Raw genomic sequence first — 57,671 nt, forward strand, 5'->3', positions numbered from 1 at the left:
AATAATCCTTTCCTTTATTTCTCTTAAAATCAACTGTTTAATAATTTTGTCGTGTACTAAGAAATAAAAGTTATTTTGTTGTAACACTAAACAGCCAAGCTAAAGCATTCGCTGTAAATTGTGAATTATAAACTGTCTGATTCGTTAAAGAAGGGGTTCTTCCGTATCCTGACTTACCTATAGGTCTATTATTACTATCTACTAAAAAAGGACAAATATTATCACTTCTCATAGCTCCGCTAGTTCCACTCTGTGAGTTAAAACCACCATCTCCTGCCCACACAAAATTAAGTTCTTTGTGCCTAAATGCAAAAATATTACCATTCGAATCTCTAGACAGTACTTCTATATCATTTATTGCTCTTCCTAAAGAGTTTGGTTCTATAGCTATACCTGTTGTAGCATCATCTCCTAATTTTTTATTGCGAATATCCCCAAATGGTCCATTTAAAACTGGATCATCAACATTAAGAATAGAACAAATAGTTCCTGAACGAGTACCTATATTTACAGCACTAATATTAGTTGTGCCTAATACAGCATTCAATAAATAATAAGTACTTGCATTATCATTTGCATCTGTTACTGCTAAAAGAGCCCCTCCTGACCTAACATAGTTTGCTATTGCTATGGCTGCAGTCTCATTCATTCTTGTATTATAACCTATACTGATTAAAGCTGGGTTAGAAGTATTTATTTCAGAGGCAACATTATTAATCGTCGAATCATTATTAACGATCACTGTAATACTTCCCTCCATAGCTACTGTGCTAGTAGGTAAAGATCCAAAATTATTTGGACTATCTATAAAAGCCTTAGAATGTCCTCTATCAAAACCGTAACCATAACTAGTTTTATTCGAGTAAGTCAACATTTTCTTTGAAGACAATGCTAATGTTACATCAAAACTACAAGTAGAAGCTCCTACACTTGTTGGCATATTAAGTATCATAGTCTTCTTATCATTATTTGTTGGTGTTCCTTTTCCATATAATACAAAAGCTGTATCATCTATAAAAATCTCCTTCTTTGTAAAAACTCCTTTTGCTTCAAAGTAAATACCATCAACAGTATTCGTCACAATATGATATTCGCCAGGTTCCACAACCTCCATTATTATAGTAACATAATTTGAGGCATTAAGTGGTGTACCAGCTCTATACTTACCGAATACTTGTTGATTGCCCGGAAAACAATAAATTTTCAACACTGCTTCTTTAGATTTGACAGGTAAGTTATATACACAACTAGCACTAACAATATTCTCATTACTTGCAGTTGGATTATATTCTTTTATACCTTGAGAAGACATTTGTATAACCATAGGTAAAGTAGTCCCGCCTACCGTAGGTTTTCCTGTATTAACAATCGGTCTCATCTCTACCATCTGAATATCATTCGTAGCAACATTAAACTTAAAGTCAACTATATCAGATTCAAACTCTATCTTTTGTGTCTGAGTTGAACTAATTTCAATTACACCTCTTACTTTTCCTCTCCCTGTGGCGATAACCTTAACAGGTACCATAATTTTATGAGAAGTAGTTAATGGTTCATTCTTTAAAAACTCTCCAACAGAGGTCACTTTAGTACAATCAATAATAACCTCAACCTTCGAAATTACTGCAAAATATGGATATACACTTGGTGTTTCACCTTGTTCTACTTTTACATAAGAATTACTAATAAAATCCAAATCAGTTTGCATAGGCCACGTAGGAGTACCATAACCATCCAATTCAATAATAGCCGTTTTACTACTAACTTCTTGAGATGTCAATGTTCTTGTTTTCTTAAAGTAAATCCCGTTAACAGTAGGGGTGGTAATTGTTACAACTCCACCTTGAGAAATATTATTAATAGTAACACGCATTTTCCCCGTAGTTTTAACGTCATTTAAATCTACTCCCGTATAAAAGTTACCAATCTGCTCTACTTTAATTATATCATAAGTCAACGCTCTTTTCTCTACTTCATTACTAAGTGTGCAGGTTGCTAGTTTCTTATTCAGAAAGAACTTAATTGTATCCTTTCCACCAGAAACCCCATTAGTACGTTCATATCCTTTTACAGGAGTTCCATTTCCTTTTAAAACTAAAGTATAATCGCCTTTTTGAGGAAAAATACCACTAGCTAAAAAGCTATAACCATTCTCCTTCCCCGTATTATCATAAGCAATAGCCTGAATTTCATAAGATCCTGGTATACTAACACTAACATCGACTGTAATAACATTTTTTCTAGAATCTAAAAACACACCTTCAATATAGTCTCCTGTAATCTTTATTGCTCTACACTTATCATCAGGTATAATAAATGTTGCAGGACCAACATCCCCACAGACATTCATCCATTGTTGACGACTTGTGTTATAAAATTCAACACACTCTATTGTTGTATTATAAATAACCATTCCGCCTAGTAATTCATGACTAGGAATCCGCATACGTTCTGTTGTAGACATACGAGGCAATAAAAAACCTTTTTCTTTAGAATTTAATTCTAAAAGGCTAAAATTCAATGGATTTAACGCATCAGAAGAAGAATCATCTGATATTTGGGTACCTTTTTCTGTCAATACCTGTGCTACACTTATCTGAGTTGGGCCTAACACATAGAAAAGGAGAATCAACAGTACAGTTCTGATGCTTTTATTTAAACTTATATGTTGTATCATAAACTTCATTTTTTTGATAAAAACTAGGGAATCTATTCTTCCCTAGTTTATAATTTTTATTAACAAGGATTACTTTTTATGTTCAATAACATAATCAATGGCCCAAGCCAATGTATTAGCATATAAAACAGCATTATAAACAACACCATTATCTGCATAATTCTTTGGTTTAGGAACACCTTGACTATCAAAATTAGAAGGGAATATAGATAGATTCTTATAATCTTTCTTCCCTATAAACCATCCGCCATCTCCAACAAACACAAACCCTAAATCACGATGTTTCATAGCCCAAATAGAATTAACATCTCCTTGTTTTGAAACTAAAGGAACATAACTATTTGGCAAATTAGAGTAATACCATCCATTATGTGCATCATTCCCCATCACCTTACCAGATAAATCTCCAAAAGGCCCTTTTATAATCGATTCGTTATTTGCAGAAGACAACACAGGATTCAGCATAGTATAATTATTAGACACACTAATACTACTACCTCCTACTGTTAAACCAGCTAACCTTTCTATAACATTCTTAGTATATGTTCTAGGTGTACTCTCATCTCCAATGATTAATACTCCTTTCTTATCACGTACAAATGCAACTAATACATCTTGTGTTTCTGTTCTGGTAAAATTATATCCTATTACATTGATAATAATATCCACATTATTGGAAGCAATGAATCTATCCAAATCAGCTCCTTGAGCATTAGTACTTAATACTCTCACCGAATTCACTTTTACTGTTCCCATTGGGCCAAAATTAGTACTACTCTTAAGAATTGCTCCTCCAGCATAAACAGTACTACTATTGGCACCGTAATTTGTTCCACCTAAAGACAATACTACTATATCGTGTGCTTTTACTTGTGCAACTACAGAGCACAGAGACGAATTAGAATCTAATCCTTCTGCTATAAGATTAAACACTGTCAGTCCTCCTGTAGTAAATATTCCAACTGGATCTAAAGTCACTGTTGCTTTTCCTTTCATTCTATCCGAATCAGTAAAAACACCTGTTTTTGTAAAATAAACACCATTAACAGTATTTGTTTTAATTGTATAATTCTCTGCATACCCTACATTTACACTTACTTCAATACCATGTTTACCTGCTTGTAAAGGAGTATTTACCAAAAAATTGTTATTTCTACTAGTAGATCCATTTGAAAAAGCAAAAGCACTAGAACAATCAAATGTATAATTCTTAGAACGTTCCACTACATTTATAACTGGAAAAGAAGAACAGAAAGCTCCCCCTGAATTAGGTGTTATAGTAGTAAACTCAATAGTTTTTGCTTTTACAGGAATCTTCACATATTGTCCATTTTGCATCTCTGGATATAAGGTCACATACTGTACATTATCAGATCCATTAAAAGTCAAAGTTGTACTTGGTGCAACAAATTTCACAGGAGTATCTGTTGTTCCTTTTATTATTCCATTTAATTCTATATCAACTATACCAGGCGCTAATACTTTTAAAGGAAGTAATATAGAGTTACTCTTAGTTAAAAAAGTATCTTCTTTATATTCTCCTCTCATTTGTATTTCATTAGTATTACATACTAATTCAAAACTAGTAGGAACTACTTTTACTTCAGCTGTAACGTTAGATGTTTTATTATTCTTTGAATTCGTAATAAACTTAAAAGTACTATTTACAACATTTATTGGAACTCCTTGCGCATATAGATATATCTCCGCTCTCCCTTCTTGTGTAAACTCTCCTGACCCGCTAAAACTAATACCATTTAGAGTCTCTGTACTTTGTACTCTCCAGAACCCTACCGTTGTCACATCAACAAGAACTTTAATTTTATTATCATTTGCATTTAAAGCAACTCCTTTATAAGCTGACCAAGCAACATCAACTGTTTGAGGTTCTACAAGTCTAAAATCTAACTCAGATGATTTCACTTTAATACGTATAGAAGTACAAGTCGTATCTTTCTTACCATTTATCATAAAAGTAACTAGATCTCCTGGTGTTTCATTTGGTTCTAATGGGGTTCCAAATCCTTCTAATGCAATTGAATAAACTCCTTTTGTTTCGAATATTCCTGATTTACTAAAAGAATACCCATTTGTTGTTACTGCACTAATATTATATGATCCTGTTTCTACCACATTAATTGTAATGTATAAAACATCTGTATCTCTTAAACTTTGGCCTTGTTTTAATTCTTTAGCTCCACTCGAATTTAAATAAACCTTAGAACAGTCTAAAGTTAATTTTGCAGGAGGCAATGTTCCACATACACTAAGCCATTTATTTGCTGTTGTACTCCAATAGTTGATACAATCATTATCTGTATTATAAATAACAAGTCCATTTCCTCTTACTTTATCGTCAATATTAATTTTATCCCTTTCAACGGTGGTCATTCTAGGCAATAGAAAACCTTTCGTAACACTTTCTAATTCTAAGATAGAATATGGAGCAGCAGTAGCATTTGTCACACCTGCAACAGAACCATCTTTTAACTTCGTCATATCATTTTGTCCAAAAGACAATGAAGCATTTACAAGAAATAGAATCATAATCAAAAGAACCGAATAAAACGAATCGATATGTAGTTTTTTAATTTCCATCAATATTATTTTTAATGATTACTATTTTACTAATAATGCTTCTAACGCTTGCAAGCGTTTAGCCATTTCATTCATTTCAGTTTCTAACTTCTCAATGCGATATCCTTTTTTATTCAGCTCTTTTTGTTGATCAATAACATGTAAAAAGAGTTCTTCTGTCTTTTCTAATAGCTGAATAGATAATTCAGACACATTAAATGAGTAGCCTAGATCTGTTTTCTCTAAATCTGCAATAGGAGTTATACCTGGTAGATGTCTATTCGTTCTAATAAATCTATCTACACTAGTTAAATCATAGAACTTATAATCGTATTTTAAATTAGAATATCCTTCAAAATAATTATCAAATACATAGTCTGCATAATAGCTATTCGTAGCAGTTATACTACCATTTATTCTCAATTTTTCATTAGGTACTTTAGCTGAATCAGACTTTTCAGAATACCCAATTCCTACCCAACCATTGATGTAGATATCTTGGTTATTTTTAGTAGCCTGTTCTGTTGTATTAACAACGTACCAAGGTTCTTGAGCGATCTGATTAAACGAAATAAAAGTAGGGCTCTTTAATTCATCTGTATAGATTAATTGCTTCGTATTAATATCAGCTTTTAATGAAGTTAACGTTTCTGAATTAGTAAAAATATCAGCTACATAAATAGTTGTGATATCCTTATTTTCATCACTATACACTAATGCTTTCCCCTTACTATTATAATCATCTTCTAGCTTTAATGATGTAACTGTTTCTATTCCAGAAGGACTTCCGTCACTTCCAATACCACCAAACAAATCACTCCCTTTAATATCTACAAGATCTTCCTGTTCGTTTTTATATACAAACTTCTTTGCTTTATAGGTTCTTAATAAAGAAGGTACAACAGGAGCATTAGGATCTATTTCTTTTTCTTTATCTACATGCACCTCCATCATTTCACCAGTAACAGGATTTTGTTCTAAATAAACATACATTGTTATCTCTTCAGGAGTCAAAGTAGTTAAGGTCTCAAATTTCCTAATAACCTCACTAAGTTTCATTGTTTCTTCTTCATTGGTATCTTTATTAATCCAGGTAAAGATATAATCACCTTTATCCTCAATAATTTTCACACTATTCGGATCAGCTATCTCCTTTATGTAGTGATTCAAAGTTGTATTAGAAACAAGAGTATTCCATTTATCTCCACTCCAGAAATAAAAACCTGCCAACATATCTTTAGTACCTGTATGATATACTATTAGACTATCTGGATAGTCTGTTCCTACTATTGTCAACTTATCTGTACTGTTTTTTAATTCAATACGCGGGATCAAAACTCCTTTATTATTAGAATAAATTTCTAATTCAGATGAGTTATTGGGCAAATGGGTTCCTATTCCAGTCTGACCATACACACTACTAACTAGTGTAAAAATTATCATAATAAGAAAATGCGGCTTTTTCATTTTATTGTATTTTTTATAGTTAAATGTTAATTGTTTTGTATAAAATTACAAACAATTACAAACAAAAAACATAAAAAACAATAACAAATATATATTTTTATATAAATAAAAATTAATACATAGAAAAAATGAAAAACAATCAATAAAAATTATTTTTTTAATAAAAAAAACTTATAAATAGTTAAAAAAATACCAAAAAAATTAATAATTAAAATCAACATTTTACAATAAAACAATAAATACATCTAAAAAAAATATTTTTTAGCAGATCAAAAAACTGTAGTTTTCATTCTTTTACAATAAAACACCTCTCGCAAACAAATAGTATTATTTACTTTTTCACTTCTTCTTATTTAGCATAATCCCCCCTTCTTATATACTTTTATAATTTTAAAACTTACATAAAAAAGAAGAGTCACCTCATCACAAGGTAACTCTTCTCAAAATTGTGTTATAAAAAATCACACTTTCGTGTCTCGTCAATCAAAATAATCAGAATTTAAACAATACTATCTTTCACTGACAGATTACTCTGCTGCCCAAAAAGCCCACTCTTTACCATTAAAAACACACATCATATTTGATTTTGTATCATAAACTATCGTACCTGTTGGTGGAGAAACTATGTTTAAATGTGGGCTTTCTACTCTAGGTAAAACCAATGCTTTACTTGGGCTATCTAATACAAGAACTCCATCTATGGCCACAGAAGGGTCATTTCCTATTAAAATATTAGCACTTGCTATTTCAGTTAATTTATCTTGTGCTATTATATTTACCTCACCTGTATTAATCGATAAATCTACCCATTGATTTATACCATTAGAGTACTTAATTTTTTTATCTATCACATCGTAAATTAATGTTCCTTCCGCTGCACTAGTCGCAAGAGCGCTATTAATCTTAGGTAAAACTATACCTCGGGTATCATCATCAGGAAACTCTAGTATAGAGCTTGGAGATAAAAAATAATCTTTACTCCCAATATTTACTTGTTGGCTCCATGCAGATAAAGGGATAATACCCACACAAAACAAAATATAACTAAAAAAAATCTTATTTTTCATTTTCTTCTTGTTTTTAATTGTCAGGGCATGATTGCACTATACAAGCCCATATTTTACCATTGTACAACTTCATACACTTATTAGTTGTATCATAAACCATCATCCCTGCTATAGGGTTTGAAAACGCCTTAATCTGTGTATCAGTTAATCGAGTAAGAACAAATCCTTTAGATTTAGATTCTAAATAAAGAATTGCATTTATACCATCTTCTGCTAAAAGCTCTCCATTACTACGATCTAAACTAGTCATGATAACAAAATCAGCATTTTTCTTTACTATACTACCTTCTACTCCTGGATAATAACAAATTAAACTACCTCCACAGAATGGAATTGTTGGATCTAATACAGTATACGCATCATCCAAGCTCGAATTAATACATACATCCTCAGAATTTCCTATTAACTCTATACTTGCTCCAAAATCAACCACTTGAGCAATATCTGCATCAGGGACTTCACTAGGTTTAGTGTATTTATTTCCTGTTGCGGCTTCTATTATTGCTAAGAAATCTAATGCCTGTAACTCATATGTTAATTCTAAGGTGCTTCCTCCATTAATATTTAAGCCTTCGACAATGTGCATTCCTTCTTCACTTTCTATCATTCCTTGTCCCAGATTAGATTGGAATTTATTAAACCTAAAGTCTTCATGATACATAAACATAATTCTCAAATCAGCAAATGTAACAGTTGGATTTGGGTTTTTTACTTTAGCCTTAATTGTAATAATGCCATTTTCTTTATAACATTTATTCAAAACAGGCTCAATACTTATTTCAGGAGATAATACTCTAGGCTGATAAATCATTTCAACTTTAGTAGATGTACACGATGTAAAATTATTGTAATCACAACTCTCTATAGTCAGTACCTTATTCTCATTAAGACTTGTATATGTCAATTGTCCTCTATTTTCGTAGACTTTTGCTACTGCATCGTCTTTAAAACGTACCCTTGCTGTAATTGTAGTAAAAGTCATAGGGTCTAATTTAACCTTATCTATCTCTAGTTTTCTGGTTCCTTCATAATTATTGAAAATTGCATCATTAAAAGCACCTTCTGTAGACATCAACCCTCCATCAACCCAAAACATTCCTTCAGGTAATTCATCCTCAATCTTAACATAACGGGGTTCACATGAATAATTCCACACTTTAAATGTATACTCAAAACCACTACATGAAACTACCTTTGCTGGTGCTTGTAATGTAAACTCTATCCCATCTGGATTAGGAGATGCAGGTCTTGGACAATTTAACTCAAAATCTCCAATTGCAATTCCTTGATATCCTCTTGACTTAGTTCTATAATGAATTTTATGCTTTATTTCTATTCTTGTCACCTCATGCGGAAAAGTAACAACTGCTGCCCCATTTTTATTCGAAATACTAGACCGTTTTAATCCTGTGACAATACCTCCACCAACAGAGAAAGTCTTTTTACTACTATTAGAACTACTCGAAATCACACCTCTATAAGTCGTATTACCACAATACCCTATTACCTCTACCATATCGGTACTTGTACTAGTTTTATCTATTCCATAAATTTTAAATTTAGCAAAAGTAGCCCCATCCTTAAATGTAATATTTGTAATCGAATAGTTATCATCACTTCCTCTTACCCCTCTAAATTTAGACTCTAAAAGAGTTCCATTAGACACTCTTGGATATTTTGACGCTTGCATAGAAGGGGTTTCCTTACCATTACTATAGGTCTTATAAGTAACATCAAATCTCAATCCATTCGACACTGTTAAATTTGACATACTTTTTAATCCAGCAGTCCATTGGCGAGAACTAAAATTAAACAATCCTGTTTCGTTTGTAGTACAAGCATTACATTGTGCCACGGCTGCATCTGCTCCAAAAGTTATATATAATTCGTCTCTATTAATTGGCAATCTGAACAAATGCTCATCAAGCTCCCCTCCTATGTATTGTCCAGGAATAACAGCTAACCAATTTTGATTTCTAGCATCAGCTTCTGTTTTAGCTACCAACATTTTCACATCATACCCTTGACCACTATAAGGAAAATCTTCTCCACCTGCTCTCACTTCTACTATAGTACTTCCTAAATTAGTCTTCCTAAATAACCAAAATTTATCATCTAATATCTCACTATATCCACACCCATGATCATTTACTTTAGTAGAAGTATATCCTTGGCCAATATTAGTTCCCCAGTAGATTGCAGCATTATCTCTATTTAATGGTTCCTCTTGAATTACCCCAAGTCCAACTTCAAACTCTGTTCCTATAGTATTTACTGTCAAAGCTGCCCCTGAAGCAGTAGAACGAGATACAGAAATACTCGTATTAGCATCATCTCTAAAAATACCTGCTACATTATTATGATACCCTAAACCTGTTCGCCCCCATGGCCAGAAAACACTTCCATAAGATGACATATAAGCTGCATTATCTAATGTAATACCATATTTAGTTGCTAAATAACTCTCAATTTTACTTGTCTCAGCTCCATTTAACTTTCGATTGTAAACAATAATTTCTCCTATTTGTCCCATAAAGAACCCTGAAGTCAAACTCGCTCCTCCAATAATAACTCCTTCATCTGGTTTTAAAGCCCCCTTAGCTGCTCCTGTTAATTTATTTCCTTTACTATCTAATGAATATTCTGTTCCACTGAACCTGAAAGTCACATAATTAGTTGCTCCTTCTGGCACATAAGTAGTCTGTAGAGCTGTTGTATTAATCTCATATCCACCATGTCCATCTCTAGCACTAGTAAGACGTACACGTCCCCCCGTTTCTTTTGGACTGAATCCAATAGAAGGTCTTCTTGTAGATTTAGATGAAGGATCAGTACTACCAAATCCCATATAGTACATCCTTTTCTCATTCTTTCCTTTTTCCGCAATATATACACCAAAAACAGTCAGTCCATCAACAAATCCACTAATACCAAGAGGTGTAGCTAAAAATTGGCTACCATTAAACACCAATGCATTATTAAAATTCATTTTGTAACTTCCCTTTAATAAAGTAGGCCTTTGCTTTCCTGCCTGACTTACAGCACTAAAAGTCATATTCAAATGACTATCAGTAGTTACAGGTGCATTTGCCCATTCATCAACTTCAGTAGAAGAATACATTTTAACTCTATTATCTGGTTTTAACCAAAGCTGTACATTCCCTACTCCTCCAGGATATTCTCTTTGAGCAAATAAAGGCATACTCGTCAATCCTAAAAATAAAAGGGCTAAAATCTTATATAAATATCTATACATATCCTGTAGTTTAAACAATTAAAATAAAAAAGATAAAATCCCTTTTACTCCTTTATATATTCAACAATTACATAATAGTTACCAGCTGGGTTATTCTGAATAATAGTCCCCGCAGTACCAATAGCCAAAACTGTCTTTGTCCCACTGACTTGTTTGCTAATCACTCCTCTTGTCATCGAATTACTACTCTCATTAATCAATTTAGCATCTACTACTAGGCCTGAAATTACTTTTGGTAACTCAACAGAGGTAAAAGAAGTAGCTTTATTTAACTTCACTATATATCGCATCACATCTTTTTCATCCCATTTCCCTATAATCTCCTCTTTAACAGTCGAATAAAAATTATCATTCCCTTTTACTGTTTTTGCAATATTTTTTATATGCTCTGTATTTTCAGCTTGATTAACAATAGTCTTAAAATCGTTACTCACATCCTGAGATACGGTAATATATTCTGGAATAGAACTCTCATTTATATATTTATAATAAATCATACCTGCATTAGGTACATTTGCAATATTCTCTTCTACTCCTTCTTTATTATAACGAGTTACATTCGTAACTGTTTCTTTCACAGCAGACGGAACAAAACTCTCTATATATTCCGTAAACACAGTACTTCCTTTTAAAAGCTCTGTCAGCTTCACGTTATTTTCAATACCTCGCTCAGGTTTATATACTAATACAGCCTCTCCTTCATCATACACCGTAGATAATGATGTCAAAGACTCAAACGTCTTAATAACATCACTAAGTTTCATTGTTTCTTTAATATTAGTATCCTTATTAATCCATGTAAAAATATAGTCTCCTTCATCATATGTAACCGTAACACTATTCGGATCCGCAATTTCTTTGATATAGTGCTGTAAAGTAGTATTAGAAACTAAGGCATTCCAATGATTCTCAGCCCAAAAATAGTATCCCGCTAACATAGCTTTAGTTCCCGTATGATAAATCATCAAACTTTCAGGATACTCTGTTCCAACAATAGTAGACTTATCTTTAGTATTTTTTAATTCAAGACGTGGAATTAGAACTCCTTTATCTTTAGACTTAATCTCTAACTCAGAAGAACTACTTGGAATTTGAGTTCCAATACCAGTTTGACCATACGCTCCTACTCCAAGTGTGAATATTATTAAAATTAGCAAATGTGGTGTTTTCATTATATTGTGTTTTTTATTAATTACAATCTAAATATTCTATCAAAAATACAAATATTAACACAATTTTAAATACATTACACTATGCAAATTTATTTTTTATATAAAAAACAACGAAACAAAGTAAATATTAACAAAAACAAAATAAAAAACAACAGTGGTAAAATTTATAAACACTCAACACTTAAACATATTATTAAAAATTCTTATACCCATATAGTATATTCAACATAAATGATAAATTAAACACATTAATTACAACTTTTTATCAATATAAAAAACCTATAAAACTGTAATTATTATATATACACATTAAACAAGGCCTTGATTAGAATTAAAAATTCTATAACAAAAATATTTTATTCTTATAGTTTTTTTCTCAAAAATCATATTTATCGCCCTTCAATTGAAAAATTAGGATTCATTCTCACTTCAAAAAGTATTTTATATACTTTGTTGAAAATAAGATGCTAAACAGATTGATAAGACTTATAGGAAAAAATGTTCTCCTCTTTCCTTACTTCCTTTATATGATAGAAATTACAAATTCCTGGTTCTCTTCATACATATATTCAGGAAACTGAAGGATCACAATGCTATTCTCTTTAGAAAAATTCTTTATGCATGTCTTTTTTCGATATATAACTCTGTATCTACCCACTAATGCTTCTCCTTTTTATTGTAATTCACTGCAACTAGGAGTAAAACATACAAGCCCTATTTCTGAAAAACTTATTCTAGATTAAGTGTGCTTCTTTGTTTCTACATATACCTTTGTCTCATCGAAACAGAAAAATAAAACAACAATGAATATATTAGCTTTTGCTGCTACCAATAGCAGTACTTCTATAAACTTAGAATTAGTAAAAAGTGTAACTACTCAATTTGAAGGACATAACATTAATATTCTAGATATCAATGACTATGAGATGCCTATTTATTCTCAAGATAGAAATAACCAAGGTGTACCTCAGCAAGCATTAGATTTTAATCAAGCGATTCTAAATGCTGATGCTATTATTATAGGATTAGCAGAACACAACGGTACGTTTAGTACTGCTTTTAAAAACATATTTGATTGGGGGTCTAGAGTGGAGAAAAACTTCTTTCAAAACAAACCAATGATGTTATTATCTACATCACCTGGACCTCGTGGAGGACAATCTGTCATGGATAATGCTTCAAGCATATTTCCTTACTTTGGAGGGAATATTAAATGTCAGTTTTCATTACCTAGTTTTCAAGATAATTTTAGTAATGGATCAATTAATACACCTGAATTAGCTTCTCAATTAACAGAGAAAATTAATAGTTTTAAACAACAACTTTCTTAAGTCTTTAAAAAATCCCTACAAAGATTTTGTAGGGATTTTTACTTTATATACTCATATTATTGTATATAGAAGAAAAGGTTTTAATGATTTCTTTTAGATCCTCTCCTGTAAAGTTTAATTGAATACGCTCTCCTGTTCGCAACCATAATACCAATTGCGATTTTTGACTATCTATCTCTGTGATAGAATAAGAGATTACTTGTTTTAATGGTAGTACCCTATACTCTACAGCACCTCCTGCTCTATTAAAACTAAACATGAATTGAGAATACGTTAGTGTAAACTGTCCATTTACTCCTCTATATCCTACTTTAAATTTAATCCAACTAGAAAATTTACTAAATGTTGTTTTAGTAACACTAGTATCTACTTTCTTTAAACCATCGATTACATAGTTAACTTCTCCCATATTCACTTTTTTCATTTAAATATATACATTTATACTTATATTCTTTACTTCAATAAAAAAATGAGTAAATAAGACTATAATAATATGTAATAATCACGATATAAATCAAACTCATCCCATCTTTTACCTCTTTGATTCAAATTCCTTACCTTTGTATTGTTCAAATGCTTACCAATACTAAAGAATATCTTATCTCTTATACTTACCCGATAAGGTAAAGCATTTCCACAGCACTAATCTCTACTGAGAGAATTTTTAGAATCAACGAAAATGAAGAATAACTTTTTTGTCAACTTGTTACAACAAGAGAGCAAAACACTATTTAAATTAAAACACAGCGAACGACTGTGGCATATCCCTTTGATGGCAATGCTCGCTACAGGACTTCCCTTATTAACAGGATGGTATTTTGACAATCTTCAAGCAGGACTTTTAGCCTGTCTAGCAGGATTAGTTATCTTATACCTCCCTTCTAATATTCCTACTGCTCAGCGCATGATCACCATGCTGGTATGTTCCTTTGGTTTTATGTTATCCTTTGCAGTAGGCATATCGTTTAGCTTTAACTTTATTGCTTCTGCTATAGCCTTTGGTATATTCGTTACTGCAGTTCATTGGGTCAACCTATATTTCAATACTCGCCCCCCTGGTAGCTTCTTTTTTATTATGGTAGCTTCTATGTCTAGTAATATGCCATTTAAGTTAGCAACTATCCCTACACGTCTAGGATATGTAGTCATGGGAACCATGTTTGCTTGTACTCTAGCCTTAATATACAGTGTTATAGTAGGCAAAAAATACAACAGTAAAACAACTATACGCCTAGTACGTCCTGTCCCAGTCAAAGACCAATTTGATTACCTTATCAAATCTATTATAGTAGGCGCCTTCATGTGTATTTCTTTATTAATAGGTCATCTATTGAAATTTGACAATCCATATTGGATCCCTATTTCTTGTGCCGCCATTATGCAAGGGATTTCTTTATACCACGTATGGCAACGTGCACTACAGCGTATCGCAGGTACCTTTATTGGATTAGGACTTTGTTGGGCACTTATCTCAGTCTCTACAGCACCTTTATATTTATGTATTTGTATAATGGTACTTCAGTTTATTATAGAAATGTTTATTTCTCGTAACTATGCAGTAGCTGTTATCTTTATTACAGCTCTTACAGTGCTTCTTGCAGAGGCGGGTAATCCTATTATCAGCACACCTAATATCTTGATCCAAGCTCGTTTTATCGATATTGTGATTGGAAGTATTATAGGAGGTATTGGTGGTTGGTTCTTACATCATGAGTACCTAAGAAAACAAACTCGCGATAGTTTGCGCACTACACGATTACAATTACTCAAGAAAAAAAGGCATAAAATAGTAAAACAATAAATCACATAGAAAAAACCCCTATAGAATCTAATCTATAGAGGTTTTTTCTTTATACCTTTCGGGATGTAAACTCTAATATATTTTTTCCAGGATGAAACTCCTCTCCATTCCCTAGGTTTATATAAAAACAATTGTATACGTTCTTCACTTCTCCCTTCTCTCTTTCTAACTCTACTTCAGCTAAGTACTCTGCTCCATCTTTTACATAGGTAAATATAGGTTCGTACACCACAGTTCTAGTAGTGATATCTAATATCCCATACAAGCCATTTTCTTCTAACTGAAATACACAAAACCTGATATTATCCATTAAGCGCAAAGAAAAAAATACAGGTGATAACAGCCACTCCTGAAGATCTACATTCCACACTCCTACTCTACTTACTTGATCCTTTTTAATCGACACAAAATAAAGAGGTTCTTTTATACTGCTTATCGTTCTAATCTTCTCTAGTAAGAACCCCTGAGGGATATCTTTCTGATCTATTAATAATTCTTTTGCAGGCCAAAGTACCTCATTGTAATAAGAGGTAATTGAGTAATCACTTGGCTTATCTAAACAATCTTTAAGTACTCCGTGCTTTGTCAAGATATAGAATTCGTTTACTCTACTTTCCGCACTAATAGGAGCTACTTCCACTATAAAGAAATGCTTAGAGACTACGGGATAAATATTCAATACATTCTTCCAAATATCTTGTATACTGCGTTCACTTTTAATATCAATTACCTTTAGATGAACAGGAATATACATATCAAATTCATAGTTGACATAATACCTTCCATTCCCTATCGTATCTCTACAGATAGTTGGTTTAGCTATTAAGTGAGACTTAGCTGTCTGCATAGATACCTTGTATTCCTTCCCTTTATAAGTAATTGGAAAAATAGGTTGAGGAATTACTTCATAGGACTTCACTCTTTTACCTTTCAGATTATACACTCTTACCTCATCATCATTCACTTTTCTCACCCATCGCAATCCATTGTCATAAGTACTAACTACTTTTTTGACTATTCGTTTTAATCTATCCTTTTTTGCAAAATACAGATCATCTCCTACCTGAATTAATTTACTACCAATCTGTTTTATCCTGATAGAAGTACCACTTCTAGTAAGTCTATCTTTAGTAATCGTCTTTGTATCTAGTACCTGTCTTGTATCTAATGCTAATACAGTTACTTTCTCTCTTATGACCTCTGTCCCCCATAACGGTTTAAAGGAAGAGCTAGTACTCATGATATTAAAGTTAGGCAAGAACTTCCATTGCCAGAAGCGACTGTGGACAGTATACGACTGCACAATATTAGCTACTGTAAAACACCCTACCTCATATAACTCTATTCGATCATATCGACACTTCAGTACCTCTTTATTCTCTAGGTCTATCACACCGTACATCCCTTGCTTATCACGTACTACAGCATAACCTGACTTAGTGAATAATCCTCCACTAGCATACTGTTGACTGATAACAATTTGTTTATCTTGATTACAATATCCATACATTCCTTTCTCATCTACAAAAGGATATATAGCAGCGGTCTTATTAGTTAATGTGGTATTCATAAGCCTGAAGTTTAAAAAGTCTCTTAAATATAGTGATTTTTTAAACTTCTTCTTTAAAAACAAAAACTTAATTAACTAAATACCAAATACTTTAACACACTTATATTATTCTTTTTGCAATAATTCTAATTCTAGAATGTACTTATTCTCTAACTCTTTATCTCCACTTAGTACAAAAACCTGTATAGCTTTTTCTAAAAGATAAGGGTAAACCTTTATTTTATTTAAAGTTGTTTTTTATCCAAGGATATATATCTTTGAACATCATATCTTCTTTATTCGAAATTCCTATCAGTAAATTACAAGCATATATAACATAGTACCTTCCTAAATTTATTTCATAACACTCCTCTACTTCTTCTAAGTATAATATTCCTTCTTTTAACTTTAACCATGCTTTGACATACTCCTTAATGCTTAGATAATCTTCTATCAATTTACTTAAGAAACTTGCTTTACCCCAAGCATCATCCTCTACATATTCCCATAGCGCTTCTCTTCCTACTATCACTTTATCTATATTTCCTATACACTTATAGAAAGACACATAATCCTCCCATCTTTCCTTATTCCATACAGTGATATTCTCTTCCCAAGATTGAATACACGCTTTGGCAATTTCATCTTCTTCTAAATCCAATGCATAATAAACAATGCCTTCTGTAGACATCTCTTCAGGACAAAGGCTATAATATCTTTGTTTTCTTTCCTTCCACTCTACAATGTCTTCTTCATCCCAATCACATTCTGCTAGACTATCTCCAATTAAGTCATAAAAATCTTCTTTCCAACTTACCTCTTGATGGGATATCCATTCAAATGTATTCTTCACTCCATTGTGTAGCAAATACTCTCTATCAAAGCCGCAATACGTATCAAAGTTGGCATTCTTCGCCTGGATAAATAAGGAGATATAATCAGAACGTTGATATAAACTAACTAGATACGCTGCTAGATCTAATGCCTCTGTGAATCCCTGAAAATCATCTTCTCGCCTACTCGCTATCTCTGCTTCAAACAATTTAACTAACAACTGCTCCTCTCTCAATTCTTCTGAATGCAAGAAACCTACTAATACTCGATGTCTATCTATTGCATTCTCATGATTTCTTTCTTTTCCTAAGTATTCATATTTCTTCAAGTAGATAGGTTCAGAGACTAACTCCTTCACCATCTTCTTATACTTTTCTAACATCAAGTTTATCATTTCTTTTCCTTCTTTTTATTGAAATTCAAATTAACCACATATATCTTAAACCTAAAATACAAAAGGCTATCTAATGAAAGATAACCTTTTGTATATATTATGTGATATAGTTCGTTGTCTAGGACAGAGCGTTAAAAAACATTCCTAATTCAACTAGTATCCTATAGCGATATCATCTCCACGAGTATCTGCTCCTGCTTGGTAAGTACCATTTTTATTGACTAAGATTCCCTCTACGCGTCCATAAGGTTTGCGTTCTTTTAGGATATAACCTTTATCAGTAAGCGCTTTTCGCACTCCAGCCGTAATTGCTGTTGGTTCATAATCGATATGATCAGGAAGCCACTGGTGGTGAAAACGAGGAGCAGATACTGCCTCTTGCATATTCATCCCAAATTCAGTTACATTTAGAATCGTTTGAAACACAGAAGTGATAATTGTCGATCCACCTGGTGTACCTACTACCATGTACAATTTACCGTTTTTCTCTAAAATTGTTGGAGACATTGAGCTTAACATTCGCTTTTCTGGTTCTATCGCATTCGCTTTTCCTCCCACTAATCCGTACATATTAGGTGTACCAGGTTTCACAGAGAAATCATCCATCTCATTATTCAACAAGAATCCCGCTCCTCCTACTATCGTTTTAGAACCATAAGAATCATTTAATGTAGTCGTTGCAGACACAGCATTTCCCCATTTATCGACTACACAGTAGTGCGTTGTCTCATCGCTCTCATACCCGCCTAACTCTCCTGCTTTAACATCAGTACTCTTCGTTGCTTTGTCAAAAGACATAGACTCCATACGCCCTAGATTGTATTCTTTATTTACTAACTGATTTACAGGCACTTTATAGAAATCAGGGTCTCCTAAGTGCTCAGCTCTATCTGCATATACACGGCGTTCTGCTTCTACCATTACTTGTACTGTTTTTTCAGATTGGAATCCCCACTTTGCTAAAGGGTATTTCTCTATGGATTGGAACAAAGAGATTAAGGCAATACCTCCACTACTCGGAGGTGGCATAGAGATTACTTTTAATCCTTTATACTCTCCTACTATAGGCGTTCTCCATTTTGCTTCATAGCGTTTTAAATCTTCAAGAGTTATCATTCCATTACCTCTCTTCATCTCTCCTACGATTAACTCAGCCGTTTTCCCTTCGTAGAACCCTTTATGTCCTTCTTTTTGTACACGTTTCAGTGTTTCAGCTAAATCTTTTTGAATAAACACATCTCCTTTTGACCACTGTTCTTTTTCAGTAATAGCTGTACTTTGTGTACTAAATTTCACGAAGTTATCGTGTTGTTTAGTGAACTCACCTGCTTGTTTTTCTGTAATACTAAATCCTTTCTCTGCTAAGTCTATAGCTGGCTGTACCAATTCTTCCCATTGTAGAGAACCGTACTTAGCATGAGCTTGTACCATACCTGCTATTGTACCTGGTACCCCTGTTGCTAAGGCTCCTCTCATACTCAATTCTGTTATCGCTTCTCCATCTCCTCCCCAATACATATTTTCTCTTGCTTGCATAGGAGCTTTTTCTCTATAGTCTAGTGCGTCTATCTTACCATCCTTACCGCGATACACCATAAATCCTCCACCTCCGATATTACCAGCATTTGGATATACCACAGCTAATGCTAGCTCTACTGCTACAGCAGCATCTACTGCATTACCTCCTTTTTTTAGGATATCTACTCCTACTCTACTTGCCTCTGGGTGTGCTGATACAATCACTCCATTCTTGTACGCCTGTGGATTCTGAGCTACTACTTGTAATAAGCTACCACATAGGATAAAGGCTGATAATATAACTTTCTTCATGTATTGTTGTTTTTGTTACCGCAAGATAGATATTTTGAATTTATTATTAAAATAAGTGTTCAGTTATAGACAAAAATTCAAAAATATATCAACATAAAATAAATACACTATTAACACTTATCTTTACAATAAATCACAGCTATGAAACTATTTAATTTCCAGAAGAAGAAAACAGAAAGTCACGACCAACCCCACACTGAAGAAGAGATATTACTACATGAGTTAGTCGACCAAATCACTAAATTAAACTATACAATCCAAGTAGATAAAGCTACTCAGATTATCATCGTTAATGACCAATTACTATTGGAATTCAGAATCATCCGAAATCCTGATTATGCAAAAGAACTAATGCACCTCATGATTAATACTGCACATCCTACTCATTTTCCTGATGGTATTATGGAAAGCATCGCTGGGATAGGCGAAACGGTACAAGATAGAATAGCATCTGTAGTAGAGAACTATATCACCTCTACCTTTAAACCCATCGCAGAGAGCCTTACAGATACCCATTCACCAGAATATGATTTCATTAGTGATGAAGTACTATGGCATCCCGCATTAAGTGACTTACGTGTTCAAGGTTCTTTTAACAGAGAGCTGAGTGGTGATGAATTATATTTATTATTAGTTTCTAAACTTGAGTCTATGTTATCTAGAGATCAGAAGTTCCATTGGCTAAAAATGTATATATCAAAACAACAGTCAGGAGAAATAATAGGTGACTGCCTCTTAGATAACGAACCTTGGGATGAAGGATTAGATATATTAGCGGACTATATCAGTACATTCCCTGTAGAAAGCACATTTATAGGCATCAAACAATTCGTAGTGTTTAGACGATGTGATAAGTATGATTAGTACAAAAATTAAATATCACAAAAAAGCCCATACTCTTACTAGACTATGGGCTTTTTTAATTATTTATGTTATCATCACTTATACAGCTATCTCATCAGGTAAATGACCTATAATCTCTTTCAGCGTCTTCTCACTATACCCTGCTAAGTTCCATACCTTATTGCGCTGTCCACCCAAAGTCAGTACTAAACTATACCCAATCAATACCCCCGAATTTCTATGTTCTAACACTCCTATATCTTGAATATCTCTCACAGAATATAGCATCTTCTCACCTTTGACAGTTGTGATAATAAGATGATCTCCTTCAAAGTCAATACTATTACAATACTTAAACACATAGTATATCGCACCAATAATAAAGAAGGGCAATACGACTAATAAAAACCACTCTACTGTATCAGGTACTTTATTAGTAAGGGCTAATACCATACTAACAATAACACCAATACCTCCAAACCATACTAGCTTACCTAATATAATCCCTATCAGATGGTTATACGATTTTTTCATATTTTTTGCGCAAAAATATGAAACGCATAAACACTATCCCTATGGATATATAAATAGTACCGCAATTAATCTGATTATTACCACCAATACTTAGGGTACTTCCTCAGCTTGCTTATATTGTTAAATAACAAGGCTATTACTGTGATAATAACAGATCCTGCCAAAACAGGATTAACAATAAAAGACCAACTCGCTCCTCCTAGTATAATGACTAGAGGATCTGCACCTGCTGGTGGATGTGTAGTCTTAGTCACCAGCATTAATCCTATCGCTGCACCTACTCCTATTGCTAGAGAATACCATTCTGTTCCTAAAAAAGTAAGACATAGCAGTCCTACTATACTCGCTAATAGATGACCTCCTATGATATTACGAGGTTGAGCTAAAGGGCTATCAGGTACTCCAAATGCCAATACACAAGTCGCTCCAAAGGGAGCCATGATCAAAGGCATTTCTAATTCTTTAGTCATAAAGGCTATCACACCTATCGCTAACATACCTCCTATCCCTGAGTATATAGAATGTTTAGAAGTAGCTGATTGTGGACTAGTCTCTGTTGTTTTAAATTTTGCTATATATCGTTTCATTTAGATTAAATCTTGTTTTAGTAATTCTATTGTTTTCTTTACGCAGGCTGAGTTCTGATAGACTTGACTCTCTGTCAGCCCTGCCTCAAACAGCATATATAACATAAAGGCCCTGTTCTCATCTGTTACTAATGCCTTAAAATATGCTTGTAATTCTGTCTTATGCTGATGGATGACTTCATAAATTTTTCCTTTATGCTCAGGTAGCTCTGACAACATATTAAGAAATGCACAGCCCCTATATCCCTCCTTCTCATTCATCTCTATAATATAGGTAAACACTGCTATGATGCGTTCCTTAATCGTGCGCTTCTTCTCCACATCTTCTTTCAGTCCCATAAACCAATAGTCATGTCTAGCTTTTAGATACGCTACAGCTAGATCATCTTTCGTTTTATAATGGTCATAAAAGCTAGATTTAGCCACCTTAGCTTCTTCTATCACAGCATTGATCCCTGTGCTATTATATCCATATTGATGAAAGAGTAAAGTAGCAGCCTCTAATACCCTCTCCTTAGGTGAATTATTTTTCATGAAACAAAGATAGAAATAAAAACAGACAAGTCTGTCTGTTTTGCCTTTTTTATAGATCAATTTTTGGTCGAGATAGGTCATTTGTGGCCATTTTAGGACATTTGTGGCCATTTTTTCCCATCTCAAAAAAAAACATATTTATAATTCAAAACTTTGCAAAGAGAACAAACAAGAATAAAAACAGAATACAATCTGCTATCGCATTTGATGTCTGGTTGTATTCTAGTAGGGTTTCACTCGAATTGAGTCCGTAGTGAGTCCGTTATGAGTCCGTACTCACTCCGTTAAATCAAGCAAAAAAACGGAGACGTATCTCACGTAGGACTCACATAATAATAAATGAACCAAATCAATAGTCAATGAAGACTACTATGCAAGTAAAGTATAACCAATAAATTATAACAATTATGGCAAAAATTGATGCAAAAGGGAGACCTCAAGGAAAGTATCTAAACTCTGTATTCAGAATAGTAGATAACAAAGTCATTATGCAAGGCAAACCCTCTAAACAAAAACAGACTAAAAAAACGAAGCAGGCAGCTACAGACTTTGGTACGGTGCAGAAATGCAATAAGCAATTAAGATACCTCATCCAACTCGCAATGAACAACAATCATTGTAAAAAAATGCACCTTAGAATGAACACGCTTGCATTAGCACAGCTGCGTAATAATGAAGTATTTCCTTTAGGTCAACGCACTTACTTTAATACAGATCTAAGCGGGATGGTAGGTTTTGACTTTAATACGAATACTCCTTTTGGAGAGTATTGTACCCTACCGATTACTTTTCAGAAACTAGATAGTCATAAAACACGTATTAGTATAGACACCTCTACTATCAATGACTATTTTAACTTTGAAGATAATACATCTGAGATTAAAGTAGAGTTATTTATACAATATCATCAACTTAACTATCAAGAAATCCACAAAACAGAAAGTATTTCCTTCACTGTCAAAAAAGGAGAAATCCTCTCTGCTAAAGAGTGGGTTATACAGAATACGTTAGAGAGCAGTATTACCCTTGTGATAGGACAGTTATGGTATCTAAAGCAGACCTTAACTGGCCAATACATTATGATTAATAATCGTGAATTCCATCCTAGTAGTATTCTCTATCTAGATAATGGCCTATAAAACACAATGAAAAACCTAGTGGATAAAGGTAGAGAATCACTGATATTCTCTACCTTTATCTTTTTAACTGTAAGTGTATGGGGTGGTTTTCGCATAAAAGTAAGTTTCCAAAAGAAAATAAGGATAGAGGAATCATAAGAATAACAGATAATGAAATTATTATCACTAATAGATCGTATGAGAGTGAAGATGAAATAATCCTTATCCCTAAAATAGAATACATTTATCTAGAGACATCGGACTATAGTGAGCCAAGTATGTTCATCTACCAAGATAGACAGTACTACATCCCTGGTGATTATGTAGGTACAGAAAAACTGTGGCTATACTTAGCCGAACAGTTTCATTTCGATATCAACTTGGTTATTCAACACCTCAACGATAAAACAAATAATATATATAAACTCTACAGAACTACCTACAAACAGAATTATAAGCTAACGAATACATCTAATCATGATTATCTCAAGGGCTATGAAGTTCTAGCTCCCACGCCAATATTTGTGCCTTGGAACACGACTAAAGAAAAGTTATTAGCACAAGAATATATTCATTCGGATGGATTCTATGCAGAAATAACTTATCCTGTACGCATTGGCAATATCACTGTAGATAATTTAGGTACATATATAGATGATATACGTGCTGATGTAGCTCCTACGAGTTACTATACTAAATGCTTTGCTACAGATGGGTCTGATACTAGCTTATATCAACTAAAAGAGACTCTAGAGCACGACCTAGGTTCTACTGCTACCTATACGTTTTATAATGAACACCACTTGTTCTTCTATGCAGAATCTGATCATATCACATTCGAACTAAACTATACCATAGATGATCCTGAGTTTAGAACTGTAGCTTATAGCTTCACTTCACTAAATATCAATACTAAGTATGATTATCCCGACCTATTATCAGATGACATATATGCACCAAAACTAGTATTATCAGCTACTTATGTATTCAACTATTCCCTTACTACACCAAGGAATTACCTAAGGAATGAAAGAATCAAAAGTACTCCTGATCTTGTAAAGCTACAGAGTAAAAACAATTCTGTTATATGGATAGATAAGCCGAATAATATGATTGGGTTTGCGGATAAAGCCTTTGCTATTACGTTTAATAAAGAAGAAATAGACTCTCTTACACTATGGAATACCCTACCTGCTAAAGGGGGTGGATTCTGCGTATTATCTGTAAATTTAAAAGAGGGTAATGCTGTCACTGTCTTTGAAGGAGCACACGATACGATTAAGCATGATTTAGAGGATTTAGAGCAATTCTTAGGTTTACAGATTAATTTTTATGAAGATTATAATTGTTGATTTTAGAGGTTAAAATACCATTATCTCAATAAAAATCCTTAGTTTAGAATAAATAAACTTGTCTTACTATGGGATTTCTATCAAAGCTATTTGGAAAAAAAGAAAACAAACCCTCCTCTACGAATGTGTCAACAGTACCTACTGTCTATATTGACCTATCAGAGGAACAAAAAAAGGCACTCAAGCAGTCTACACTCCCACTCAGAACAGGACAACTGTATATGCACTATTGGGAAGAGGATTTACTAGCCGAAGACTATGACAATGTAGACTGGGCTCATAGGGTAGTACACTTTTGGGAAGCTGAAGAAGTATTTGAAAAGAAATCATTACCACTCCCATTTTTAGATCTAGAAGAGAAACTCTTTCTATTTAAAGGTGACTTGACTAATATAGAATTTGAGATCGGAAAAGCACTTCCTTGGTCTGGTTTTCCAGGAGGAGCTACGAAATATACTACCTATCTCAATGAACAACTAATCTCTATACCTCAACTCTCTACATACGGTAATATCGATTATATAGAACGTGTACCTCTTACTGAGCATAACTTAGATGTACTCACTGAAGGCAATGACCATCTACTCCTCCTTGATGAGAGAATAGTCCAATACAATAAAGGGGAGTTCTTCTTAGATAATACTATCGTACCAATAGATATAGCGTATAGCACAGGTGGACTTCATTTAGTTAGAAAAATAATGACGTAGTACAGTACTTATCGATACTTTATCTTTCCTACCTATATTAACAGAACTATTCAAATAATTCTGAATGTGACCCTACACGTTCTAATCTGATAATATTTGGATTTTTCTCTTCAAACCAGATAATTAAATAATCTGATTCGATGTGACACTCTAAGCGCCCATTCCAATTACCAATTAATTTATGTGGCCTCATTTCAATTGGAACATTACCTACACCTCCTTCTATCAATAAGTCAATAAGATCAAGTACTTTCTTCAAGCGTTTCTTATTGTTCTTAATTTTCTTAAGATCTTTTTTAAACTGAGATGTAAGTTGCAGTTGATGCATACACTACATTTTATCAATAAAATCGTGAAACTCTTCTTTGCTAATAGTTTCTAAATTAGTTTCATTCATAGCATTTATACTATCCTGATTAGGCTCATGATAATTAGTTGCTTTAATCAATAGTGTTTCTAATAGATTATTAAAACTACGATTATTCTTTCTTGCTAATTCTTCTATATGATTATATAGACCTGTATCTAATCGAAAAGAGCCAGCTTTTTTAGGTTTCTTTGTACTCATAAGTATATCTTTGTATTTATTTGTATTACAAATATATACAATTCTTATCATATTATAACACGTATAAAATACCTCCGTAAGAAAAAAAGAATACTATTTTATTTCGATTCGATACCTTTGTAAAAAAATAATATACTAAAAATGAATACTATACACAAAAACAATATAATCCTTAATAAACTTCCGCCTATAGAACAACAAGCTTTAGTGGAAACTGATATTGTACTTGGTGGCTACCAACGTTTGACAGATTTCATTCTCAAAGTTATAAAAGAAAAAGAAGAGGAGCATAGTAAGAATAATGAGGTAATAATTACTTCTAAACGAGATGCTGAAGTTTTTATTGACGCTATCTATACGATACAGGAACCTTCTATTCGATTAATAATGGCTTTTAAAGAGTATAATGCAATCATAAATAAAGGATAGTATTTTTACTGTAGTAGTACAAAACGACCATAATAAAAAGGAGTTTTAACTGTATTAAAATGTTTATCTCTATGAAAGCTCTAGACATTCTATTTAAAGAAAGTTAATCTTAGATCTTACGCTCAACTAACTATAATAAAAAAGACGACTCTTTCGAATCGTCTTCCTCATATTATTATAATTCTACTTATATAAAATAAGCAGCTACTACTCCTAATATTATAGCTATAAGCTTATTGATATTAAATGAATGTCCTTCGTTACTCTCAAAGATAATAGTCGATGAGATATGGAATAAAATACCTACTACTATAGCAGATATCTCAGCGTAATACTGAGTCAAGAACTCTACATTACTAGATACCAATGTTCCTAATGGTGTCATCAGAGAGAAAACAACCATAAAGAAAAGCACTACCTTCTTATTCATATTTGCATTAATAAAAAAGGCAGTTAATATCACTGCTATCGGCAAGTGATGTATCGCTATACCCCATGCTAACTCTTCGTGCTGACTCACTGGCATTCCCTCAAATAAGGCATGGATACACAAGCTGATAAATAAAAGCCAAGGTACCTTGTCTAATTTGTCATGGGTATGTACATGACCATGCTCTGCCCCTTTAGAGAAAAACTCTAATATAATCTGGAAGACAATCCCGATCATAATAAAGAAACCAATATTACCAGAACTGTGGTCGTGTCCGTGATCATGACTATGTCCCACATGTTCTGCTAATGATGCAGCTTCACTAGCTGCATACACATCAGGTAACAAATGGGTAACTGTCAATGCTAACAGGAATGATCCACTAAAGGCCATTAGCAATTTTAAATTCTTTTTGTTTTTGGGCTGTAATAGCACTGCTATTAAATACCCTACAATAACTGATAATAAAGGTATAATATAAACCATCGGCTTATTTGAAAATCATAATTAATCGATCTGATTCTTTTTTATAAAACTTGCGCAACTTATAATCACCAAAAACATCTAAAAGGTAGATCTCTTTCTCATTCATCATCGCTTCAAAGTCCTCTAGTCTTAACGCCTTAACACGTTCTTCGTATTCGTGGTGTTCTCCATCTGCATCAAAGACAATCTCTTTGATAATAAACCCGTCTTCGTATTTTCTAGTGATATGGAAGTCAATTCCGTCTACTGTTTTAACCTCAGAAGGTACTAGATTAGCGATAACTTTATCCACATTCATAAAGTCGATTACTGCTAATCCGTATTCATTTACACTCTGATGAATAGCATCTAATGTACGCATATTATCAGCTGGATCAGGAAAATACCCGAAACTAGTAAACAAATTAAAGATAGCATCATACTTCTCTGTAGAAGGCTCTCTCATATCACGTACTTCAAAATGAAGTGTATCTGTAGCATACTTGCTAGCCTCTTCTATACTATTAGGCGACAGATCTACTCCAGTAACATCATAGCCTAAAGAATTTAAATATATAGAATGTCTTCCTTTGCCACAAGCTAAATCTAACACTTTTGCCCCTTCTTCTAAATTTAAATAATGAGTTAAATTATCAATTAACACTTGTGCTTCTTCGTAATCCCTATCTTTGTATAAAGTATGGTAATAAGGGGTGTCAAACCACGACTTATACCAAGCTTTGTTCTCTTTTGACATACTTTTATTTTAAAACTTTTTAATTAGCCTGCAAATTTACTTTATTTTTGCGGATTAAACCTAGCATATATCACAGACATATCAGGATTTTATAACTAACTAAAATAGTCTTGAAATAATGAAAAAAACGTAGTAAATTATACTGTTTTTATCAGACGTAGTATATTGGTTTAAAGCAGAATAGTCAATTATTCCTTATATAAGAAGAAAGATGGAAAATTTTAAAATGGTGGCTAAGACCTTCTTTGGTTTTGAAGAAGTACTAGCAAAAGAATTACAATTATTAGGTGCATTAAATGTACAACAGGGTACTAGAATGGTAAGTTTTAAAGGAGATAAAGGTTTTATGTATAAAGCCAATCTATCTCTGCGTACAACTTTAAAAATCCTAAAACCTATTGCTACTTTTGCAGTATATAATGAAGCAAACTTATATAAAGGAGTTCAAAGTATTGACTGGAGTGAGTATCTAACAGCTAATCAGTCCTTCGTAATAGACGCTACAGTATTCTCTGATAACTTTAACAACTCTCAATTCGTTGCGTTAAAAGCAAAGGATGCTATCGTAGATCAGTTTAGAAATAAAAGTGGAGTACGCCCAAGTATAGATAAAGATTATCCGGACTTAAGAATTAACGTCCACTTACAAAAAGACCTGTGTACAATATCTCTAGATTCGTCAGGAGCCTCTCTACATCACCGTGGATATAGAACAGCTACTAATATCGCTCCTATTAATGAAGTGTTAGCAGCAGGAATGTTATTAATGTCAGGATGGGATGGTAGAAGTGATTTTATGGATCCAATGTGTGGTTCTGGTACAATCTTAACAGAAGCGGCTATGATTGCTTGTAATATCCCTGCAAATATCAATAGAAAAGAGTTTGCTTTTGAAAGATGGAATGATTGGGATGCTGAGCTTTTTGACAAGGTACAAGAGTCACTATTAAAAAGAATACGCGAGTTCCATTATACAATAAAAGGATATGATAAGGCACCTTCTGCAGTATTAAAAGCAATAGATAACGTAAGAAATGCTAACTTAGACGAATATATCGAGATAAAAACTGCGAACTTCTTCGATACTCAAAAGGAAACTGAAGGCCCACTACACATGGTGTTTAACCCTCCTTATGGAGAACGTCTAGACATAGATCTAGAGCGCTTCTACAGAGAAGTAGGAGATACATTAAAACAAGGCTATCCTGGCACAGAAGCTTGGTTCATCACAGGTAATGTAGAAGCCTTAAAATTCGTAGGATTAAGACCTTCTAGAAAGATAAAACTATACAATGGAAAACTAGAAGCTCGTTTAGTAAAATATGAACTATACGAAGGAAGTAAAAAAGGAAAATATATAAACAAAAATGATTAAATCATGAGTGTATCAACTAAAACCATCATCTTACAGTTTCTGAGTTTTGCTGTACTATTCATTTTATGTCGTTTAGCATTCTCTACTTTTACAGCATTAAGTGGTTTTTGGTTACCACTGACAAGTGCTGTAACTGCTACAATCTTAGCTCCTCAGTTTAAAGTATTCAAAACTGATAAAGGAGATAAAATCTGTATGCGTTGGATATTCTTAAAAGGTGTGAAAATTTTAAACTAATAAAAGAACAAAAGCACAAAAGGCTTTGTTTTTACCCTTTGATTACACAGATAAGCTCTATTATCCATAAAAGAACTTTATCTTATAAAAAAGACAATTTTTGGCTTTTATACTAGTTATAAATGCCCTACATTTGTCACATATCCCTTTAAAAATTTAAATACTAAAAAGCCAATTGGTCATCTAATCATGAACAATTGGCTTTTTTATTTTCTAAAAAAATATAACTCCCTATTTATCAGTCAGTATAGATAGTAACTCTGCATCTACATATCTTCCCTTCTCAAAAAAGTAATCTCTAAGAACACCTTCTGTTTTCATTCCATTTTTCTGTAATACACGACGAGAAGCGTCATGCGCAGGATCAATAAAAGCTTCTATACGATGCAAATCTAATGTAGTGAAGCCAAACTCTAACATTAAGGCTACAGCTTCACTAGCTATTCCTTTCCCCCAATAAGTAGGAGTTACTTCATATCCTATCTCAGCTCTACTGTTCTCCGATGATAAACTATGAAATCCGCATGTTCCTATTAGTTCATCATTTCCCTTTAAAGTTATAGCCCATCGAAGACCTTGTCCATTTATTGTTCTATCATTCCATATCTGAATCAGTTCTTCTGCTTGTTTTACAGTCGTAAACGTTGCTAGATCATAGTATTCTGTTACTTCATCTTTAGAGAAGTATTCAAATACTTGTGGAGCATCACTTCTTCTTAATTCTCTTAAAACTAGTCTATCGCTTTTCACAATAGGCATTTCTCTGATTATTTTCATCTTTTGCTTTTTTACAAAGTACTACATTTTACTTTAGACTATCATAGTTACTTTATACAAACACCATTGACATAAGTTCTCTTACTCAAACTAGCTCTAAAGTATATTTTGAGAAATAATTAACTATTTTACTTTTTATTCCCCTTCTTATCTTCTATTTTTGAGTTCTAACCTATTAACTATAACTATTATGAATAGAAGAGCTTTTCTTCAAAATACCAGTATGGCTGGTATAGGTGCATTAATCGTACCTTCTTCTTTATTTAGCTTCTCAAGCAACACTAAAAAAGTGCGTATCGGAATGATCGCTGTAGGACTAAGAGGTCAAGTGCACTTAGATGAATTACTAAAAAGAGACGATGTAGAAGTGATCGCAATGGCTGATCCTGATGACAGAATGATCAAACGCGCTCAAAAAATCGTAGATAAACACAATAAAAAACAACCTATCGTATATGACAAAGGAGATTATGACTACCAAAATCTTCTAAAACGCAATGATATAGATGCTGTTATTATCTCCTCTCCTTGGGAATGGCATGAAAGACAAGGGACAGAAGCTATGCGTGCAGGCAAGATAGTGGGTATGGAAGTATGTGGAGCCATGATGCTAGAGGAATGTTGGAATTATGTAAATGTGTATGAAGAGACAAAGGTACCTCTAATGATGTTAGAGAATGTGTGTTACCGCCGTGATATCATGGCTGTCTTCAATATGGTAAAGAAAGGTAAGTTTGGGGAATTAATCCACGGTACTGGAGGGTATCAACACGACCTTAGAAATGTCTTATTTAACGATGGGGTACAACCTTATGGTGGAGGTGTAGAATTTGGTGAGAAAGGATTTAGTGAAGCGAAATGGAGAACAGATCATTATGTCAATAGAAATGGGGAACTATACCCTACGCATGGTGTAGGCCCTCTAGCAGCTATGTTTAATGTCAATAGAGGGAATAGAATCACTCACCTAACTTCTATGGCTTCTAAAGCAAGGGGATTACATCAATATATCGTAGAAAATGGTGGTCAAGATCACCCTAATGCAAAAGTAAACTTCAAACAAGGAGATATCGTTACTACAACACTTAAATGTGAGAATGGAGAGACAATGGTATTGACTCATGATACTTCTCTACAACGCCCATATAATTTAGGTTTTAAAGTACAAGGTACTGATGGTATCTGGCAAGAGATTAGCTCTGGCGGATTAGACAAAGGATTTATCTACTTCGAAAAAGAGATGGATCATTCTCATCAATGGGCTAACTCTAAAGACTACTTAGAGCAATATGACCATCCGCTGTGGAAAAAAAATGAGGCTAAAGCTGTAGGTGCTGGTCATGGTGGTATGGATTACTTTATGATCAATGCCTTTGTGGAAAGTATCAAAAGAAATATAGAGTTTCCATTTGACATTTATGACTTGGCTACTTGGTATGCAGTGACTCCTCTAAGTGAGAAGTCTATAGCAGCACATGGTCAGGTACAAGAGATGCCTGACTTTACGAGAGGTAAATATGTGAATAGAAAGACAGTATTCGGCTCTAATAGCGAATATTAATAGATAAAAAAATCCCTGTTATGTATAACAGGGATTTTTTTGTTCTTTATTTTAAGTGCTCTGAGATAAAGCCCATCATACATTTATAAAAAGCAATACTGTTCTCCTCTTTTGCAAAGCCATGCCCTTCATCATATTTTACCATATAAGGTACTTCAAAACCACGTGCTCTTAATGCTTCCACAATTTGATCAGACTCTGCTATTTTTACCCTTGGGTCATTCGCTCCTTGAACAACGAAAAGAGGTTTGTTGATTTTATGTAATTGATAGACAGGAGACACTTCACGAGCAATCTCTCTTTCTTCTTCATTATCTAAATCATACCATATCTCTTTAACCATGTCTTTATAAGGCTTCCAATATTCTGGGAATGATTCAAAGAATGTGAATATACTAGATACACCAACATAATCTACTCCACAAGTATACAGCTCTGGAGTCTTCACTAATCCCATCAGTGTAGCATATCCTCCATGGCTAGCACCATAAATAGCAATCTTAGAAGCATCTACCCATCCTTGTTCAATAACGTATTGTACTCCATCTTCTACATCGTCCATTACTTTTCGTCCGATTTGTTTAAAACCTGATGTAAAGAATTCTTTCCCATAACCTCCTGATATACGGAAGTTCACTTGTAATGTTGCATATCCTCTACTTGCGAATAACTGTGTCTCTGGATTAAAGCCCCAACTATCTCTAATACCTTGTGGTCCTCCATGTGGATTCACAATTAAAGGGACTTTATTTCCTTCTTTAGCAGATTTAGGTAATGTAATATATCCGTGTAGTTTAATCCCATCACGACTCATAAACGAGAAAGGTAACATCTCTGCCATATCCTCTTCTTTTAACTGAGGCATTAGATCGTAAAGCAGAGTAACATCACCTGTATCTTTATCATAATTATAATACTTACCATAAAGCTTATCACTCTGTACTATGATCAAATAACGATCTTCTTTTTCTGTCTTAGCTGCTATAGAATACTCATATTCTCCAAAGTGTCTGTCTAAATCAGCACTAATCTTTTTAAAAGTCTCACTTACTGGTTCTATCACAACTTTTTCGCCTTCGTACCCTAAGTAGTCTATCTCCCAATTTCTATTGCGAGAAAGTCCAATAATAGAAGCGTCATACTCTGCATTAGCATATACTTCTTTAACTACAGACTTTGTTCTAAAGTTATACAGTACAATGCGTTGTTTATCAGAATCTAAATTAGTCAAAACATAAGCTTCATCTTTATCTGTAGACGCATAATTAAATGCCATAAGAGAGAAGGTATCAGACCAATTTATAGTATGAAATAATTGGTAAGTTGTTTCTCCTTCTGCTTTATAAAAATACTGTGTCTGTATACCATTGTACACCTTAGAATATCCTCTAAGATTACCATCTTTATCAAAATCATAATCAGATACAGAATTAGATGGATCATCATTCGTAAATAGCTTAACGTATTCACCTGTATTGATATTAATCTTATAAGGTTCAAATATTTGAGCATTTTCAAGATTCATTGTGATAATGATATAATCTTTTTGCTCTTTAAGCATATTCAGAATACCTGCTTGAACCTTCTCAAATGGGGTTAGATCTATGTTATTAGTACCATCTACATTCACAGCATATATATGGTAGTTCTCATCTCCTCCATTATCCATTACATACGCTAAACGGTCATCATTAATCCATCCATACCCTCTTACCAACTCTTCTCCTTCTTCTATTACACGGATGATATTACCTGTCTCAATCTCTTTTACATACACATGGCGTTTATTCTTCTCGTCTTTTTCTCTATAAGATAAATACTTCCCATTAGGTGAGAGTTGAAATCCAGATGATGTAGGACGTTGAAAGTAATCTTCTACCTTATACTTATACTCCCCTTGTTCTTTATTAGCTAAGACCGATAATTCTTCTTCTGTAGATACTAACGAAGGATTTCCTGGTAGAGTAATCACTGTCTTTTCAAATACAAGAGGTAGTTCTTGTTCCATTTGATTCATCTTTCCTTCTATTTTATCTTCTATATACTCCCCTGCAAAGCTCATTCCCATAGCTGCGACAGAGAAACTTAAGTTGGCTTCTTTAAAAGTTATATTGGTAATTTCGATTCCCATCGCTCCTTGACTAGGTAAGTCTAGAGTAACTTTATCTGTATCTTCTATATGCAATACTAGATCTAGTTTCATTTCTCCTAGGTCTAAGACTGCTTTATAATCTCCTATAATTTCTTTCATAATCCTATTTTTCTTTTCTATTTGCACTCCTTTTCTAACAAGTAGCTTTACAAAAATACTGTTTTAAATATTCTTTCTAATCTACTTTATCAATTAAGTATAGGTACTAAAATGTGTAAATGTACTATTCCACAAGAGTCCTAATAAATACCATTCTACAATAAAAGAGAGTATAATGACCTCACTTTATTCCCCAACAATCTACACTATGTGTCATTTATTTTGTTAAAAAGAGGCTCAAACCCTCTAAAACAGCGATGGCACAACTATTGAAGATACTTAAGTGACTATTTGGTTAATAAAACTTTTATAATGAGATATATTCTCAAATACAAACACTAAAAAATAAATTATAAAACAAACACGCAAATAGTATAACAATATTAAAAGATAAGGTTATGCAAAACGACAAAACGATTAATACGCCACAATCAATTCCTTTAGACAAACAAGAAGGAAAACCTTTAAAGACAAAATCATTATCTACAACTGATTATATCGTTTTAGGAGGTACATTTTTACTAATGGGGGTAGGATTATTTTTAATTTACAAATTACAACCATACTTCGAGAGAATACGTTTCGAACAATTAAAATCATTTTGGGGTTCTACTGTAATTAACTTTGGACTTGTTCTATTTGTTTTACAAATGAGCTTCTTACTTTATATAGTATATCTTTATTTTAGATATAAACCTGTTGCTTCATTAAGTGATGAAGAATTACCAACATGTACTGTTATAGTTCCTGCTTATAATGAAGGACGTTTAGTATATGATACCCTACTTAGTTTAGCAAATGGTGATTATCCAGTAGAGAAATTAGAGATTATTTCTATAGATGATGGTAGTAAAGATGATACATGGAACTGGATGTTGAAAGCTAAAGCAGAATTAGGAGAAAGAGTATCTATCTTACAACAACCTAAAAACCAAGGAAAAAGACACGCGCTATACAGAGGTTTTAATATAGGTACAGGAGAGGTTTATATCACAGTAGATAGTGATTCTATTGTAAAAAAAGATACACTTAGAAACTTAGTTAGCCCATTCGTGTACAATGAGAAATGTGGTGCTGTAGGAGGAAATGTAAGAGTACTAAATACAGAGGATGGAGTTATTCCTAAAATGCTAAATGTAAGTTTTGTATTCAGTTTTGAATTCATTCGTTCTGCTCAGAGTGCTTTAGGATCAGTACTATGTACCCCAGGAGCATTAGCAGCATATCGAAGAGAAGCTGTAATGAACTGTTTAGAAGATTGGATCAACCAAACTTTCATGGGACAACCTTCTGATATCGGTGAAGATAGAGCCATGACAAATATGATTCTAAAACAAGGATATCACGTACTATTCCAACGTAATGCTTATGTATTAACAAATACTCCTGAAGAGTATAGAACATTATACAAGATGTTTATTCGTTGGGAAAGAAGTAATGTGAGAGAAAACATTGCTATGAGTAAATTTGCTTTTAAGAAGTTTAGAGAGGGATCGACAATAGGTCCAAGAATTTTATTGCTAAACCAATGGTTAAGAGTACTAATGGCTTATCCTTTATTAATCTTAATGTTATTCTTCATAGCGACTAAACCATTAGTGTTTATCACTTCTGCTTTAGTAAGTATTTTTATCTTCTCGAGTATTCAAGTATTTTTCTACTCGAAAAGATATAGCGTAGCAGAGTCTTTCTGGGCGTATCCATATAGTATATTCTATACGTTTACTCTATTCTGGATTACTCCTTACGCTATCGCTACCGCTAACAAAAGAGGTTGGTTAACAAGAACATTACCTGCACAAAAATAGAGTAGTTGAATATATTGATTTAAGTAAAAAAGACAGCATGCACTTCGCTGTCTTTTTTCGTTTTACTCTATTCATTTCTTTCATCTAAGGGAAATTAGCATAAATAAAGAACGGCTACTCTGTGAAGAATAGCCGTTCTTTTGTTCTTATCTATTTTAGATTATTTCACTTGATCTTCTGTTAGGTCAAATCCCCAATCTTTTCCTTTCATTGTAGCAGGAACTCCTTTTACCATCCAAACTGGTGCTTTACCATCTTTTAGGTAGTAATCGAAGAATTGTTGTTGACGTACTTGAATATCTTTTCTATTTTGACGTTTCATCAAGTTGTGCTCATCTCCATTATAGTTTAACATCCACGCTGGTTTTCCTAAACGTCTTAATGCCATAAACATTTCTATACCTTGATACCATGGCACTGCCCCATCGTTATCATTATGCATAATTACCACTGGTGTTTTTACATATGGCATTCTAAATAATGGTGAGTTTTCGATATATAAGTCATGTCCTTCCCAAAGTGTTTTTCCTATTCTACTTTGTGTTTTTTCGTATTGGAATTGGCGGCTCATTCCACTTTGCCAACGGATACCTCCATAAGCTGATGTCATATTCGCTACTGGAGCTCCTGACCATGCAGCTGCGTACATATCTGTTACTGTAATTAAATGAGCAACTTGGTATCCTCCCCAACTTTGTCCTTGGATAGCAATTTTATCAGCATTAACCCATTTATTTTGTTTTAAATACTCTACTCCTGAGTTGATATATTCTTCTGCTGATTTACCTGGATGTCCATCTACATAACTAACATCTGGAGTAAACACTAAATAACCATTACTTACAAAATATGAAATATTTAAACGAGATGGTGTTGGTGCTGGAGCTTCATATCGATGCAAGTTATCAGATAACTTCTCATAGAAGTATACAATCATTGGATACTTTTTATTTGCATCAAAATCTTCAGGTTTGAATAACACTCCTGTTGACTCATATCCTTTAGGCGTAGTCCAATGTATTAACTCTGCAGTACCCCAATTGTACTCTTTTTGTTGTTGATTAATATCACTTAATTGAGTAGCTGATACTAAATCATTAGTAACATAAAGATTCATTGACTCTGTAAAAGAACCTTTTAAATAACCATATACATTAGCATCCTTCGCTTTAAACAAAGAACTATAACCACTATATGGTTGCATTAATATCTCTTTAGGTGCTTTTGTACTTTTTATTTCTGTAGTAAAGAATCCTGCATCTTTTGTTTGTTCATTGAATGCTGCTAAGATTACTTGTTCAGTTCTGTTGAATGAACGCTTTTCATCATCTAACTTTAATACATCAAAAGCAATATTATTCTTACGTCCATATCCATTAGTAACCATTCTAGGCGCTTTATTACTATTCAAATAAAATTCCCAAATATCAAAACGGTCTCTAATTAAAACTGACTCATCATTATCTGTCCATGCTTGGATCCCATAAGAAGAAGCATTGTCAGGCATATCAAAAGTCTCATCTGCAAAAGATACAGTTAAACCTTTATTTAAGTGTTTTGTAATATTTGATTTCACATCATAAGCATACCAATTACCTTCTTCACTGTTATAGTATACCACAGCAGTCCCTTTTGGTGATATACGAGCTGAACCTGGTAAGTCAGCAACTACCTCTACTTCTTTACCTGTATTTACATCTACAATGTAGTAAGAAGAAACTCCTGAGATATTCCACTGTCTTTCTACTCTTCGTCCAAAGTCTGAAGAATTAAACACAATATTAGCATTTCCTTCGTCTACTAATTGGCTTCCATTGATTTTTTCATCAGCTAAAGCAATAAGTTTACTCCTATCTTTAAGGTTAATAGTAGCTAAAAAACTTCTCTTTAAGTCCTTGTCTAGATTCACCAATTGTTGAGGTTGAATATAGTCTTCATTATAATGCCAAATATCTACTACTGCATGATCTTCTGCTATAAGTGTAGTGTCTTTAGCAATAGGTTGTGGTGCAATACCTAAATACAATCTTCCTCCATTCTTACTAAAACGAGGTTTGTTATTTTCTGAAACAACCCAATCTTTAGGCATTCCTTTTGTTGTATTAGATGCTAATACTGTAGCGCCTGTTACAAGATCAGTATAGTATAAGTCATATTTCTTTACTAATACTTTCTCCTCATCATTCGTTCCAATAAACACTAATTGCTTACCATTCTCATCAAAAGAGAACTGAGAATACTTACCTGTACCTTCTAAGATTGTTTTGACTGCTTTTGTTTTCAAATCAACTACAAATACTCCGAAAGGTCCTTTTGCTTTCTCTTCTTTAGCAGTTTCTTCTTTTGTATCTGCTAACTCCTTAGTTTTCTCAGTCTTAGTCTCGTCTTTTTTATCGTCCTTTTTCTTTGCATTAGGATCCTTTGTAACAAAAACCAAATATTGTCCTAGATCATCAAAGTAATAGTCTGTTACATTCTCATAAGAAATTTTCTCTCCTGTTACTAAGTTCTCAAATACCAATTCTAAAGGAGCGTCTTTGTCTGCTTTTTTAGCAGGTTTCTTTACCTCCTTTTTGTCTTTTGACTTTGCAGTATCTTTAGCTGGCTCTAATAAATATGCTAGGTAATCTCCTTTCTTTTCTGGTACTTTAAAAGACTTAATATCTGATTTCTTTACTAAAGCTCCTGTCTTTAAATTATATATTCCTAAAGAATCTTTTGCTATCTCATCCTCTTTTTTCTTCTTAGTTCTCACTGCTTTTAAATCAGCATAAGTAGGGCGAATAGAAAAAACAGAGAAATTAGACATCCCTGTAAATACAGGTTTCTCTCCTCTTGGAACTACAAGCTTTTTAGTTTTTTTTGTTGTCTCTATATAAAGAGTTTTGTCTCCTTCTTGTGGATTCACTTGATATAAAATCCAGTCTCCATTATTAGAAAAAGTTTTTGTTCCAATAGATTGCCACCCATCATAAACAGAATGGTCTAAAGGCTTTTTTTGTGCTTGGGTAGTCAAGCTCCCCAAAACAAAAAGACCTAACCCTAACTGTTTCCAGAAATAACTAGGATTAGATCTTTTTGTAGGTTTTGTTGTTGGTGTTAATTTCATATTACGTTAGTTAATTTACGGCTTGGAAGTTACCGCAAATTTCGTACTTGACCAAACAACTATCTTAATTGGTTTAACTCATGTAATTCTCTTATACGTTTCTTACTGATTTTACCTACACTTGTTTTAGGTATATCATCTACAAATACAAAGCGATCAGGGATAGCCCATTTATTGATAACTTGCTTATCAACATACTTTTGCATATGCTCTACTAAGTCTTTCTCCACAATCTCAACTCCCACTTTTGCTACAACTAATGCGAAAGGGCGTTCACCCCATTTATCATCAGGAATTCCAATGACTGCGGCATCTACCACACCTGGATAACTACTTATCATCTCTTCTAAAGCGAGTGAAGACATCCATTCACCTCCTGTTTTAATCACATCTTTAGAACGATCTACTATTTTCACATCATTGTTCTCATCAATCCAAGCTATATCGCCTGTATGCAAATACCCTCCGTCCCACAGTTCCTCACTCTTCTTTTTATCTTTATAATATCCCATGGTAAGATAAGGAGCTCTTACTACGATTTCTCCTAATGTTTTACCATCTTTAGGCACTTCTACTCCATCCTCATCTATTACTTTTAAATCCACTAGTAATGCAGCTCTACCCGTCCTTGTTCTAATCTCTAATTGAGACTCTAGATTATTTTGAATAGTCTCTAAAGATAAATAAGAAGTCGTTAATAATGGACAGGTTTCGGACATTCCATACCCTGTTACTACTGATATACCTCTTTCCATAGCTCTTCTTGCTAATGGCTTACTCAATGCCGATCCCCCTATTAATACACTCCAATTTGAAAAATCAATATCACTAGCAGCAGGGCTCGTCAATAACATATTTAATATCGTAGGTACACAATGTGATATCGTAGGTTTCTCTTTTCTAAAGATTTCTAAGAAACTCTGTGGTTCAAATCTACCAACATACACTTGTTTTAAACTTAATGCTGTCGCTACATAAGGAAGCCCCCAAGCATGCACATGGAACATTGGCGTTAAAGGTAAATACACATCTTTTGAGGTAATTTTAACCCCTTCATTCATCAGAGATAACACACTCATCTCTACCATCGTATGTAGCACTAACTGACGATGAGTGAAATATACTGCTTTAGGGTCACCTGTTGTACCTGTTGTATAGAATAAAGTAGCTACTGCTTCCTCAGAAAAATCAGGAAAACTATACCCTTTCGAAGAAGAAGCAACTAAGTCATCAAAGTATCCTTTTATATCTAAAACCGTCTTAACTTCATTAGTGTGATCGCGAATAATAATAATCTGCTTTACAGTAGTCATTTTATCCTTGATCGACTCTACTATTGGTACAAAATCCTCATGCACAACTAATACCTCATCCTCAGCATGATTAATGGTATAGAGCATTTGTTCTGGAGCTAAACGCCAATTAATTGTATGCAATACATTCCCTGAAATAGGAACAGCAAAATAATTCATTAAATAGCGATGGCTGTCATAATCGATTACTCCTACCACACTACCTCCTTCTAACCCTAATTCTCGATATACATTACACAACTGCTTCACTCTACTATACAGTTCATAATAATCAAAGCGCTCTTGGTTCTTATAAACGATTTCATGTTTAGGATTCACACGAAGTGAATTCTCTAGCAAGTCTTTTATCAATAGTTGATAGGCATGAGCATTACTTGCTGATTCTATTGTTTTTATTTTCATTTGATTGTTTTTTAGTTGGTTTACTACAATATAGTAAAAAGTTTCAAAACTCACCCTACCAATCAATTACGAATCTTATATGATAATAAAAATAGATTATCCTAACCTGGAAACTAAACATAAAAAAAGCCTGTGAACATTTCTATCCTCAGGCTTTTAAAATTATATCATAGATCTCTCTTAGCTTCTCAGTGATGCAATGAATTCTTCAACATCAGCATCAAACGTTGTTTCTTGAATTAATTCAAGAGATAAGGTTGTCATCTTTTTAAAATGTGTTTTAGAGAAACTTCTTCCTCCAAAACTCTCTTTACAAAAATCTCCTATAATACCAAACACTCCGTTTACCTCTTCTAAAGTAACTTCTTTCTGATCTGCATATCTCCCTCTTAATACAGCAGCTCCTACATAAGCTCCAATCTTCACGACCAAGTCTGTATTTAGAATTTCCTTTTTATCAGCTAAATAAAATAACTCATCTAAATTATGATGTATTAGCGTTTTTATATCCATATTCTATACTTCTCTTATTTAAAGCAAAGGTAAAAAGAAAAGTAGAGATATACTTAAACTTTAAGCATATCTCTACTTTATATTAACCCTATCATTGAATAAAAAAAGTGTTGAATTATCTTCAACACCTTTAAATTTTATAATTCAATATTATACAATTTCATTTTATTGTACAATGTTTTTCTATCGATTCCCAATACCTGTGCAGCCTTAGTTTTATTAAACTTAACTTTTTCTAATGCAGTACGAATAGCTTGTTCTTCATTTCTAGAAGAGAATAACTTGAGATCATCCTCTGCAGTTTCACTACTTACACTAGCTTTAATCGCTTCTGATTTTGGCACGAGAATCTCTTGTGGTAGTACATCTTTTTCTATAATCTCTCCACGAGTCAAGAGAACTGATCTTTTAATGATATTCTTCATCTCTCTTAAGTTTCCTGGCCAATCATAAGTTAAAAAGATACACTCTACCTCAGAAGAGAATTTCTTTACTTTTTTCTCAAGTTCAATATTAGACTCGTTTAAGAAATGCATCGCAAACATCAATATATCTGCACCTCTATCCGCTAATCTAGGAGCTACAATACCAAACTCATTTAAGCGATGATATAAATCTTCTCTAAATTCTCCTTCTCTTACAGCCTTTGGCAAATCCTCATTAGTTGCAGCAATAACTCTAATATCTACATCTATTTCATTACTACTTCCCACAGGTTTTACTTTGCGTTCTTGAAGCGCTCTTAATAGTTGCACCTGTACCTCATAAGATAAGTTACCTACCTCATCTAGGAATATAGTTCCTCCATTAGCAGCCTCAAAGTGCCCTACCTTATCCGTAACAGCTCCTGTAAAAGATCCCTTAATGTGTCCAAAAAACTCACTAGAAGCCAAATCCTTAGGGATTGCACCACAATCTACTGCAATATATGGTTTATCCTTACGCTTGCTTTTTAAGTGAATAGAATGTGCTATATTTTCTTTACCTGTACCGCTATCACCTATAATCAAAACAGACATATTAGTAGGTGCTACTAGATCAATGTATTCATGTAATTGTTTAGACACATTACTTTCGCCTCTTACATACTCTACCTCTTCCACTTGCTCTTCTGCATTCTCTACATCTTTTACTACAGTAGATTTAGTTTTTGATTTTAAAGGCTCACCACTTTCCACACTTGCTTTTCTTTCGAGAGCTTGTTTGATTGTCAACAGTATCTCATCTGGGTTTATTGGCTTTGCTACATAATCGAATGCTCCTAACTTCATTGCATTCACAGCTGTTTTAATTTCAGTATATCCTGTCATTAAAATAACTTGTGAAGTTCTACATTTTGATTTTATATATTTAAGTAATTCTAAACCATTACTATCAGGTAGTCTAACATCTGTAAGGACAATATCATAGCACTCTTCATCAATACACTGTTCTGCTTCTGTACTACTAAATGCATTCGAAACTATATACCCTTTTTTAGATAAAAAAGTTTTTAGCATTTCGCAGAAAGGAACATCATCATCTATAACCAGAATCTTGTGACTCATATTTTTATTTTTTATGTGCTTCTTGCAAATTTATACTTTTTATTATTCATTCCCAATTACGATATAAAATTAACCTATATAAACAGCAAAAGGGAGCCTAAGCTCCCTGTTCACCTGAAGATTTCTCTTCTTCACCTTACTAACGATCTAACTTGTTATCTCTCGATAACATAACTTTTAAATAAACACTTAAATTTTCTTTTTCAAAAGCAGGAAGTTTTTCAACTTCTTTACTTTTTTTATAACACCTTACTGTAATAGTATATATACAAAACCATGCCAAACCTAATAGGCATAAGACCTATTCATATATCTATTTTATATTCAACACATTATGCGAATTAAAAAAAAACTCCCCAACTTTCCACAATAGGAAAAGATGGGGAGTTTTTTGTGTATTGTTTCCACACATATTAGAAAGGATACCCAATAGCGAAGTTAAACATTAGGTTATCTTTTCGCCATCTACTACTTCCAAAATTGATATCATCTATTACCCAGCGTTCACCTGATGCATGATATGGTACGCGCAATGGAAATGCAAAATCAAAACGAAGAACTAAGAATGTAACATCAAATCGCAATCCTGCTCCTGCTCCAATTGCTAACTCATTTAAAAAGTCACCACTGAACTTACCTCCAGGTCGATCTGATACATCGTTTAGATTCCAGATATTCCCAGCATCAACAAACAATGCACCATGTACAATACTAAATAGTTTTTTTCGGTACTCTAAGTTCATTTCTAACAACATATCTCCCGATTGATCTGGTATAAATTTAGCATTGTTAATCTCTGGATTGAATGAACCTGGTCCTAAAGTACGTGCTCTAAACGCTCTAATACTATTTGACCCTCCTACATAAAACTGCTTTGTATAAGGCATTTGTTTAGAATTTCCATAAGCTATCCCTATACCTGCGTGTATTCTACTCACTAACTGTGAAGTTTTACTTAGTCTTAGGTAATGTCTAAAGTCGTGTTCTGTTTTTATATATTGACTAAATGGAACACCTATCAAACTTTTTTCCTTATCCTTATCCACATTAGCCCCCATTAATAATCCTGTGATATTAGCAGACAGATCTAATCCTCCACGATAGTATATTGTCCCTTTTTTAAATTTCTTACTAGTATTTGTATAAGTATAGGTATAAGTAGGACCAAAGGTCAGCTGCTTATCTAATACTCTCTCCAGCGACGGATTACCAGCTGCATACTCCTTATAGTAATCTGTGACATGCCCAGGTTTTACATAGTTAATATCAAATACTTTCAAATCATGCTCTCTAAAAGCACTCTCTTTCCAGAGATATCCCCAAGAAGCTTTAAAAGACTGCAATGAATACAATTGGCTACGTTCCAAATATTCTCCCCCAAGAATAGCACGTGTCTTAGGGATATAAGCACTAGTCGATTGTAGATTAAATGGAGATATAATCTTAGGCCAAGTCAGACTAGTTTCAAGACCTACCTTATATACATTATACCCATTATTAGCCGATGACATTTGGAAATCTGCCCCACCATAAGCAGACACAGAGAACACCTCAGCTCCTTTCATAAAGTTCTTATTGCTCCAGTTCAAGTTTAACTCTGCTCCATTATAACTAGCTGAGTTCATCTTCCCTAACAACTCAAGTCTAATAGCCTTAGGATTATCAGGAGTTAAGAAGTAATAAGCGTTTAATTTATGATTTAAACTATCTGATATCTCGAACTGATTCTTCACAAACTTAAAAACACCTAAACTCACTAACCTATTTAAAGATAAGTTATGATCATTTCTGTTATAGGTATCTCCATGTTTTAAGTGAATCGCTCTATCGTAAATAGACGATTTAAACTTTCCTTTAGGATCTACTATTTTAAAATCTTTATATACTTGTGCTGAGTCAAGAGCCTGCATATAGTTCGTATCAGACAGCACATAATCAGAAAATATATAAATATTATCTATCGTATAAGGCTCTAATGCTAACTTAGGTGTATTCTCTTTAATCTTTAAAGCTAAGTCGACCTGATGATGTCCTACACTACTATCTACCTGCACTAATAAGTTATCTGCACTGAAGTAATAATATCCTTTATTTTTTAAATAATTATCAAATCTAGTACGTTCATCTTTAATAACATCTAAGTCATAAGCTCTTCCTTTTTTCAATCTTGTATAGGGCATCGCTTTAGACAGCTCTTGTTTGATACCTGTAGAATCCTTTGCAAAGGTAAACTCACGTATTTTATATTGCTCACCAGGGATTACCGTATACTCTGCTCCTTTCTTCTTATCACTTGGTTGAAGTGTATCATAAGTCACATCTACATTGAAGTACCCTTGATTCTCTAATCGATTAGATAGAATAGCCTTATTGTTCTCCATATCTACTTGATCGAATAATACAGGTGGTTCACCTAACTTGTTTCGCATCCATCGACGCACTTTATTACTTTTTTCTGGATCCCCTGCTAGGTTATAAAAAAACAATTTAGGATGCATACCTAACAGTGTCGCATTAGGAATAGGACGTAGCAAACCATGGAGTTCATCATTCATCTCAGACTTTTGAGACTTAGATAATGAATCACTGTTAATCACTATTTTCCCTCCAGAATACAGATACTCATCTTCTGCCAAATGACGAGTTGTGTTACATGAGAATATAAATAATAGTCCAAGACATCCCGCTAATCCATTATATATTTTACTCTGCTTTAGCTTCATCTCTTAATTGCTTTTTTAATTGTCTTTTATCTTTACTACGTTCAAATAATTCGCGGAATCTCTCATAACTCATCGTTATTATAAACCCGACTCCTGTCTCTACGATTTGTCCTTGAAGAGCTACTTCATAGCGGTTCTTTCTATACACTTTCATTAAGTATCTACCATCTTTTGACAAGGCATATTCTAATTCAATATCTCCTGCTATGTTAGCTGCCTGTTCATTCTGACGGGCATTTCCTTCTACTTCGAAACTACTTCCTACTGTTACTTTTAGTCGATCAGAGAATAAGCGTTTTGACACTGCTACATTTAAATCTGTTCTATTCTCTTTACTTCCTGAAGAATAATCTTCTGATGATTCTAAGTTAAAGTTAAGTTCTACACCTGCGATTAAGTTACCTGCTAAGTTATTCAATTGATCTGATAGTAATCTACTCACACTCTGTCTAGCCATAGACCCTGCACTCATTCCTCCTGCGCTACTCTCAAATGGATTCTCACCGATAAACCTATTTAATAACAACAACGCAAATACTTGCTTATTTAGTTCAGACTCATTCTGTCTTAACTGTTCTAACTTCGTCTTTGTATTGCTTAGCACATCTCCAGATACACTTGTAATTCCTTCTTTTAACTGTACATCAAAAGATATTTCAGGCTTCAGTAATTCGCCTTCCATCTTTAATAATGCTTGGAATGGTATCTTCTGCTTATACATATTTTGTTGTGTAGGAGATAGACTGCTTAGCTGATTTCCTAATAGATCTATTGGAGCTGTCTTCGTCTCATAGATTGCCGTTAAGTGAAGGTTAGCGTCTGTAGGATCACCTGCCCAGATAATATAACTTCCTTTCTGAATTTCGAATTTTCTCTTCATCATGTTAAATGACAAATCATAAGAACCTTGAGAGAACTCATATCTTCCAGACAATGTTACTTTACCAGACGGATCAATCCCTCCAACTAAATCTGCTTCTCCTTTTAAGATAATTTTATCTCCACTTGACTTATCCATAATCATCGTAAAACTAGCCTCTTTATCTACTTTAATCGAAACAGAAACATCTAGTCCTTTCAACGCTGAGTTGTTAAAATCCTCTTCATACTTCTGCATTTCAGCCAATTGTAAGCTGTGCTGATCTACGAACTCCACAATACCTTCTCTATCTGCTATACTAGGATCTTCTTGTGGTAATACAAATGAGAAATCGGTTTTCTTACCTATCTCAATACCTCCAGTAACAACAGGCTTGTTTAAATCTCCTTTGATCTTTATATCACTGTCAAAAACCAATTTACCATAATACATCTCATTATCTTTAGATGTAGAGTTCACTGCTTTAAAATCAACTGCCTTAATACTCAGATTAAAAGCAAAATCTTGATATGACTTAGTAAGTACCTGACCATCTACCACTAATAGATTTCCATCTGTATCTGTGATACTAAACTTATCTAATTCTATCCCTCTGTTTGTAAAAGAAATCTTTTCGTTAATCTTTCTAAAATCAGCATTTAAATCATTCACATGGAATCCAACATCATTAAAGTTCATAGCTCCTAATATTTTAGGATCTGTAAACTTGCCGCCTATTTTTAGATTACCTGAGAAAAAGCCTTCTGCCTTAGACAACTGATCTTTTGCAAAATACTCTATCGCTGCCATTTGGAACTTAGCCAAGTTCACATTCATATCCATCTCCTGAGTATCAGCATCAGCCCATCCGTCTATAGATATCTTATTCTCACCTCCTTGTAAAGTAATATCAGTTATAAACTTACTCGCACTCTCATTCTTCACTCCTACGTGTAAGTCACCTAACCCTATCTCCATCACCTGTAACTTAGAAATGTCAATATCTGATATAAATCTAAAGTCTGTAGCTAAATCTTTTAAATACACCTCACCGTCAATAAATCCACTAGCCAACAGAACATCTTTCTTAACCATCTTAGTCAACATCTCAATACTAAAATCATTAAACAATATTCTCATTGGACTATTGGCTACTTCGTCCTTAGACTCAATAACTAAAGCACTATCCTCATGTGATAATTTAAAGTCCTTCACATAAAACCCTTCCGGTTTTAATACAAATCTATTCTCTGGTTTGACTACCCACTTTTGATAATCTAGTATAAAACCATCTGGATATAATCTTGCTATCATATCTCCATTCTCAGCACGAACATCTCCAGCGATAAGATAACACACAGCATCTAATTTATCCTTTAAGCTCAGATTATAACTAATCGTATTATCTTTTATTCCCCCTTCTAATGATACTCTTCTAAGCGCCACACTAGCATTCGCCACTCTTTCTACAGACAGCCCATAAGTTAATGCTTCATTGACAGGTTTTAATTCTAAGGCAATATTATTAATCTCATTTTCTCCGTAGATTACTAAGGGTATCAAGCCTTTTAAACTGATATAATCAGTACTCGCATCATACTTACCTGACACCTCTATTGGTTTTAATTCTTTTAGATCAGGTACCACAGAGTGAATAACCGAACTCTCCTTAACCAAGAGTTTATACGTAAAGTAGTTTTTATCTTGCTCCTTTTCCTCTGCTCCATTTTGTTCAGTTACAGTCTTTGTAGCAATTTCTTTTTTAGGCTCTTCTATTGCATAATAGACATCTATTGTCTTCATTAATTCATCTGCTAGTTGAGTGATTTTATACTCTCCTTGCATATTGAAGTCTATTAGTTCAGAAGTCAGTCCTAATGATCTATGAGTATCCTTACTCGTCGCAACGATCTCTATCGGTTGTAGATTATATGCCCTAGAAGCAGACATATAGGACAGTCCTCTTAAAGACACTATACCATCCAGATCATCAGGCATAATATTAGCTAGTTTCCCTTCTATCGTTCCTTTAAAACTAGCCGGAGCTTCTTCTATACTTAATTTATATAAATCAATATTTTTAAAATCAGCCAATAAGTCTAAGCTAATTCCCTTATCTGTCCACAGCCCACTAGCATCTAATGCAAAGTTTAGATTAGGATCATTGTTAATAGAATGAACAGTATATTTCCCATCCTCAATGGCTCCATCTACTTCAATATTGTTATAACTATACCCGCTATACTCTGCTTTTAAAACATTGATATTTCCTTTTGCGTTTATATTTTTTGGGTCTAGCCCTATCCCACTTACAGAAGCAGACATCGATAGTGTACCAATAGAGTCATTCTTTAAGATTTGACCTAATTTTAGTTCATTGATATTGGCTATTAAAGAATACTTCTCTTTTCCTTTTATGCGTTGATCAAAGAACGCTTTTACATCTGCATTACCTGAAGTCGTTTTAAGGGCTAATTGAGACTGTATTGCCTTCATTCCTCCCTTTACATTACCTGATAGTGATAAGTGCGAAGGAATCTCTATATTCGTTGGCAACAACCCTTTCGGTGCGATGTTAAAGATATCCTTAGCAGAAGTCTGAAATTTATTCAGTTTTAAATCTACTATCGCTTTTTCTGGAGTAGTCGCTCCTTTTATATTCCCAACCACATTAATAGTTGTAGACTGTAATCCAGTTAGTAAAAACTGTTCGATAGACAAATCTCCTACTACACCTTTTGCTTTAATGTCTACAGCTAAGTTTTTATTCGTTAAACTTGTTAGTCCAGCCTCTTCAAAAACAGTAGGCATAGCTAGATATACATCTCTTAATCCTAGATGAGACTCTTTGATCAATACATCCACAGAAGTATCCTCTAAATGCTCTGACAACTTATTCACATCTTTATAATTCAATGTTACATTAGCGTCAAACTTAGAGTTAGGGGTTTCTAAAATAAAGTCTTTAATGAAAGTAGTTTGATCCCCGTATAGAAAATAAGTTTTGAACTTATCTAATTGCAATCCACTCTTTTCTTTAAAAGAAAAACCTTCTAAATTTCCTCTGATCACATTAGGCGAAAACTGAAAATCTTTTAAATCAAAGTTAATATCTGTAAATGCAATATGATTAGGGTCTAACCCAAAGGTCAATGCCTTAACGTTATCGTTGTCAAACTTGACATCAATAGAGTTAAGGGCAAACTCCTTTATCCCTAGCTTCCATGGAGCAGATTCATCCACTACAGGAGCAGTCTCCTCTTCTGTTACGGGTGGTGTTGCCTTAATCGTTGTAGGAAATAAATGAACAACAGCCTTAGTATCATCTAGACGGATCTCTTTTAAATCAATCTGTTGATTCTTTAAATCAATTTGCTCAAATGTAGTTTTAAAAGCTCCTAATGCAAGATTAGCATATAACTTGCTCTCCTTATCCTCAAAAACGATATTACTATCTGTCCACTCTATAGTACCTAAATCTACTACAGGCATCACAGAAGTATTTGACTCTTCCTCTATCGGCTCTACCACTAACTGTGCTGCCTCAATAGAAGCCTGAGAAGGCAATTCTTTTTTATAATTTAAGTCTATTCCTGCAATCGCAATCTTAGGAATAGCAAATTTCATCTGCTCTAAATCAAATTGTTTAAAACGCGTAATAAATCTCTTTAACCCAAATGAGACGTGATGACCATCATAATCATCATTATACTTCACCTGGATATCGCTAAGACTTATCTCACCTACATCTATAGCTATAGAGCTACTGTCCTCTTTATCCTCCTCTTCCTCTGAAGCGAAGGCTTCGATGATATAATCAAAGTTAAAGCGTCCTAGACTATCGCGTTTAACATCTGTCTTTAGTCCATCTAACTGAACACTATTGACATTGACAGAGCTCTTCAGGAGGGCAAATAAGCTAATATCTACACCTAGATAATTAGTATATAACAAAGTATCCTTCTGTTGAGACTCAACATAAAGGTTCTTAACTACTATTTTTTTAGGAAAGGCAATCTCTATCCTATCTAAGGACACAGGGGTACCTATCTTATCCTGTACAAAGGTGATTGCAAAATCCTTCACCTTATTCTGGACAGCAGGTATCTGTATCGCAACGATAAGAAGTAGTAATATTAGAAATAAACTAAGTAAGAACCAGCCCAGTACCTTACCTATTTTAATTGTTATCTTCTTCAAAACAAATTTTTTATACAAAAATAACAAAAATCGTACCTCTCCAACAATGATATTCAAAGGAAAAGGAAAAAACTTTAGGGCAAAAAAAAATCTCCAACACGGAGATCTACAATTAAGAAAAAAATGGCAAGCTACCTACATCGCACCGCTACAACCTCGGACCTTTGCTGCGTTCCCACCCTGGAGGATTAAGAGGGAGCTGGTCGTGTAGGACTTGCCACTGCAAATATACAACGGTTTTTTATTTTTCCAAGCTTTTTCAACTATTCGCATTAGATTTGTATATTGTATCAAATTAAAAAATGACAATGAAAAAATATAACATTCTAGTTCCGTTAGCATTAGGAGTAGCTTTTATAAGCTGTTCAAACAAAAAAAATTTAGAAAAAAATGTTTTATCTATTGATACTACTCATCTAAAACAGCTATATAAGGGAAATGAAGACATAAAACTGAGTCTAAAAACTACCGAAAATGCGCAAGTAGACTCTGTAATTTATTACTTCAACGACAAAAAAGTAGGTACTTCTATCAAAAATGAGGTGTTAAATCTAAACTTAGGTGAACAAAAGTTAGGTAAAACAACGATTAAAGCTGTTGCTTATGCTGAGAATTCGAATAAAGAATTCACTACGAATATAGAAATAACAGCTCCAAAAGAACCTGCTTTTTACAGCTATAAATTAGTAAACACTTATCCTCATGATCAAGAAGCCTATACACAAGGTCTAGAATTCTACAATGGTATTTTATACGAAAGTACGGGGAATGGCGAAGGTGGAGGAACAACGAACACGGGAAGAGGAACAGGTAAGAAAGGAATCTCTAGTGTACGCCAAGTAGATTATAAAACGGGTAAAATCATCAAGATTCACAAACAACCAATGGAGATCTTCGGTGAGGGGTGTACTATCTTAAATGGTAAACTATACCAACTAACTTATCAAAACAATGAAGCTTATGTATTCAACCCTGAAACATTAGAACAAGAAAAAACACTTCCTTATTTTCAGAAGATGGAAGGGTGGGGACTTACGAATGATGGTAAGCACCTGTATATGACATCAGGTTCTGAGTTTATCTATAAACTAGATCCAGAAACATTTAAAGAAATAGACAGAGTAAGCGTATATACAGATAAGAATGTTATTCCATACGCTAATGAATTAGAATGGGTAGATGGTAAGATATATGCTAACTTCTACGCACAAAATGCAGTAGCTGTAATCAATCCTCAAACAGGAGCAATAGAAGCTGTTATAGACTTCAGCGAATTAGTAAACCTGACTACATATCACGAAGACAGAGATGTAATGAACGGTATCGCTTATAACCCACAGACTAAGACATTCTTCCTAACAGGTAAAAACTGGGACAAAATGTTCGAAGTACAGATTATTAAATAATTTAGGGAACTGAATAAAGGGAACAGAGAACTAGAAACAGAAAACTGGGAACTGGAAACTGGGAACAGGGAACCATAAACTGAAAACAGAAAACAGGGAACAGAGAACTGAAAACTGAAAACTGAAAACTGAAAACAAAAAATGCTGACCATGGTCAGCATTTTTTATTATATGAATTTTATTCTTCTTCCCAATAATCACTACCAAAGCCAATCCTAAGAAAATCTAATTGTTCATTATATATAAAGTGAATTCCATGTTCTTCCTCCCAATAACAATCATTATAGTGAATAAAAACAAGTTGTTCATTGGCGTTTAATACTATTCTTACACTATTAGGTGGCGCAACTAATTGCCATAATAATTCTCTATTCACATTAGCTTTTTCTAATACAAAATCCTTTTCATACTCCTCATTATAGTCTTGCCAAGCTACATTAAAAGATTCCTCCAAAGCGCTCATAACAGCTACATAAATCTCATTTTTATTCTTCTGCTCATATTTCTTTATACAATTTATTATTCTCGCCTCCATCCCTTCTCTTGCAAATAATCCTTCTTGTATGGAGATACGACACCCTCGACGAATTCCCCATACTAATGAAGATATAAAACGAGTACTTACCCATTCATAAACATCTTCACTAAAATAAAATTCTAAATCTAAATCGAGTGACTTATACTCCGTCTTTATAGGAGTTCTACTGTCATTTAAGTCTCGTGAAACCCAATTTCCATCTACAGTAAACAGTACTGATAAATGGGTATCAAAGCCTGAAACATCAAATTTAATAGACCATTCTTCTACATCTTCATCCAATAAAACGATAATTTCCACATCTAAACAATCCCAAAGTTGCTGAGGAGATATACCCTCTACTGGTGTAGTGTAAATATATTTTTGTTTATCAAAAGCATACCCCTTCTTTAGTATTAATTGATGATATAAGTAGGTAGTAAACCTTTCAAAATCAACCTTCCATTGTTTAGAAAGAACTTGTTCAACAAATAAATCTACTTGGCTAATTAACTGATTGTTTTCACTTAAGAAATAGTTATCCAAAATAACATCAATAAAAATGCTATCTGCTATTTGTAGTTTATTCTCAAACTTCCAACTTGCAAACTGAATAGGAATCAAATTCCCCAAATACTTAGAATACGTCATATACTATTGATTAATATGATAGACTAAACGGTTTCACAAAAAAACACCTTAACAAAAATCCTCTACTCATACAGACTCACCCCATTCACATCAGTAGTCAGTACATCTGACATATAGTCAAACAATGATCTCATCGCTATAAATGTCTTGATTACTTCCTCTTTAAAATTAGGTGCTAATACCTCTTTATCGGTGAACGAACGCATCACGAGATACTGTTTCTTGCGCAATAAGTCAATAGCGGGATGCTCCTTGTCAAATCCCTTAGGAGCTGTCTTTAGTTCCTCCCCTTGTAATTCTCCAAAATACTGTTGGAATTGCTCCTCTGCTATAATCTCACGAAGTTCACTATCGTCCATAGCGATCTCCTTGCGGATACGCAATAAATCTTCCTTATTAGGCTCCCAAAAACCACCTCCTACAAAACTTCTACCTGGCTCTATATTCACATAATATCCTCCTCTAAGCATCGGTTTAGTACGTCCTAAATGCAGTCCAAAATAAGTTTTATAAGGTGTCTTGTCCTTCGAGAAGCGTACATCTCTATAGATGCGATGTACGTGTAATAGGTCTATACTATCATGCTGTAACATCTCATCGTGTACTACTTTAAAGAAAGCCTTCACCTCAGCGAATAATTTATCGAACTCTGGCTTATGATCTGCAAACCAAGGTTTATTATTATTCTGACTTAACGTCACTAAGAAATCTATATGTTCTTTTTTTAACTGTTTCATACTTTATTTTTTAATTCTTGCCAATGAGCCACTTTCTCTTGAAAACTCATTCTTGCATTTGCTCCACTCGGCGAAGGTAAAGTTAGTAAAGATACTCCCTCTATCTGCCCTATGTATTTATCGAAATATTGTCTTGCCTTTTGACTAGAGAAGACGATTGTACGGATATTGGGATATTCTATCAGTAATCCCTTGATATCGTTAGCTTCTTCTGCTGTAATATCACTGTCTAAGCTACTCTTGCGTTCACAAGACTGCAAGACATCCCATAAGGCTATCCCCTTTCGCTGAAGCAAATCGAGCTTATCCTTATACACATCACTATACTCTTCTCGAAAAACACTAAATAATATCTTCCAAAACACATTCTGCTTATTGCCGTAATACTCCTGAAAGTCTAACGATTTAATACTCGGCATCGTACCCAATATCAACACTTTAGCCTCATCAAACACCACAGGTTTAAAAGAATGTATTCTACTCACTTCACTCATATCCCAAAGATATTAATTTTTATCTCAACGAAATAACTATCAATTCTTTACTGCCTATTTTGCTATAATTTAGAACAACTTCCTAAACTTCATTTTATTTAAAAATTGTTTTAGAGCTCACTCCCTATTTTTGATAAGCCCAGTATTCCTTCTACAACAAAACATTAAAAAAAGCATTTCATTCTTTTTATTTTTCACTTAAAAAGCGTTCTAAAAACGGCTTTAAAATATTTTATATACTCACTTTTTTTCAAAAACACCCTAAAAACAGCTTCTATCACATCAATATTTTAAAAAAGAGGTACATTTTTTTTGCATATAAAAATAATTAAAGCACTATATATCAATATATTAAACCAAAACAACATCAAATCTATGAAAACATAAAACAGCTCTTAACCCTAGTGAATACAGACCTTCATTTGATTTCCTTCGACAATACAAGGACAATAACCCGAGAATGGTGGACTAGAAAGGTTATTTGTCCAAGAAATATTCTTTTACTCTCCTCCTATTCTCCTCTGATCTGCTGCAAAAATTCACTGAAGATTCTACTTCAAATAAAATTGAATTAACCCCATATAAAAAGTAAATTGCCTCAAGAGCATTTCTAAGTTTACTCCTAAAAGAATGAATATACTTCCTTCTAAACTGAGTGCTTATAGATGTGCTCGTCTATATGCCAAGGGAGATAGACTTGTAGATTTTTTAAAATAACGACAGAAGCTAGTCGCATCTAAGAAATGAAGCTCTTCAGCTATTGTGTAGATAGGTTTATCCGTTGCGATAAGGTAAGACTGCGCTTGAGTGAGTACTAGTTCATTAATAATCGAAGAGACTGTCTTGCCCGTCTGCCTGCGTACCAAAGTCGTTAGATACTTAGGAGTGAGCTTTAGTTGATCAGCGTAGAACTGTACTGTGCGCTCAGCTAAATAATGCTGATGAACCAAATTATACAGTCTAAAAACAGTTGTTTCTTTCTTCGAACTTGGCTTCAACTTTACCTCATCTTGTTCATAGAATCGGTTGATATGAGCGATTAAAGAATACAGTAAATACTTCATCGCATCAGGATAAAACACAGATGCATCTGTACTGCGATTGGCCAACAACAACTGATAGTAATCTATAAACACTTTTTGATCCCCCTCATTCAGATGAATAATAGGATGTCTGACCAACTCATTTAAAAACTGATAATTAGTAGGTAGAATAAGATCCTTTATACTATCCAGATCAAACAACACACATAGATACTTCCCCTTGTTTTCTGTAGTAGGAATAGAGAACAAACGCTGTGGAAATACTGTCAATAGAGAACCTACAGAGAACATCTCTGTTTGGTTGTCAACTTTGAGCTCATTACTTCCCTCCATACAATAAGACAACAATATTCCTTTCTCTCTATATGTGGTAGTAGAGAATAAAGAAGGAATAATACGATCCGATGTTATAATCTGAATAGGGAAATGCTGACTCATCACACAGTAGTTAATAAGTCAAAGTTAACAATAAAAACAACTTATTGCACATTTACAAAACAATACTGTCAATAGATAAACAAGGTCTTATTCAGAACTTTGCACCAAATAAAAAAGAAATATGATCAGTAAATCAGTAATTATAAAAGACACATCTTATACCTTATATATCAACTATCAAGATGATGAACAAAAACGAAAAGAGTTCAATAGAATGTGTCAGGAGGTGTGGGAGTTTGACTTTGAAGGATACTACCAATCGGGATATTGGGGAGAGGATTGTATCGTGTTTTCTTTATTCCAAGAAGATAAAATAGTAGCACATACAACTTTAAGCCTATTCGAAATAACGAAAGATAATAAAACGTATAAAACAGGACAATTAGGTACTGTGATGACAGACCCTGCCTATCAAAATAACGGTTTATCAAGGTTCTTATTAGAATATATAGAAGCAGAATATAAAGACATCGTAACAGGTTACTTCTTGTTTGCAAATGATACAGTACTGGACTTCTACCCAAAATTTGGGTATGTACCTGTAGAAGAATATCAAGCTACACTCAAGGTGAATACAAAACCTTCTACTCTATCGAGTTTAGAGAAATTAGATTTAGACAATCCTACATCGCTTGCCCTATTTGAAGAATATGTCAAAAATGGATATACCTATAATAGGCTAAATACTAAAAATGTAGGGTTGGCTTTCTTTTATTGTTATGCTAATTTAGATTTTGGTTTTAAAAACTCTATTTACTACAGCAAAACATTGGATGCCATTATTATCTATGAGCAAGAAGAAAGCGAACTGACAATCTATTCTATTTATCAAAGAGATCACAATGTCAAACAACTCGATGCGATAATAGATGCATGTTGTACAGAAGAGACACAGACTATCTATTTTGCGTTTAGCCCTGAGATAGAACAAGCTACTTATAGCTTATATAAAGAAGATGACGATATCACGCTGATGGTGACAAAAGAGCTAATAGACTTATTCTTTGATCAGAAGACCATGGTAGCTTCGCTATCACATACATAAACTCTAAGTAGTTAGTAATAAATAAGAAAGGCAGTATGAAATATTAACGTACTGCCTTTGTGTTTTATTAATACTTTACTGCCAGTACATCTTGTGCTTGTAGGATAGCCATAGCATTCATCTCTTTCAATCCATGCTCATGAACATATCTCAATACTTCAGACAAGAAGTTCATACTAGTCTGTATAGCTACTTCTATGGTACGCCCCTTCGTCAGCTGTGCAGCAAGTGTACCTGTGAATAAATCTCCCGTTCCTACTACTTCTACAGGTATATTATCAGCATAAAAATGAGTCAACTTACCTTGATGAATCAAGATGACTTCTACTTGATGATTAATATTCTCTTTCATTTCGGCTGTAGTCAAAACAATGATTTTAGAA

At 33.6% G+C, this 57,671-nt stretch carries 43 protein-coding genes and 1 other RNA gene (1 of these 44 running past the window's edge); 13 read left to right on the top strand and 31 right to left on the bottom strand.

Annotated features, from left to right (window positions below; translation table 11 throughout):
- Positions 1-70: 70 nt before the first annotated feature.
- From MODO_RS15060 to MODO_RS15085, 6 genes are all read right to left on the bottom strand, one after another.
- Positions 71-2,677, bottom strand: coding sequence for a phage tail-like protein (locus MODO_RS15060; protein ID WP_006256708.1), 2,607 nt, complete (start codon positions 2,675-2,677; stop codon positions 71-73).
- A 69-nt stretch (positions 2,678-2,746) separates the two neighbouring features.
- The gene (locus MODO_RS15065) at positions 2,747-5,275 is read right to left on the bottom strand and encodes a phage tail-like protein (RefSeq protein ID WP_006256709.1); all 2,529 of its coding nucleotides are present in this window, start codon (positions 5,273-5,275) and stop codon (positions 2,747-2,749) included.
- Between the two features lie 21 nt (positions 5,276-5,296).
- Positions 5,297-6,721, bottom strand: coding sequence for a phage tail-like protein (locus tag MODO_RS15070; protein WP_006256710.1), 1,425 nt, complete (start codon positions 6,719-6,721; stop codon positions 5,297-5,299).
- A gap of 527 nt (positions 6,722-7,248) precedes the next feature.
- On the bottom strand, positions 7,249-7,788 hold the full coding sequence (locus tag MODO_RS15075; protein WP_006256711.1) for a phage tail-like protein: 540 nt from the start codon (positions 7,786-7,788) through the stop codon (positions 7,249-7,251).
- Between the two features lie 13 nt (positions 7,789-7,801).
- Positions 7,802-11,044, bottom strand: coding sequence for a DUF8202 domain-containing protein (locus MODO_RS15080; RefSeq protein ID WP_006256712.1), 3,243 nt, complete (start codon positions 11,042-11,044; stop codon positions 7,802-7,804).
- Positions 11,045-11,088: 44 nt separating this feature from the next.
- Positions 11,089-12,216, bottom strand: a complete 1,128-nt coding sequence (locus MODO_RS15085; protein ID WP_006256713.1) for a phage tail-like protein — start codon at positions 12,214-12,216, stop codon at positions 11,089-11,091.
- A gap of 803 nt (positions 12,217-13,019) precedes the next feature.
- On the opposite strand from MODO_RS15085, the gene MODO_RS15090 reads away from it, so the two are divergent.
- Positions 13,020-13,547, top strand: coding sequence for an NADPH-dependent FMN reductase (locus tag MODO_RS15090; RefSeq protein ID WP_006256715.1), 528 nt, complete (start codon positions 13,020-13,022; stop codon positions 13,545-13,547).
- Between the two features lie 43 nt (positions 13,548-13,590).
- Here the strand turns inward: MODO_RS15090 and MODO_RS15095 are convergent, their stop codons facing one another.
- Positions 13,591-13,971, bottom strand: a complete 381-nt coding sequence (locus MODO_RS15095) for a hypothetical protein (RefSeq protein ID WP_230456712.1) — start codon at positions 13,969-13,971, stop codon at positions 13,591-13,593.
- 255 nt (positions 13,972-14,226) lie between these two features.
- On the opposite strand from MODO_RS15095, the gene MODO_RS15100 reads away from it, so the two are divergent.
- Positions 14,227-15,348, top strand: a complete 1,122-nt coding sequence (locus MODO_RS15100; RefSeq protein WP_006256717.1) for an FUSC family protein — start codon at positions 14,227-14,229, stop codon at positions 15,346-15,348.
- A 49-nt stretch (positions 15,349-15,397) separates the two neighbouring features.
- On the opposite strand, the gene MODO_RS15105 is transcribed toward MODO_RS15100, so the two are convergent.
- From MODO_RS15105 to ggt, 3 genes are all read right to left on the bottom strand, one after another.
- Positions 15,398-16,918: a WG repeat-containing protein gene (locus MODO_RS15105; protein WP_006256718.1), complete on the bottom strand. Its 1,521-nt coding sequence runs from the start codon at positions 16,916-16,918 to the stop codon at positions 15,398-15,400.
- Between the two features lie 220 nt (positions 16,919-17,138).
- Positions 17,139-18,125 (bottom strand): hypothetical protein, encoded by a 987-nt coding sequence (locus MODO_RS15110; protein WP_006260843.1) that lies wholly within the window; start codon positions 18,123-18,125, stop codon positions 17,139-17,141.
- Positions 18,126-18,278: 153 nt separating this feature from the next.
- On the bottom strand, positions 18,279-19,955 hold the full coding sequence (ggt, locus tag MODO_RS15115) for a gamma-glutamyltransferase (RefSeq protein WP_006256720.1): 1,677 nt from the start codon (positions 19,953-19,955) through the stop codon (positions 18,279-18,281).
- Positions 19,956-20,096: 141 nt separating this feature from the next.
- Here ggt and MODO_RS15120 point away from each other — a divergent pair, with 141 nt between their 5' ends.
- Positions 20,097-20,819, top strand: coding sequence for a DUF6348 family protein (locus MODO_RS15120; protein ID WP_006256721.1), 723 nt, complete (start codon positions 20,097-20,099; stop codon positions 20,817-20,819).
- Positions 20,820-20,897: 78 nt separating this feature from the next.
- Here the strand turns inward: MODO_RS15120 and MODO_RS15125 are convergent, their stop codons facing one another.
- From MODO_RS15125 to MODO_RS15135, 3 genes are all read right to left on the bottom strand, one after another.
- Positions 20,898-21,332, bottom strand: coding sequence for a hypothetical protein (locus tag MODO_RS15125; RefSeq protein WP_006256722.1), 435 nt, complete (start codon positions 21,330-21,332; stop codon positions 20,898-20,900).
- A 77-nt stretch (positions 21,333-21,409) separates the two neighbouring features.
- Positions 21,410-21,919, bottom strand: coding sequence for an HPP family protein (locus tag MODO_RS15130; protein ID WP_006256723.1), 510 nt, complete (start codon positions 21,917-21,919; stop codon positions 21,410-21,412).
- Positions 21,920-22,453 carry a TetR/AcrR family transcriptional regulator gene (locus MODO_RS15135; protein ID WP_230486143.1) on the bottom strand — a complete coding sequence of 178 codons (534 nt, stop codon included), beginning with the start codon at positions 22,451-22,453 and terminating at the stop codon, positions 21,920-21,922.
- A gap of 407 nt (positions 22,454-22,860) precedes the next feature.
- Between MODO_RS15135 and MODO_RS15140 the strand changes: the two genes are divergently transcribed.
- The 3 genes from MODO_RS15140 to MODO_RS15150 all read left to right on the top strand — a co-directional run bounded on the left by MODO_RS15140 (position 22,861) and on the right by MODO_RS15150 (position 25,633).
- Positions 22,861-23,592, top strand: a complete 732-nt coding sequence (locus MODO_RS15140) for a hypothetical protein (RefSeq protein WP_006256725.1) — start codon at positions 22,861-22,863, stop codon at positions 23,590-23,592.
- A gap of 77 nt (positions 23,593-23,669) precedes the next feature.
- The gene (locus MODO_RS15145; protein ID WP_006256727.1) at positions 23,670-24,923 is read left to right on the top strand and encodes a hypothetical protein; all 1,254 of its coding nucleotides are present in this window, start codon (positions 23,670-23,672) and stop codon (positions 24,921-24,923) included.
- A gap of 68 nt (positions 24,924-24,991) precedes the next feature.
- A complete protein-coding gene (locus MODO_RS15150; RefSeq protein ID WP_006256728.1) occupies positions 24,992-25,633 on the top strand; it encodes a hypothetical protein in 642 nt (213 codons plus the stop codon).
- A 46-nt stretch (positions 25,634-25,679) separates the two neighbouring features.
- Here MODO_RS15150 and MODO_RS15155 read toward each other — a convergent pair whose 3' ends face one another.
- Positions 25,680-25,961 (bottom strand): type II toxin-antitoxin system RelE/ParE family toxin, encoded by a 282-nt coding sequence (locus MODO_RS15155; RefSeq protein WP_006256729.1) that lies wholly within the window; start codon positions 25,959-25,961, stop codon positions 25,680-25,682.
- Between the two features lie 3 nt (positions 25,962-25,964).
- The gene (locus tag MODO_RS15160; RefSeq protein WP_006256730.1) at positions 25,965-26,201 is read right to left on the bottom strand and encodes a hypothetical protein; all 237 of its coding nucleotides are present in this window, start codon (positions 26,199-26,201) and stop codon (positions 25,965-25,967) included.
- 141 nt (positions 26,202-26,342) lie between these two features.
- Here MODO_RS15160 and MODO_RS15165 point away from each other — a divergent pair, with 141 nt between their 5' ends.
- Positions 26,343-26,630, top strand: a complete 288-nt coding sequence (locus MODO_RS15165; protein ID WP_006256731.1) for a type II toxin -antitoxin system TacA 1-like antitoxin — start codon at positions 26,343-26,345, stop codon at positions 26,628-26,630.
- Between the two features lie 187 nt (positions 26,631-26,817).
- On the opposite strand, the gene MODO_RS15170 is transcribed toward MODO_RS15165, so the two are convergent.
- The gene (locus tag MODO_RS15170) at positions 26,818-27,546 is read right to left on the bottom strand and encodes a ZIP family metal transporter (RefSeq protein WP_006256732.1); all 729 of its coding nucleotides are present in this window, start codon (positions 27,544-27,546) and stop codon (positions 26,818-26,820) included.
- Between the two features lie 4 nt (positions 27,547-27,550).
- A complete protein-coding gene (locus tag MODO_RS15175; RefSeq protein WP_006256733.1) occupies positions 27,551-28,282 on the bottom strand; it encodes a class I SAM-dependent methyltransferase in 732 nt (243 codons plus the stop codon).
- Between the two features lie 226 nt (positions 28,283-28,508).
- Here MODO_RS15175 and MODO_RS15180 point away from each other — a divergent pair, with 226 nt between their 5' ends.
- Together MODO_RS15180 and MODO_RS15185 are read left to right on the top strand one after the other, a co-directional pair.
- On the top strand, positions 28,509-29,657 hold the full coding sequence (locus MODO_RS15180) for a THUMP domain-containing class I SAM-dependent RNA methyltransferase (RefSeq protein ID WP_006256734.1): 1,149 nt from the start codon (positions 28,509-28,511) through the stop codon (positions 29,655-29,657).
- Between the two features lie 3 nt (positions 29,658-29,660).
- Entirely contained in the window at positions 29,661-29,894 is a 234-nt protein-coding gene (locus tag MODO_RS15185; protein ID WP_006256735.1) for a hypothetical protein, read from the top strand.
- A 231-nt stretch (positions 29,895-30,125) separates the two neighbouring features.
- On the opposite strand, the gene MODO_RS15190 is transcribed toward MODO_RS15185, so the two are convergent.
- On the bottom strand, positions 30,126-30,671 hold the full coding sequence (locus MODO_RS15190; RefSeq protein ID WP_006256736.1) for a GNAT family N-acetyltransferase: 546 nt from the start codon (positions 30,669-30,671) through the stop codon (positions 30,126-30,128).
- Positions 30,672-30,861: 190 nt separating this feature from the next.
- Between MODO_RS15190 and MODO_RS15195 the strand changes: the two genes are divergently transcribed.
- Complete coding sequence (locus MODO_RS15195; RefSeq protein WP_006256738.1) at positions 30,862-32,232, top strand: Gfo/Idh/MocA family protein; 1,371 nt, start codon at positions 30,862-30,864, stop codon at positions 32,230-32,232.
- A 46-nt stretch (positions 32,233-32,278) separates the two neighbouring features.
- Here the strand turns inward: MODO_RS15195 and MODO_RS15200 are convergent, their stop codons facing one another.
- Positions 32,279-34,483 (bottom strand): alpha/beta hydrolase family protein, encoded by a 2,205-nt coding sequence (locus MODO_RS15200; protein ID WP_006256739.1) that lies wholly within the window; start codon positions 34,481-34,483, stop codon positions 32,279-32,281.
- A gap of 398 nt (positions 34,484-34,881) precedes the next feature.
- Between MODO_RS15200 and MODO_RS15205 the strand changes: the two genes are divergently transcribed.
- The gene (locus MODO_RS15205; protein ID WP_006256740.1) at positions 34,882-36,291 is read left to right on the top strand and encodes a glycosyltransferase family 2 protein; all 1,410 of its coding nucleotides are present in this window, start codon (positions 34,882-34,884) and stop codon (positions 36,289-36,291) included.
- A gap of 160 nt (positions 36,292-36,451) precedes the next feature.
- Here MODO_RS15205 and MODO_RS15210 read toward each other — a convergent pair whose 3' ends face one another.
- The 7 genes from MODO_RS15210 to ffs all read right to left on the bottom strand — a co-directional run bounded on the left by MODO_RS15210 (position 36,452) and on the right by ffs (position 51,177).
- A complete protein-coding gene (locus MODO_RS15210; RefSeq protein WP_006256741.1) occupies positions 36,452-39,400 on the bottom strand; it encodes a S9 family peptidase in 2,949 nt (982 codons plus the stop codon).
- Between the two features lie 59 nt (positions 39,401-39,459).
- Positions 39,460-41,115 (bottom strand): fatty acid--CoA ligase, encoded by a 1,656-nt coding sequence (locus MODO_RS15215; protein ID WP_006256742.1) that lies wholly within the window; start codon positions 41,113-41,115, stop codon positions 39,460-39,462.
- 180 nt (positions 41,116-41,295) lie between these two features.
- Complete coding sequence (locus tag MODO_RS15220) at positions 41,296-41,628, bottom strand: hypothetical protein (RefSeq protein ID WP_006256743.1); 333 nt, start codon at positions 41,626-41,628, stop codon at positions 41,296-41,298.
- 137 nt (positions 41,629-41,765) lie between these two features.
- Positions 41,766-43,175, bottom strand: coding sequence for a sigma-54-dependent transcriptional regulator (locus tag MODO_RS15225; protein ID WP_006256744.1), 1,410 nt, complete (start codon positions 43,173-43,175; stop codon positions 41,766-41,768).
- 413 nt (positions 43,176-43,588) lie between these two features.
- Positions 43,589-45,898: a translocation and assembly module lipoprotein TamL gene (gene tamL / locus MODO_RS15230; RefSeq protein WP_006256745.1), complete on the bottom strand. Its 2,310-nt coding sequence runs from the start codon at positions 45,896-45,898 to the stop codon at positions 43,589-43,591.
- The gene (locus tag MODO_RS15235; protein WP_006256746.1) at positions 45,879-50,957 is read right to left on the bottom strand and encodes a translocation/assembly module TamB domain-containing protein; all 5,079 of its coding nucleotides are present in this window, start codon (positions 50,955-50,957) and stop codon (positions 45,879-45,881) included. The genes tamL and MODO_RS15235 overlap by 20 nt, the downstream gene beginning before the upstream one ends.
- A 121-nt stretch (positions 50,958-51,078) precedes the next feature.
- Positions 51,079-51,177: signal recognition particle sRNA small type (gene ffs / locus MODO_RS18915), an RNA gene on the bottom strand.
- An 88-nt stretch (positions 51,178-51,265) separates the two neighbouring features.
- Between ffs and MODO_RS15240 the strand changes: the two genes are divergently transcribed.
- Positions 51,266-52,363 carry a glutaminyl-peptide cyclotransferase gene (locus MODO_RS15240; RefSeq protein ID WP_006256747.1) on the top strand — a complete coding sequence of 366 codons (1,098 nt, stop codon included), beginning with the start codon at positions 51,266-51,268 and terminating at the stop codon, positions 52,361-52,363.
- A gap of 178 nt (positions 52,364-52,541) precedes the next feature.
- On the opposite strand, the gene MODO_RS15245 is transcribed toward MODO_RS15240, so the two are convergent.
- From MODO_RS15245 to MODO_RS15260, 4 genes are all read right to left on the bottom strand, one after another.
- The gene (locus tag MODO_RS15245) at positions 52,542-53,531 is read right to left on the bottom strand and encodes a DUF6985 domain-containing protein (RefSeq protein WP_006256749.1); all 990 of its coding nucleotides are present in this window, start codon (positions 53,529-53,531) and stop codon (positions 52,542-52,544) included.
- A gap of 62 nt (positions 53,532-53,593) precedes the next feature.
- Positions 53,594-54,268, bottom strand: a complete 675-nt coding sequence (locus MODO_RS15250; RefSeq protein ID WP_006256751.1) for a DUF2461 domain-containing protein — start codon at positions 54,266-54,268, stop codon at positions 53,594-53,596.
- Complete coding sequence (locus MODO_RS15255) at positions 54,265-54,762, bottom strand: DNA-deoxyinosine glycosylase (protein ID WP_006256752.1); 498 nt, start codon at positions 54,760-54,762, stop codon at positions 54,265-54,267. Before MODO_RS15255 ends, MODO_RS15250 begins: the two co-directional genes overlap by 4 nt.
- A 659-nt stretch (positions 54,763-55,421) precedes the next feature.
- A complete protein-coding gene (locus tag MODO_RS15260; protein ID WP_006256753.1) occupies positions 55,422-56,243 on the bottom strand; it encodes a helix-turn-helix domain-containing protein in 822 nt (273 codons plus the stop codon).
- Between the two features lie 121 nt (positions 56,244-56,364).
- Here MODO_RS15260 and MODO_RS15265 point away from each other — a divergent pair, with 121 nt between their 5' ends.
- Positions 56,365-57,288, top strand: coding sequence for a GNAT family N-acetyltransferase (locus tag MODO_RS15265; protein ID WP_006256754.1), 924 nt, complete (start codon positions 56,365-56,367; stop codon positions 57,286-57,288).
- 67 nt (positions 57,289-57,355) lie between these two features.
- Here MODO_RS15265 and pdxY read toward each other — a convergent pair whose 3' ends face one another.
- Positions 57,356-57,671 carry the 3' portion of a pyridoxal kinase gene (gene pdxY / locus MODO_RS15270; protein ID WP_006256755.1) on the bottom strand. Its footprint extends 539 nt past the window's final position, so only the last 316 of its 855 coding nucleotides appear in the window; its start codon lies off the right edge, out of view; its stop codon occupies positions 57,356-57,358.

Origin of the sequence: Myroides odoratimimus (genome assembly GCF_001485415.1) — a bacterium.
In the GTDB taxonomy this organism is placed as follows: Bacteria; Bacteroidota; Bacteroidia; order Flavobacteriales; family Flavobacteriaceae; genus Flavobacterium; species Flavobacterium odoratimimum.

Bases quoted from the DNA above. Each gene is read 5' to 3' on its own strand.
- MODO_RS15060 (WP_006256708.1), bottom strand. From the start codon at position 2,677: ATGATACAACATATAAGTTTAAATAAAAGCATCAGAACTGTACTGTTG.
- MODO_RS15065 (WP_006256709.1), bottom strand. From the start codon at position 5,275: ATGGAAATTAAAAAACTACATATCGATTCGTTTTATTCGGTTCTTTTG.
- MODO_RS15070 (WP_006256710.1), bottom strand. From the start codon at position 6,721: ATGAAAAAGCCGCATTTTCTTATTATGATAATTTTTACACTAGTTAGT.
- MODO_RS15075 (WP_006256711.1), bottom strand. From the start codon at position 7,788: ATGAAAAATAAGATTTTTTTTAGTTATATTTTGTTTTGTGTGGGTATT.
- MODO_RS15080 (WP_006256712.1), bottom strand. From the start codon at position 11,044: ATGTATAGATATTTATATAAGATTTTAGCCCTTTTATTTTTAGGATTG.
- MODO_RS15085 (WP_006256713.1), bottom strand. From the start codon at position 12,216: ATGAAAACACCACATTTGCTAATTTTAATAATATTCACACTTGGAGTA.
- MODO_RS15090 (WP_006256715.1), top strand. From the start codon at position 13,020: ATGAATATATTAGCTTTTGCTGCTACCAATAGCAGTACTTCTATAAAC.
- MODO_RS15095 (WP_230456712.1), bottom strand. From the start codon at position 13,971: ATGAAAAAAGTGAATATGGGAGAAGTTAACTATGTAATCGATGGTTTA.
- MODO_RS15100 (WP_006256717.1), top strand. From the start codon at position 14,227: ATGAAGAATAACTTTTTTGTCAACTTGTTACAACAAGAGAGCAAAACA.
- MODO_RS15105 (WP_006256718.1), bottom strand. From the start codon at position 16,918: ATGAATACCACATTAACTAATAAGACCGCTGCTATATATCCTTTTGTA.
- MODO_RS15110 (WP_006260843.1), bottom strand. From the start codon at position 18,125: ATGATAAACTTGATGTTAGAAAAGTATAAGAAGATGGTGAAGGAGTTA.
- ggt (WP_006256720.1), bottom strand. From the start codon at position 19,955: ATGAAGAAAGTTATATTATCAGCCTTTATCCTATGTGGTAGCTTATTA.
- MODO_RS15120 (WP_006256721.1), top strand. From the start codon at position 20,097: ATGAAACTATTTAATTTCCAGAAGAAGAAAACAGAAAGTCACGACCAA.
- MODO_RS15125 (WP_006256722.1), bottom strand. From the start codon at position 21,332: ATGAAAAAATCGTATAACCATCTGATAGGGATTATATTAGGTAAGCTA.
- MODO_RS15130 (WP_006256723.1), bottom strand. From the start codon at position 21,919: ATGAAACGATATATAGCAAAATTTAAAACAACAGAGACTAGTCCACAA.
- MODO_RS15135 (WP_230486143.1), bottom strand. From the start codon at position 22,453: ATGAAAAATAATTCACCTAAGGAGAGGGTATTAGAGGCTGCTACTTTA.
- MODO_RS15140 (WP_006256725.1), top strand. From the start codon at position 22,861: ATGGCAAAAATTGATGCAAAAGGGAGACCTCAAGGAAAGTATCTAAAC.
- MODO_RS15145 (WP_006256727.1), top strand. From the start codon at position 23,670: ATGGGGTGGTTTTCGCATAAAAGTAAGTTTCCAAAAGAAAATAAGGAT.
- MODO_RS15150 (WP_006256728.1), top strand. From the start codon at position 24,992: ATGGGATTTCTATCAAAGCTATTTGGAAAAAAAGAAAACAAACCCTCC.
- MODO_RS15155 (WP_006256729.1), bottom strand. From the start codon at position 25,961: ATGCATCAACTGCAACTTACATCTCAGTTTAAAAAAGATCTTAAGAAA.
- MODO_RS15160 (WP_006256730.1), bottom strand. From the start codon at position 26,201: ATGAGTACAAAGAAACCTAAAAAAGCTGGCTCTTTTCGATTAGATACA.
- MODO_RS15165 (WP_006256731.1), top strand. From the start codon at position 26,343: ATGAATACTATACACAAAAACAATATAATCCTTAATAAACTTCCGCCT.
- MODO_RS15170 (WP_006256732.1), bottom strand. From the start codon at position 27,546: ATGGTTTATATTATACCTTTATTATCAGTTATTGTAGGGTATTTAATA.
- MODO_RS15175 (WP_006256733.1), bottom strand. From the start codon at position 28,282: ATGTCAAAAGAGAACAAAGCTTGGTATAAGTCGTGGTTTGACACCCCT.
- MODO_RS15180 (WP_006256734.1), top strand. From the start codon at position 28,509: ATGGTGGCTAAGACCTTCTTTGGTTTTGAAGAAGTACTAGCAAAAGAA.
- MODO_RS15185 (WP_006256735.1), top strand. From the start codon at position 29,661: ATGAGTGTATCAACTAAAACCATCATCTTACAGTTTCTGAGTTTTGCT.
- MODO_RS15190 (WP_006256736.1), bottom strand. From the start codon at position 30,671: ATGAAAATAATCAGAGAAATGCCTATTGTGAAAAGCGATAGACTAGTT.
- MODO_RS15195 (WP_006256738.1), top strand. From the start codon at position 30,862: ATGAATAGAAGAGCTTTTCTTCAAAATACCAGTATGGCTGGTATAGGT.
- MODO_RS15200 (WP_006256739.1), bottom strand. From the start codon at position 34,483: ATGAAAGAAATTATAGGAGATTATAAAGCAGTCTTAGACCTAGGAGAA.
- MODO_RS15205 (WP_006256740.1), top strand. From the start codon at position 34,882: ATGCAAAACGACAAAACGATTAATACGCCACAATCAATTCCTTTAGAC.
- MODO_RS15210 (WP_006256741.1), bottom strand. From the start codon at position 39,400: ATGAAATTAACACCAACAACAAAACCTACAAAAAGATCTAATCCTAGT.
- MODO_RS15215 (WP_006256742.1), bottom strand. From the start codon at position 41,115: ATGAAAATAAAAACAATAGAATCAGCAAGTAATGCTCATGCCTATCAA.
- MODO_RS15220 (WP_006256743.1), bottom strand. From the start codon at position 41,628: ATGGATATAAAAACGCTAATACATCATAATTTAGATGAGTTATTTTAT.
- MODO_RS15225 (WP_006256744.1), bottom strand. From the start codon at position 43,175: ATGAGTCACAAGATTCTGGTTATAGATGATGATGTTCCTTTCTGCGAA.
- tamL (WP_006256745.1), bottom strand. From the start codon at position 45,898: ATGAAGCTAAAGCAGAGTAAAATATATAATGGATTAGCGGGATGTCTT.
- MODO_RS15240 (WP_006256747.1), top strand. From the start codon at position 51,266: ATGAAAAAATATAACATTCTAGTTCCGTTAGCATTAGGAGTAGCTTTT.
- MODO_RS15245 (WP_006256749.1), bottom strand. From the start codon at position 53,531: ATGACGTATTCTAAGTATTTGGGGAATTTGATTCCTATTCAGTTTGCA.
- MODO_RS15250 (WP_006256751.1), bottom strand. From the start codon at position 54,268: ATGAAACAGTTAAAAAAAGAACATATAGATTTCTTAGTGACGTTAAGT.
- MODO_RS15255 (WP_006256752.1), bottom strand. From the start codon at position 54,762: ATGAGTGAAGTGAGTAGAATACATTCTTTTAAACCTGTGGTGTTTGAT.
- MODO_RS15260 (WP_006256753.1), bottom strand. From the start codon at position 56,243: ATGAGTCAGCATTTCCCTATTCAGATTATAACATCGGATCGTATTATT.
- MODO_RS15265 (WP_006256754.1), top strand. From the start codon at position 56,365: ATGATCAGTAAATCAGTAATTATAAAAGACACATCTTATACCTTATAT.